This is a genomic window from Arundinibacter roseus, from assembly GCF_004348825.1.
GTDB classification, from domain to species: domain Bacteria; phylum Bacteroidota; class Bacteroidia; order Cytophagales; family Spirosomataceae; genus Arundinibacter; species Arundinibacter roseus.
Window position 1 is genome coordinate 57,672 of the sequence record NZ_SMJU01000011.1, and the last position, 57,671, is coordinate 115,342.

Genomic DNA, 57,671 nt, shown 5'->3' on the forward strand with positions numbered 1-57,671 from the left:
GTCTACGCGCCATTTTCTTAAAATATTAGCATCAGACGTCCGGATGTCCTGATCCTGATTTCCCTGCCATACCAGATGTGTCGCCAATGCACTCGGTCTGAACCATCCCTGTCCTCGCCCCCCATGGTAGGTTGATTCAAAAATAAAGGTTCTTACGCCAGCTTTTTCCCCTTTGGCTATAAACCGGTTATACTCCGGGCCAATGATTCGTTCGTAGCGATTGGCATCGTTACCGGTGGGCACTCCGTAGCCACCCGGGGTTTGGTATTCCACCTGATGTACCCATATAGATTCACGATTTCCGGAGCTTCTATTCTGATTGTTGAGTCGAAAAAGATCCCAGTATACATCTCCTGGTTCATCAATTCGGGACCCAAAACGCTCGGTCATCAGCGAATAGTTTCCCCCGCCAATTACGTGAGTAGCAGCTGCAATTGCCTTGGGAAAGTCTTTGCTAACAATGTACATTTCAGCAAGCATGTGGTAGGCTGCATCCTGCACGAGTCGGCCATCCTGAGTATTCTGATTTACATCCGGCAAATTGTCTTTGGCAAACTCAAAATCACTAATAATCTGTGCCCAAACTTCTTGCTTAGGAGTTCTGATGTAGTCGGTCCGTGGATCAATGCTATCATCGAGCAGCAAAGGAACATCCCCATATAAATGTACCAGGTTTCGGTAACTCCACGCACGGAAAAAGCGAGCCTCGGCCTCATAACGCTTTTTTTGATCTTCGCTCGTAAACGGTATACCATTCAATTTATTTAGAATGACATTGGCATCAAAGATGATACGATAGGCATTTTGCCAGCGGTTAACTGTAAAATTATCATCCGCTGTAAAGGCAGTATACGCACTAAGTACGTGAATTTTGGGAAATCGGGCATGATATCCCGCATCAGTTCCCATGTACATATCGAAATTCAACCCGTCGCTGCTCGCATCGCCAAAGTATCGCCTGGTTAAATCGTATAGACTGATGATCGAATTTTCTACATCCTGCGGCTTTACCAGTGCGTTTTCAATGGTTAAAAAATCAAGTGGAACTTCATTCAGAATTTCGTCTTCACGGCAGGAAAAAACCCATGGAAGGAGGAAAAATATCGAAAATAACGATACTAGCTTTTTCATAATTTTCAGGATTTATATGGTTTAGAAGGATAGGTTTAGGCCAAAATTTATACTTCGAATGACTGGACGACCATAAGAAATACCTAGCCCAGATTCAGGATCAAGTCCTTTCCAACGGGTCCAGGTGGCCAGGTTCCGACCACTGGCAAAAACGCTCGCCTGTTTCAGACCTGCTTTGGCCAATAGTTTTTCGGGAATGGTATAGGTGAGATTGACATCCTGCAAACGAACAAAACTTCGTGATTTGAATATGGAAGGGTTGGCGCTGGAATTATACCTTAGAGATGGATATTCGGCATCAGGATTACTGGGAGTCCAATAGTCCCAGATTACTGGACGATTACTTTCTATTTTTCCCAAACGGGCATCATTCCAGCCATCAAACTGCCAGGGAGAATTATTTCCTAAATAGCCATTTTTGCCCCCTTGAATAGAGTTGATAAAAAAGGAAAATTTAAAGCTCCTCAATTTTAATTCGTTCAGAATACCAAATTGGTAAGCCGGTTCTGCACGTCCTATTATGGTTCGGTCCAACGAATTTATTTCGCCATTACCATCCAGATCACGGATTCTTAAAAATCCAGGTTCAAAACCTGGTGGAATTTCATCTCCAATTTGATACAAACCGTCAATCTCATAGTTATAAATGGCTCCGGTGGATTGACCGATAAACAAACCCGCGTCACGCAGATCGTCCTCCCTACCGTCGCCATCCGAATCAGTGCCAAGTACAGATACAATCCGGTTTACATTACGAGCCAGGTTGAATTGTGTAGTCCATTGCAACTTGCTGTTTGGCAAATTATTAGACCGGATAATTGTTTCAAATCCATGATTATGTACCTGACCAATGTTTGCACTTACGCCGGTCAGACCGGTAATTGCGGGCAAAGGTTTTAGAAACAAAATATCGCGGGTATTGGAATTATAATAATCAATCGTACCCGAGATAATGCGATTAAAAAGCTCATAATCAACGCCAAGGTTCAACCCGGTTGTGGTTTCCCATTTCAGATCAGCAGCAGCAAAAGAGGTGAGATTTTGTCCAAGTCTGGTAGTGCCACCATCCCCGAACACATATCCATCCCGAACTGCCACCCTTGCGAGAGTTCCGTATCGTTCAAGGCCACGATTGCCACTTACGCCGTAGGAACCACGCACTTTCAGATAAGAAAGCGTAGAAGCAATCTCGCGCATAAACGGTTCCTCACTTATGGTCCAACCAAAAGCCATGGAAGGAAAAATGGCCGTTTTATTGTTTTTCCCAAATCCAGAAAAACCATCCCGCCGAATTGTTGCCGTGAGGATATACCGATTATGAAGTGCATAATTGATTCTTCCCATGCTGTATAGGCTATTCTCATCAAATGCGGAAGAGCTTATAAATTCCTGAGCAGCATTTTGCAGGCTGTGAATTCCGAGCGTCTGGATTGCATAGTTATTCCCCAGGGCCCTCGTACCCTCCCCATAGCGTTGCTCGTGACCGTAGAGAAGCGTCAGATTGAGCCGGTGTTTTTGTTGGAATGTTCGCTCGTAGCTAAGAATATGATCAAGGGTCCAGTCATGAAACAACGTGAAGTCTTTATAGGCCTGGCCGTTGTTGTTATTGGCTGTAAAGGAAAAGCGATTTTGCCGAAGGGTTCGGTAGGAATTGCCATAATTTAGCCGGTAAGACAGACCTTCCACACCCGGGATTTGCAAGCGCGCATAAATCAGAGAATTTATATGCAGGCGTTGATCCACGTCAATGTCGTTTTCAAGCAGCAGGGGATTGGTGGAAATTTGTCCATTTGGATTTCGGACCAAATTGCCCTGCTCATCAAAAGGCGCAGAGAATGGAGAAAAAGTGCTTCCACCAACCGTCGAAAACTCAATGCCAGCATGATCTGAAAATGTGGCAAAAGTGTTTGTCCCGATGGAGAGCCATTTACTTACCTCTGTATCCAGATTAATGCGGCCCGTGTACCGGCGGTAGGTATCTCCCTTAAATACTTCTTTCTGATCAAGGTAAGATCCTGAAATAAAATAACCTATCTTTTCATTTCGTCCCGAAATACTCAAATTCTGATTTTGCATAAACCCTTGTTGCATAATCAAATCGCGCCACTGTACGTTGGATCCCCGTTCAAATCCAGCATACTCCTGTGGTGTTAAAAAGTCTGTTGGGTCAAAGGCCGGATTTGGGATGGTAAAGGTCGGCCCCACTCCACTTTGTTGCCAGGAGTGATCCCGAATGACTTGCAAATAGCCGTCACCACCGTAATATTCCAGTGGATTCGCATCGGCTCGCAGGCTATATCTTGAAGAAAATTGAATAACGGGTTTTGAACTGCGGCTTCCAGTTTCAGTGGTAATAATAATTACGCCATTGGCTGCCTGAGAACCATAAATTGCCGTGGAGCTGGCATCTTTTAATACATCTACTGACATAATATCATCCGAATTAATGTCTTGAAGACTACCCCTGTAAATGATGCCATCCACAACCAGTAATGGGGCGCTATTTGCACTTGCCAGTCCGGTTTGACCACGTATAGCAAAAGATGGATTTTCTCCTGCTGTGGTTGTAGTACCTATATTGAGACCCGGAACGGTACCCTGTAAGGATTGTAAAATATTTGTATTTCCCTGATCCTTAAAACTTTTGATATTGGCCCGAACTACCGAACCAGTCAAATCCGTTTTTTTCAATTCACCATATCCAATGACCACCACTTCATCGAGTGAGGCTACATCCTCCTGCAAAATTAGATCCAGGCGGGTTCGATTCGCCAAAAGGATTTCCTGACTCTTGTAACCTATGAAACTAAAAATCAAAAGTTCATTTCCAGTTTCCACATCAATTCGGTACGTACCATCCGTATCTGTAAGCGTACCGATTGAAGTACCTTTGATAACGACACTTACTCCGGGCAGTGCTTCTCCTTTGGGATCCGTGACCCGGCCTGAAATTGGCTGAGCGATTGCCTGAGCAAAAGCAAATAATAACACGACCATCCCCAGGACGATCCTGGGGGCCACTTTTGAAAAGTACCACCTTGCACCGGATAGCGATGGCCTTTTATTCCTGTTGTATGCTACACTTTTTTTCATAAAACTATGGATTTAGGAAAACTATACTATTTAGATTTCAGCAGATAAGCGGCAAAACCCATATGAGAATTGACCTTTGAATTTTGTTTATTAATAAAAAACTTTTGTCTTTTTATTAACACTTGTTGTTTTGTAAAAGTATTAATATTTTTTATTTTCTTCCAAAATATTGTTGAGAAATTGGATAGAACGCCATTAAATAAAATATTTTAATTTTTCAACTTGCTGATTATCAATATTTTATAATATCTAAAAGATTTACAAAATCAGCTTGCTTTCTTTGTTTTTTATAAATACTATTGCAGCTGGAAACTATTAATACCCAGCAGCCCATGAGATGTTCTCAATTTTTGGTGATCCTTTGGATGATTCTATCCCTTCCACAGATGAGTGAAGCACAATTTCCAGCCCAGGGAGCATCTGCCTTTTCACTTGCTGGAAGCATCGATATACATATTCATACAGCACCTGATGTATTTCAAAGAAGTCTCAATGATATTGAACTTGCCCAGCTTTGCATGGCAAGAAATATGCGGGCAGTCGTGATCAAGAATCACTACGAAAGTACCTCGGCAAGAGCCAGGCTAACCAATAGCATCCTGCAAAGCAATCTGGTTTTTGGCGGTGTAACATTGAATGAAAGTGTAGGCGGAATCAATCCAAAGGCCGTTGAAGCGATGTACCGAATTGCCCCAGATGTCGGTAAATTCGTCTGGTTTCCAACCCTGGATGCTGCTCAGCATGCAAGGGTTTTTGGCTTAAAAAACCGAGGGATTTCTATTTTGGATGGGGAAAAACTTACAAAACCGACCCTTGAAGTACTTCGCCTCATTGCTCAATACAATTTGGTGCTTGCTACTGGTCATTTAGCCCCTGCGGAGGTGATGCTGCTGGTCAAAGAGGCCAAGGCCCTAGGTGTTCGACACATGGTAGTTACACACGCGTTAGCTGATACGCCTGGTTTATCGCTCCCCCAAATGAAAGAGCTTGTTTCAAATGGAGTCTTCCTCGAATTTACCTACCTTAGTTTTATTTCAGGTCCGCAGGCACAACTGCCTTTTTTACAAAAATCAAGTCACGTTTCTATGGAAAAAATGGCCGCTGTGATTGAAGAAATTGGTGCAGAACATATAATTTTAAGCAGTGACCTTGGGCAAATGGGAAATGCCATTCCGCCGGATGGGCTCTCAATGATTGCTGAGCTGTTGCAGCAACAGGGAATCAGCGCAGCCGAGCTGGAACTCATGCTTAAAGATAATCCGGCGCGATTGCTTGGTTTAGAATAAAGGATCCTGATTGTTTTTTATTAATAACAATTTTTCTGTATATTCAAATCATGTATATTTACACCATATGAACCAATGAAGTCTTTTCCGATTAAGCAATATGACAAATTCTCCCTCATCGCTTGTAAAAAAAACTGTCAATAGCCTCCTGGACTTTTTGTCCAAAGAGGGCAACGTACCTATGATAATGCCCACGGAATTAACCTTAACCAATCTTCTGAACGTGAGTCGTTCAATTTTGGCACAAGCCTATTCTGATCTGGAAAACAAGGGGATAATTAGACAGGAAATGCGGTCAAGGTTGGTATTGAGATTGCCCCAGGCTGAGGATTACTACCTGAATATCGATAAGATTAATTCCAAAACACAGTTGGTAGAAAATTTTATATTGGAAAAGTTTTCCAAAAATGAATTACAGTCAGGAGATAAGTTATCCGAGTTACAGATTGCCAAAGAGTCAGGTGCCAATACAGTAACGGTTCGGGAGGTACTTCTAAAAATAAGTAATACAGGTATTATCCGAAAAGACCCCCGGAAAAAATGGGAAGTGATTGATCTTTCAGAAAAAAAAATGAATGAGATTACTGACTACCGCTCAATCATGGAGCTATTTGGTCTCAATTGCCTCTTTGATAACGGTCCATTGCCTGCGTCAGCACTCCAAAAATTTAAGAAGCTATTGAACCGACATCAGTCCGTCCTTGCCAAATCAACTATTGACCGCGACGAGGTAATTGAACTGGAAAATGATTTTCACAAAAGTTTCATTAAATACACCAACAATCAGGTTATTCAGGAAAGCTACGAGTCAATTTTTTTTGTCACCCGTTTCCACCTGCGCCAGCGAATTATGACGCAGGATCGTTTTCGATACTTGATTGAGGAGCATATTCGGGTATTATTGGCACTACTTGAAAATAATTATGAAGGGGCAGTGGCGGAATTAAAAAATCATTTTCGTGAGTCAAAAGCTTTTTTTCACAACGCCAGTTTATCCCAAATGGCTCCTGAAAAGTAAACATATACTGCATTTTCAAATGACTATACCACCTTACACCGGATGTAGTGGACAAGTTTTAGTGCGTGCGGGCCGCATTCAGGACCACCGGGCGAAAAATAAATCAACGTAAAGTAAATCTGGGAATTATCAGGTATTGTATAAAGGTGCCTTATACTGGTTGTACCCGGTACTGTTTGGTCAGCCTGGGCCAAATTATACTTATAAACAGTAACCTACCATTCAGCTTTATTTGGTAAATACTTTAATCAATAACACGCCAAATGCGTGAAATCACTAAGCTTACCCATTGTCTCAACAACTCAGTATCGTTCCTAATTTTTCTGAGCTGTAAGATTAGAAAAAATTGAAAATTAGTTACTATTCATTCCACTGTATGTTTCACAGAATTACCCACTTTATTCTTTCAACCATCACGCTTACTGCTACAATTGCCATAAATTTATTTAGCCTCCTACTCTATAAGGTTAGCTGTCAGCGGGGATCTTTTTTCCGGAAAGTTTTTGGTGTTTTTTGAAATACTATTCATAAAATCCATCCGGACGCTGTCTTTCTCAAATGTCAGTGTTAAACTATCGCCATGTATAGCCTCAACGAATTTCAGATCCAGTTGTAAGGTCGATTCATTTATCCAGGTGGCAGAAGCGGCAATTTTGGAGGGTATCGCAATCCGGGTCGCAACCGGGAAAATATACGGCATCGTTTGTGAATTTACGTACCATTTCTCCCAGCCGGCCGTAATTTTAATCTCCCCTTGGGTAGTAGCCATTTTTAGTACACAGGTATCTTTATTTAGCCCCACTTCCAGCTGTGTGACCCCGTATGCATTGGCGTTGACACGAAACGACTTACCTCCATGCCTTGCAGACTCTGGGGAAGTCACCGACGCTTTGGCAACCGGAATCTCCAATTTACTAATGTCATCTTTTAGAGCAGCCAGCTCCGAAGCGTTTGTGGCCAGTGGTTTAGTCTGGAATGCCGGCAGCAGCGTCTGGTACGCTACATCCATAGATTTCTGCAAATCCCAGCTTTCACTGGTCATCACCAGCACAGCATCCTGCTCGGGCATCACCATACAGAACTGCCCATAAGCCCCATCGCCCCGGTAAAAACCGGGCTTGCAGCGCCAGAACTGGTAGCCGTATCCCTGCGACCAGTCGTTATCACCGGCCTGTGAGGTGGTTTGTTTACTGGTTGCTTCTTCTATCCAGCTTGGGGAGAGCAGCTGTTTCCCCTGCCACTTTCCTTTCTTCAGGTAAAGCTGGCCAAGTTTTGCAATATCCTCGGTCTTTACCCGTAGTCCGTAGCCCGCCGTATTGAGCCCCTCTGGGGATTTTTCCCAGTCATAACCGGTGATATTCAGGGGGCCAAACAAGCGCGGCTGTAAGTATTGTTCCAGAGTTTGGCCGGTCACTTTATGAATTATAGCCCCAAGCATGTAGGTAGCGCCGGTATTGTATAGAAAATGGCTGCCTGGCAGATGTACCACCGGATGCGCCAAAAAACTCTTCACCCAGCTTTGTGGCTCCTGTGCCCGGAGCTGCGGCATGGTGTCGGATTCATGGCCGGTGTTCATGGTAAGCAGGTTTTTGATCTTCATGGCTTTCAGATGATCGCTGACACGGTCAGGCAGATCGTCGGGAAAGAATTGGATGACCGGATCATTCACCGAAATTTTCCCTTCCTGTACCAGAAAACCAATGGCCGTACTCGTAAAACTCTTGGAAAGAGAGTACAGCGTATGCATATAGTCCGCCTGAAAAGGCTTCCACCAACCTTCAGCTACTACGTTGCCGTGCCGCAGCAACATGAAACTATGCCATTCCAGCCCGGAAGCTTTCGTCGCCTTGAGAAAGTTCCTGACAGCTACTGAGGACACCCCCTGCGATTCGGGACTTTTGCGGGGCAGGCCTGCCGCAAAAAATCCAAAGGACTCCGAATTGGAAAGCAGGCTCATGCTTAGGGTACCCAGGCCCGTGGTAAAAAGAAAATTCCGGCGGCTTGTTTTCACGGTTTTAGAATAGTTTGGTAGAAGTGTCTTAAAGATTATTTCGGGAATGCCAACAAAAGTCTACCTGTCTATCTTTTTAATGCAAGGTAGATACAATTACCGTTGCTAAGTTTTTGAATTCTTCAATTGCTTCTGGGAATCTTCATCTCAATTCCTGCCGGCAGCGGATCACCAAATACGGGTGCGCCGTCGGCAGTGAACGTAAACGGCTGCATTCGGGGAGAGCGTTTTCCTCCGCAGCCCTGCCCGGCCTCAGCGTTGGCATGGTAGAGTATCCAGTGCTGCTTTCCATCCGGTGACTTGAAAAAACTATTGTGTCCAGCCGCGTAGGTCCCCGGTACCTGAGTCGCCTTGAAAACCGGCTCAGGGTGCTTGGTCCAGGCGGTGGGGTTCATCAAATCGGCGCCAGCATCGGCATACACCATGCCCAGTGAGTAGAAGTCAGTCCAGCAACCACTGGCCGAGAAAATAATATTGACCCGTCCGTTGGGACTTTCCAGGTACTGCGGCCCTTCATTCACGAGTACAACGGGTTTGTCGTCCGGGCCGGGGTGAGTCAACAGCCCGTGATGTTCCCAGCCAAATTTAGGGTCAGAAATCCGGATTCGTTCGCCCGTGCAGGTCCAGGGATTGCTCATTTTGCATAAATATATATCCTGACGACCGTTTTCTTCACCTTCCCAGCCCGACCACGTCAGGTACATTTGCCCGTTATGTTCAAACACCGAGCCATCAATGGCCCACTTGTCCTGCGGGGTATTCAGCTTGTCCTTGAAGATCCAGGTTCCCTGCGTAGGATCGGCAGAGGCATTTTCGAGCACATAGAGCCGGTGGTTGCGGTTTCTCCCATTGTCGGCGGCAAAGTAGATGTACCATTTCCCGCGCAGAAAATGCAGCTCCGGTGCCCATATTTCTTTGGAGTACGGGCCCGTAGCTGGTGGAGTCCATACGGTCACTTTTTCCGCTGAGGGAAGCTGTGAAAGATCTTTTACTTTCCAGATGTTCAGGTCCCGGCCCGTCGTATGCATGTAGTAGTAGTAACCGTCTTTATGGATAGACCAGGGATCGGCCCCGGCTGGCAATAAGGGATTTTTGAAGGTTTGGGCGTTGAGGGTTGTGGAAAGAAAGAGCAGACAAAAAACAAACTGTTTCATAAAGATCATACAAGCTGGTTAAGGTAGGGAAAGGTATACTCGGAGCAATTCTAATGCTTTACCAAGAGTAGGCAATCCTAAACCTCTACTTAACTTACCTTCCCAATCAATTGTCAAGCAAGGCCTTATACTATCGAGTGACATGAGCAAAGAAAAGATACACCACGAAGGCATAAGTCGCAGTATGTAAAAGCCAAAATGGACAAGTTTTTGGATTGGTACAACAATGACAACACAATTGACCCTGATTTGAAAGCAGCTGGATACGTTGGCAAAATAAAGAGTAATAACAGCCTGGAAAACTAAGTCCAGACATTACTAATACAGATCCCTGCCAGGCTGAAAAATATGTTGTTGTATCAGCTCACGCTGCTGGGCATGCATGCTCAAAGCTGGGTGAAATTCCAGGTGGCTTCGTTGCTAGCTTATTTATGGTTGAAATTATGTCCTTTAAAAAAGTTAGTTGGCTGTCTTGTGCGCCGGATTTTTTGCGGGCATTCCTGCGCCAATGTGTTGCCGCCACGTATTTAACTGACCAAGCATTTCCTTTGCTTTTTCCGGATTTTCGGCTACAAGGTTCCGGGTTTCACCGATGTCCGAACGAAGGTTATAAAGTTCCACCTGGCGGTCTTCCTCAAACCATTCGATGAGCTTCCAGTCGCCATCCCGCAGGGCCGAACCCGGAGAACCGCCCTGATTGCCGTAATGCGGGTAGTGCCAGAACACAGGCCTTGTTGCCATCGGCTTGCCTTTTAGTGCCGAAACAAAACTCTTCCCATCCATATGCTGCTCAGGTAGTTGTGCAAGGCCACACATATCCAGTATGGTTGGGTAAAAATCGGTACTGATCACTAGCTGATCACTTTTTTGCGCCGTTTTTGTTACCCCCGGCCAATAAACAATCATCGGCTCACGAATGCCTCCTTCGTAGAGCCAGCCTTTGCCAGCTCTCAGTGGCAAATTGGACGTTGGATGCCCTTCGGCAGTAGACAAGCCTCCGTTGTCAGACATAAAAACTATAATGGTATTTTGATCAATTTCTTGATCTTTTAACGCTTTCAAGACCTTTCCGACGGCTCTGTCCATGGATTCTACCATTGCTCCGTAGACCGGCAGGCATTGGTTAAGTCTCACTTTTTGCGTGCCTTCAACGCCCCACTGATCATTGAGCCCCAGTTTTGCTTTTTTTGCTTCGTATTTTTTTATCAGTTCTTCGGGTGCACCCAACGGAGTATGAACCGAGTAAAAAGAGAGATAGGCTAAGAATGGTTTGGAAGGATTGTTTTTTATAAATGCAATTGTTTCGTTGGCCAGACGATCGGTAAGATTCTCACCCACGGGGCCGTCGGGTAGTCGGGGATTATTATAGGGCGAAAAGTAATGATTACCCCGCGGTGATCCTGAAAAATACCCGCCTTTATTTATATCAAATCCCTGATTTTCAGGCCAAAACTTTTCGGTTTCGCCCAAATGCCATTTCCCCGCAAAAAAAGTAGCGTAGCCTTTTTCTTTCAAAGCTTCCGCCAGGGTGAATTCTTGCAGGGCCATATTTTCCTCGTAGGCAGCAGGTAGTAATGGCCGATCCCTGGTCCAGTGTTTTGCAACCGTGGAAGGTTGAGGTGCACCAAACCAATCGGTGGTTTTCATACGAGCCGGATATTTCCCCGTCAGTATGCTCGCCCGGGTTGGCGAGCACACGGGACAGGCGGCGTAGGCATTGGTAAAACTCATTCCCTTGGCAGCCAATGCGTCTATGGCAGGAGTTTCATAAAAAGTACTGCCAAAAGCCCCCACATCTTTCCAGCCCAGGTCATCAACCAAAATGAACAGCACATTTGGTCGCTGTTTTTTTCTGACTTCAAATTCATTGCCCATCCAGCTTACGCTACCCATTAAGACTGCAAGTGCGGCCACACCAGTGGCTAGAAAAACATAAGTTTTGATTGAGCTGATTTTCATGCCTGGACCAGAAATTAAATTGTAGGGTTTAGGAAAAATAAGTCATCGTCCAGGCATTTCAATAGCCTGTATTCTGAGTCAGGTTTGGATTCGCTTCCACCTCGGATTGGGGAATTGGATACAGCACATGAAAAGGCTCCGCATTTTTGCCACGCGCCACTGCACTACTAATGAATTTATCCATACGAATGAGGTCTTCGCGACGCTTTCCTTCGGTAAAAAACTCCCAGCCCCGCTCTTTCAAAAGGTGGTCACGCAGGCTTTCTTTGGAAGAAAAGTCGGCCAGCGAAAGAGGAGTCACTCCGGCCCGCGCTCGTACCTGATTGATCAGGTCCAGTGCCTGCTGCGTTGGTCCCTGCAGTTCATTCAGAGCTTCTGCCCGGCTCAGGAGAATATCGGCATACCGAATAACCGGAATATCATTTCCGTTATTTTGCGAAATGGCATTTGGGTCAGGAGTATACTTAAAACTGCGGACGTCGTCGAGTGGCTTGCCATTGGCGTCTTCCAATAGTTTAATTTTATTTCCGCGCGTATCGGTATATTCAGTAATAAACATCCGCAGTCGGCGGTCAGCAGGGTCGAAGGTTTTGTAAAAGGCCGTATACGTTCTGAATTGGGCGCCATAGTTTATCCAATTACTAAGTATGGGGTAGTTGGGCGGAAAAGCGTGGGGCATGTATACGTTACCAGGACCTTGTGCCAAGCAAGGATAGATGTAGATAAACTCGCTGTTATTTTCATTGGCAACCGCAAACAAATTTTCAATTTCCGGAAAGAGCGAATACTTTTTCAAATCTATTAGTTCCAGAGCCGTATCAGCACATTTTTGCCATTGCCTGGTGTTTAAATAAAACTTAGTCAGAACGGCCAATGCAGTGCCCTTATCGGCTTTCCCTCTTAAATCCTGACTCACAGGCAATGCCGCAGCGGCAGCCGTAAGCTCGGATGAAATAAAATTCACAAACTCATCATTGGTTGGTTTGGCAGGAAATAGGTCCTCGGTGCTAGTGGTCAGAACTAGCGGTACTGGTCCAAAATATCGGTATAAATGGGCCAGTGCTTCGGCCCTGATAAATTGGGCTTCGGCTTTGTATTGGGCAAGACGAGCGGGAGGAATTGAGGTAACATTATCGATGTTTTCCAGCAGCACATTTGCATTACGGACAGCCGTATATAGCGGCACCCAGATACTTCGAAAAAAAGGCGATGACGCATCCCACTGAAAATTAATAAACGGTAAAGCGTCTTTTTCAAACTGTCCTCCACTTGTCAGGGTCATATCAGTGGGGAACTCCGACAAAGTGAATTGATCTTCACGCATACCACCATTTATTTGCAGACGGCTATACGCACCAACCAACACCTTCTTTATGCCGTCTTCACTTTGTAGAAAATCCTGAGGAGCGTATTGCGTATAGACATCTTCGGCCAGAAAATCCTGACAGGCAGTTGGTAGCAGACAGCAGACAAAAAGGGCAAGAATTAGTGAGAATTTATGGATCGTTTTCATGATAAATTGGGTCATCAGTTTAATTAAAAGCCTACATTAACCCCAAACCGGATGGTTCGGTTGAGCGGATAACTGTTGTAGCTCGCGCGCTCAATGCCTGTGCCTGAGGCGTTGGCATCGGGGTCGAAGCCCAGGAAGTTGGTGATTGTTAGCAAATTGTCGGCCGCAACCGATACAGAAAAGGACCGTATTTTTTTACCCTGTAACGGAACTGCATACGAGAGAGCAACCGTTTTGAGTCGGGCAAAAGAAGCATCCGTAATCGTGAGTGAGTTGACCGCCAGAGCTCCTCCATACGAACTGGGGTTGATACCTGACGGATACTGCGCTCCCGGATTGTCGGGCGTCCAGCGGTTTAGATAATGTTCGGCCAACCGGTTACGCTCAAAATTGATCGGATACAGCGATTCGACTATGTTGTTATCTAGCGCACTCACGCCATCTACGGCCGTAATCAACACGTTTAGGTCAAAGCCCTTGTAGGCAAATGTATTGCTGAGGCCAAACATGAGTTTTGGAAACGGACTGCCCAAAATCACCCGGTCGTTGGGGTCAATTTTACCGTCGTTATTTTGATCGGTAAAAATCGGGTGGCCCGGCTTAGCGTTGGGCTGTGCGGACTGCGCAATTTGATCAGGAGTTTGAAAGATGCCTTCTACTTCATACCCAAAGAATGAACGCATCGGAAAGCCTTCCTTTACAATGGCATAATTGGAAGTAAACCCAACGCCGCCTGTCAAGATTTGGGGAATAAAATCAGGCAGCTCAACCACATTGTTTTTTAGAGTTGAGAAAGTAAAATTGGTATTCCACTTAAAAGCCCCTACCGTATTTCTGGTTTCGAGCATCAGGTCCAGTCCCTGATTGCGCACCTGGCCAAAATTGACCCGGATGTTCTGAAAGCCGGAGGTTGTCGGCAGCGGTTTGTTGAAAAGCTGATCGCGGGTATTTTTGATATAGTATTCCAACGACCCACTGATTCTTCCCTGCAGCACGCTGAAATCCACACCCAGGTCAAACTCCTCGGTTGTTTCCCAACGCAGATCAGGATTGGGAATACGCGCAGGCTCTACCCCCTGAACCAGACCGCCCCCCAAAATCGCTCTGCCGCCAGCGATGAAGGTTTGAAGTGTTTCAAAATTTCCAATCGCCTGATTTCCACTTTGACCAAAGCTTAGCCGTAGTTTTAATTCATTGAAAAAGGGAATTTGCCGGATAAATGGCTCTTCTGAAAGCCGCCATCCCAAAGCAAAAGACGGAAAAACGGCAAATTTGTTCTGATCCGAAAAGCGGGAAGTACCATCTGCCCGAACGGAGGCGGTAAGCAGATACTTATCTTTCAGCGTATAGTTGAGGCGGCCAAGGTAGGAGTTGAGTTTATTGGTGGAGCGGCCGCTGCTGACGTTGTCGCCCCGGTCGCCATCACCGCTTTGCAGCAGGTTGGTCAGAGAGGCATCCGAGAGAAAAGATATAGAATTGGCACCTACAATCCGGGTGTCGTATTCTTCCAGCGTGGCACCTCCCAACACCGATAGCTGATGAATCGACTTAAAGGTTTTGGTATAGGTTGTAAAAAATTCCGAAATCCAGTGCAGCTCCTCGCCTGCCGAAATATCTCCGCTTCCTCCCGAGGCCAGCCCCCGCTGCGTTTGAGTGCTGATGTAGCGGTCGCTGCGCTCGTTGGTGATGTCTCCACCGAGTCGAAGGGTTCCTGTCCAGCCTTTGAGGATCGTATAGTCTGCCGCAAGAGTTCCAAAGGTACGGTTATTTACGTTGCTTTGATCTACGCCATTAATCAAGGCCAGAGGGTTTTCCAGCGAAATGAGCGGATTAAACCGATACCTGCCTGATTCGTCTCTTTCAGCAGAAGTTGTGGGATCAAACTGCAAAGCCGTATTGATGGGCCCGGCGTTTTCGTTGCCACTATTGGTGGTCAGGATATTGGAAGTCAGGCTGCGATTGGTGTTCAGATTGAGGGTAACTTTGAACCGGTCGGAGGGTGTCACCTGATAATTTAGCCGGATATTATATTTTTTTAATCCCGAGCCCCGCACCACGCCGTCCTGATTCAGGTAGTTAATTCCCATGTAGTAATTGGAGTTATCGGATCCGCCCGACAACGAAAGCTGATGGTTCTGCGCCAGCGCTTTTCTGAAAATCTGATCCTGCCAGTCGGTACCAGGACCTATGGCATTGATCTGCTCCTGCGTAAACTTTGGAGCCAATCCCTGATCGGCGCGCAGGCTGTTCAGTACCTCTACGTACTGATCCGTACTAAGCATGTCCATTTTCCGAGCTACACTCTGAACTCCAACGTAGGCACTATAATTAACCTGCGGCGTTCCTTTTTTGCCTTTTTTGGTCGTGATTAATACAACACCATTGGCGGCTCGTGAACCATAAATCGCCGCGGCAGAAGCATCTTTCAAAATCTGAATCGACTCAATATCATCCGGACTCAAAGCGGTTGTAGATGCACCCGGCAAGCCGTCAATCACAATCAGTGCTTCATTGCTGCTATTGATAGAGCCCGCACCCCGAATCCGGATGGCGATGCCGCCGCCCGGTGCAGAGCTCGATTGACTGATCTGAACGCCTGATGCCCGTCCGTTGAGCAATTGCAGTGCGGAGTTGTTGACTCCCTGCGTAAAATCTTTTTCGCCCACCGAAACCACTGAGCCCGTTAAATCAGATTTTTTCTGACTGCCATAGCCCACTACTACCAATTCTTCCAAAGACTTTATGTCGGTTCGAAGCACCAGGTCAATTGTCGTTTGATTCGTAACTGAAACTTCCTGAGACAAATACCCCACAAATGAAAAAATGAGCGTAGGCTGCGTGTTCAGAATCTGTTCTGAAAGTGTCAGGCTGTACATGCCGCGCTCGTTTGTAACGGTTCCCGTTTGTGAGCCTTTTACCACAATACTTACGCCCGGAAGCGCTTCGCCGGTTTCGTCCGTCACTTTTCCGGTTATCGTTTGATCCACGGGCGCAGGCTGGCTCACCTGCGGATTTGCTATATTCTGGGAAGTGCTTTCAGGTTTTTTGTTGCTGAGCACAATCTGTGTGCCCACGAGTCGGTAGCTCAGCTGGAGCGGTTCGAGCAGAAGCGTCAGTACTTCCCGCAGGGGTTTGTCGGATACGTTCAGGGAAGTGCGCCGCTCGGCCTGAGTCGCCTTGGGGCTGTACATAAAATGGATGTTGGCCAGGGATTCAATTCTTGAAATAATCGTTTTGAGCGACTTGTCTTCCAGCCGCAGACTAATCCTTTTTTCAAGTAGTTCCTGTCCTGATGCGTCAGACGCATACGACAAGCTGACGAACACTGCTGCCAATACGAATTGTACAATGGATATTCTCATAATTCTAAGTAGCAGACTTTGTGCTTCTAAAGATTTTTCCATAGATTTGATTTGCTGCCCTGCAGCTGTTTTTGTGTAAAAATTTGATAGAATTTGGCAAAAACACTCTTCGATTCATCCGTCTCATACCCGGAGAATCACTTTAAATGGATGGGTAGTGTTGGTAGCACTACCCATTTTTCAAACAAAATAAAATCTTAAGGGCAGCCCCGCCCGTTGACGACAATCTGCCCGTCAATGAGTTCGTAGCTCGCCTGAATGGTTTCGCAAATCAGCGCTAACTTTATAAAAAGTGGTTCATTGGCCAGGGTAGCGGTTAGGTTACACTCTTTCATGAGTACTTCATCGTAGTAAATCCTGACCCCGTAGCTCATTTCCAAATCAGCAAATACCTGACTAATCGGGGTTTCGTTGTAGGCAAAATTGGCTGATGTCAAAGGTTTATGGAGTTGACGGGGGTTTTCTACAATGGTTTTGATGAGTTTGTCATCCGACTTCACGTATACTGCCTGCTGGTTGGGAGTCAGGATTATTTCTTCGGATAAAGCAGGATTTGGATTTGCCCTGCTTTTGTAAACCGTTACTTTCCCACTCGTTACCGATACGTACACGCTTTGATTTTCGGCCTTGGCCGTTACCCGAAAACTTGTTCCCAGCACTTTGGTCACCAGTTTTTCGGTATAAACCAAAAATGGTTTCTGCGGATTTTTGACAATATCAAACGAGGCATCCCCATCCAGAAAAACCTCCCGCCTGGTTTGCCCGAACTCTTCACTGATTCGCAGCCGGCTGTTGGGATCCAGCAATACCTTTGAACCATCGCTGAGCGTAAATTCCTGCACAACCGAACTTTGGTTGAATTTTTCAGGTAAGCCACTCGCATCCGAAACGCGTGCTGACGGGTTGGTCGCCGCTGCTTTTTCTAAGGGATACCAATTCATTGACCGACTGCCAAAGTAAAAAACACCCATAAGCACCGCTACGGAGGCTGCTACTTTAAACCAGGTATGCTGAAAAAATCCCGGGAAGGTTCCTTTTTTTGTGTCGAGCAGTATTGCTTCAATCGCCAATTGGATTTCAGAAGAATCCTCCGGTATAGCTTCCAGCTGGTAGGCAATCACCAGCGCCCGGGCTTCTTCTATTTTCTCATGTTGCTCAGGATGCGTGTCCTGCCAGGTTTTCCAAAAGGTGTCTTGTGGGGGCAGAGCATCGAGTGCCCATTGCCTGAAATAGAGATCCTGAATAAAATCTTCTACCTCATAATTTTCGTACTTTTTCATGGTTGGTAATTCAAAAGGGGCGGATGGAGTTACCCTAAAATAGCTGCTTAAAACTAGTTGTAAAGTCAAGAACATATGGAGAAACCAAAAACAGCAGCAAGAACCAGTTTTTGCGTAGCAGTTTTAGCGCTTCGTAGATTAAATTGACCACCGAATGGTAGTTAATTTCCATGATCGCCGAAATTTCATCGTATTCCATTTCCTGATAAAACCGTAGATAAATTACTTCCCGTTGCCGTTTGCTTAGTTTTTCAAGATTGAGTTTCAGCTTTTTTAAATATTCGTGCTGAACCTCGTTGTTTATCAGATAGGATTCGATTGTAAACTGCACTTCCATCGTATAATCTTCGGTTACTTCATTTGCTTCCCTAAACCATTTAAGGCGCCTTGTTTCCCGAAACAGCTTGCGACGAAAAGAGAGTAATAGGTACGATTTCAGATTTTCAATATCACTCAATTTTTCTTTCTTGTTCCAAAATTCCAGAAACAGATCATGCAGGCAATCCTTGACAAACTCCCGATCCGGCGAAAGCCGCACCCCGTAGTTCAGCAACATCGGATAGTAGAGATGCAAAAGTTGAGCAAAGGCATCGCTATTGCCAGCCCGAAACGACTGCCACAGGGTTTGCCCGGCCGCATCCTGCAAAATGGCAGAGGTCTTAACGGGAGATTGAACGATGGATTTACTCTTCGGCATGAACAGATTTTAATAATTCTCCATTATAAAACATCACTAAAATAAGATTACACACCTAAGAGGCAGAGTCTTGGGAATTGTCCTGAAAAAAAACTATTTATTTCAAAGTTTTTCCGGGCCAGGAAAAATCCATAGCGCATTTGTTTCTGTATGAATCATTTTTTGTAGCCTTTCTATACATTTAGTATAATTCAGTACCTTATTACTCTAATCCAAAAAATGCTGAATCATCCAAATAAGTCTGAACCGGAAGACTTACCCTTACTGGTGGGCGAGCGTATTGGTTTTCAGATCAGCTGCAAATCATATTTTGGCAACGGAACTTGTCTGGCTATTTCAGGGAGATACATCAAATGTATTAGTCAAACTCATGACAGAATCATCAAGTTGTGGCCGCCTGTTAATAGCCTTTTAACGGCCGCCGTTGTAGCTCTCAAAAAGGTTGATAGTCTGAGTGCGAAGTATATTCATAAACTGACAGATGGATCCGGTTCATGTCAGCTTTTTGCTTATTAAGTCCCTGGTAGACGGACTAATGCCGTATTCATTTGCCAAAGACTTCCACCGGCTCAGGGCATACCGGGTTTGGGCTACACTTTCTTCCACAAGCGCTTTTGGCAGGCCTGCTTCCAGACCAAGCTTTATGAGCTGTTTGTCACAGGGATTTCTTCCCTCACCGAGTACCATTGTGCTCTGTTCTCCCCCAGGGCCATTGGAAAAGGTCAGATCATAGGCAGGCGATAACTTCCATACGCCTTTTTCATCCATGAGAAAACTAAAATTTTTCGCATGATCATCCCGGTTATGGGCCAGGACATTGAACACAGCCAGTCGATACATTTTCTCAACCTCCCGTATGTCCCTGGTAAGCTGTCCAGTCAGCATCAGTAAATCTTCATAATCTAATGAAGGTGTCCGGAAATCGCTATGCAATAGGCCGCTTACTGTATGCATGTGGTATCGGTTTGTACCATCCCGGTCAAATCGTTTTGTCGCAAAATATCCGCCTCCTTTACCAGCTGCGAACAAATGAGTTTCCGAAATCCCAACTCCCGCCTCTTTTGCCATCAAAGCATACACGTATTCAATGACACCAGAATCTAACCCGTCCTGAGAATTCGGAAACTTTACCAACCAAGGCTCAAATCCTTCGGCGAGTTGCTTTGCTCCATGCGATATGTTTCGACGGGTCTGATCCACTCCTATGAGTGCTTTAGGTCTAGCCCCGGCTGATGATCCATTTAATGAAAGTAGTTCCTGAAAAATCTCTTCTGAACTTCCAGTAAGAACCTCTCTGGCTTGCTGAGCAAGTTTATCCAGATCAATAAAGCCATCTTCTATATCAGACGGACTATAATCCGGTTCATAGACCAAGGCTCCCATTCCGTGAAATCCAACATGTGCCAGGCGATCCAGTGAAGTTATTTCGGAAGGGAATATGTCTTGAGAACGCAAAAGGCGATCAAATAATAAACGACCCCAGCCGTCAGGCAGGCTATCGCTAAAAACACCAGCCAATCCCTCAAAAGGTCTTGCCTCAAAAGCGCTAACGCCAGGTCTGAGAGGCAAACGTAGCGGAGAAATCTCTAATTTTTTTTGAATGAATGACCGTTCATATTCAAAATAAATGGTATGATCGCGAACTGCCAAACGCCCAACCGGAAGAATCTCACGTCCGAAATCCAATCCTACTTTGAGTTCTGTGATACGTCGTTTCATTTGTGACGTCCTCGTTTACGGGTTGAGGTTTCCTGCTTCAATACTTCATCAATAGAAGTGAACGTTGGTTTTACAGGCCTGATTGCCTCAATCACCTCTTCCAGGCCGCCCACAACCATAAGAAGCCGAAGGAATGATTCAAGAGAGATAACTCCTTTCTGCTCAAACTTTCTTAACGTTGGAAGGGCAACACCCGAACGTTCTGCCAGATCTTGCTGAGTAAGGCCTGCATTTAAACGCCTGGAACGCACGTTTTCGGCCAGCTTACCTAGCGCCTTCGATGGTGATATTAGTGATATCATTGTATTACTTAGTGTCTTTTTGCTAAATAATTACTACTATTGTATTACAAATATAACATATTACAAGCAAAGAATTCTTCACCTGGACGGATTTAATAAAGAAATTGCAGGTATTAAATTGGTTCTTAATACAGAAGCCGTCATCATTTAATTTATGGGTGGTTGGTAGGTAACAAATAAGTTAATGTCAAGTATTGTGTGTCATTTACTTGACCATCATGCCTTAGAAAGGCCAAAGAAAGCCAATGCACCATTACTTACATGCTGCTGGATTTTAAGTATAATCAGCCGACCGCTGGACTTAAAAATAGGGAGTAGTTCAGAACGATGAATTTTAGTATTCTAATTTTAACAAAGCAAGGCTGTCTCAAAAAGGAAGCCTCGCTTTGCACTAGGGAGGTAATTATTACTAGGGTGCTGCCTTAAAAAATGATGATGATCAAAAATTCAAAACTAATAATTAGAATCTGAATAGAGATTCGGGCAATTATTCGATAATTTTTTTCATGTTCTAAATCGAACGTAATCGTTCAAAAATGAACAGTTCAACGTGATATGAATTCTACAACACCCTGATTTTCATTTAATTACATTTTAGGTATGATTTTGTGAATAAGATAAACAATACTTAGCCTAACTACCGCTATTATCCTTATTCCTGAAATCATGATTAGAAATTACTTAAAAATCGCCTGGCGAAATCTAACGCGCAATACACTTTATTCAACCATTAATTGTGTAGGATTAGCTGTGGGTTTAGCAGCATGTATGGCCATTAGCCTGTACGTGTGGGACGAATACCAATACGACCGAGCCGTACCGCACTTTGAACAAACGTATCGGGTGACGGAAAGGCAAAAACAGGCCACGGGACTTTACGACCTTGCCGTAACGCCCGGCCCACTGGCGCCAGCGCTCAAAGATGATTTTCCCGAAATTACCGAAACGGTTCGCCTAGGGGCATGGTCGGGATTGCTTCAGTACCAACAAACGGCGGTTGAACCCGAAGCCATGCGAGTAGTTGATGCTTCTTTTTTGTCCTTTTTTGGGTTTAAACTCCTGAAAGGAAACCCGCAAACCGTTTTATCATCGCCTGACGAAATTGTAATCAGTGAAGCCGTGGCCGAAAGGTTTTTTGGCAAAGATTGGCGCGCTCAATCCGTTCTGGGAAAAACCATTCATTACAATCAGGAACGCCCGCTTCGTTTGTCAGGCATCGTTGAAAATTCGCCGGCGCGTTCTCACATTCAATTTGATGTATTATTGCCCTTAAAATACTTTGAGTTGAATGATAAATGGAGTTACAATTGGGGCAGCAATAATTACCATACGTACCTCAAAATAAGGCCGGATACCGACATAGCCTCTTTCAGTCAGAAGCTGGCAGGGCAATTAAAAAAATACGACAAAGACAACGAAACACCGCTTTTGCTGCAACCACTACGTGAAATTCATTTGTATTCCGACTTCGATTTTGGCACTGATTGGGGCATTCATGGCAACATTCGGTATATCCGTATTTTCGTCCTTGTGGGGTTGATCATACTGCTCATTGCTCTGTTCAATTTCATCAATCTATCCACCGCACGAGCCACGCAGCGGGCCCGGGAAGTGGGCGTCCGCAAAAGCGTAGGCGCGTTACGCTCCAGCCTGATTGTGCAGTTTTGGGGCGAGTCGTTATTGATGACCAGCATAGCCCTGGGCGTGGGGTTGGTACTGCTTAATTTATTGATGCCTTTTTTCAATGAGTTGTCCGGCAAAGTGATGGTCGTGCCTTTTCAACAGCCGCTTTTCTGGGCTTCCATGGTCGGAGTGCTGTTGTTTATCAGCTTTTTGACTGGGCTTTATCCCGCCTTTTATCTTTCCTCGTTCCGTCCGGTTAGGGTGCTGAAAGGGATTTACGATAAGAAATCAGGTGCTGGTTTTCGTAAAACGCTGGTGGTGACTCAGTTTGTAATGTCAATTGTTTTGATCATTGGCACAGTGGGGCTGTTCCAACAATTACAATTCATACAAGACAAAAAATTGGGGTTTGATAAAGAGCAGTTGCTGTATGTACGACTTAAAGGAAATGTACGAGAAAAGTCACTGACCCTGAAAGAGTTACTAACGAAGCAGAGCAGTATTGCATCAGTTTCGGCTACCACGAGTACGTTAGTCAATATGCAAAACACTTCGTATATCGAGTGGGCAGGAAAGACCCCCAATGATGATTTCTTGATCACTCAAATGAACGTTGACGCTGATTTCCTGAAAACAACTGGCATGGCGCTGGCTGCCGGACGCAACTTTTCAACCGCCATAGCAAGCGACACAAGTAGCAAGTTCGGCACCTACCTCATAAACGAAACCGCCGCCAGGCGCATGGGTTGGACACCGCAAAAGGCATTGGGAAAAAAAGTGAATTTTTGGGGACTTGACGGAACAATTGTGGGCGTGCTACGCGACTTTCATTTCCGTCCCATGAATGTTAAGATCGAACCGTTCATTGTTCGTTTTCGTCCAAAAGAAAGTTATTTCAATCTGTTGGTCAAAACACGCCCCAACGAAACACAACGTGCATTAGCCGACATTGCCCAACTCTATAAAAAGTTTGAACCCAATCAGCCGTTCAGTTACGGATTTGTAAACGAGGATTTAGAACGTCAATACGCCGTTGAGCAGCGCACCGGACAATTGCTTTTGTGCTTTTCCATTCTTGCCATTTTGATTAGCTGTTTGGGTTTGTTTGGGTTGGCCACTTTCACTGCCGAACAACGCATCAAAGAAATTGGCATCCGAAAAGTGATGGGTGCTTCCATTGCAAATATTACGGGCTTGTTGTCCAAAGATTTTATCAAACTCGTGTTGATTGCCAACGGCATTGCGTTTCCATTGGCTTACTACGGACTGAATCACTGGCTGCAGGATTTTGAGTACCGTATCGGTATCGAATGGTGGATTTTTGCCTTGGCAGGCATTATGGCTATTGGAATCTCTTTGGTAACAGTGAGTTTTCAAGCAATAAAGGCAGCGCTGATGAATCCGGTGAAAAGTCTACGAAGCGAATGAGTAAAGGTTGAATAGTTATATAAGATTCAACGAAAAAGCAGATCCAAATCAAGTTCAATACCTGTAACTGAATCGATTAATTGGCCTTTTGTAAATACCTGTTTTGATCCATCAGGAAATAAAATATATGCGTTTTGCAAGACAGGAATAATTAGCCACACAGAAAGAACACCTGCCGGGAAATACTGCTTGTACGCTTTATCAGTTAACTCTGTAAGTGCTTGACGGGGTGAAAGAATCTCAACAGCTGTAATGGGCGGCTTGGAGTAGAATATAACATCATTTAACCAATCAACCATCAAATGATTATAAATGGAAATATCCGGCTTGCATTTGACCGTTGAAAGTTCGAGTTCAAGTTCTGGCAGAATATCGTATTGATCCTCATACCGATTGAGCGCCACACATAACCGATGAATTAATTTTGAATGATTAACAGACATAATATCTTCAGAATGATACTCTTCGATAAGATCGTGATTGGCAGTTTCCATATCATCTACTTTTTTAACCAAATATAACCAAATACCCTCATGCTCTCCAACTACTTCAAAATCGCCTGGCGGAATCTGCTACAAAACAAACTTTACTCAAGTATCAACATTGTGGGTCTGGCGGTGGGGCTGTCGGCCTGTATCGTGATCATGCTGTTTGTAAATTATGAAAATGGCTTTGACAAGATTCACACCAAAAACCTTTTTCGGCTAAATGAAATTCAAACCTTTGACGGTATGGTCGAACCTCAGAAAGTTGCCTTATCCATGTACCCAATGGGCCCATCTCTAAAAGAAGAATACCCTGAAATAAAAGATTTTGTTAGAATCGACGATCAGGAACATGTCATTCTTTCCCATAACAATAAAAAAGTAGAGCTGCCAGTAGTCCTGTGGGCCGATGCAAATTTTTTGGACATGTTTAATTTTCCGCTCTTACAGGGAGACCCCGCCACAGTATTGATTGAACCAAATACAGTAGTTTTAACCCAAAAAAGTGCCATTGCCATTTTTGGAAATCAACTGCCTTTGGGACAAACCATTACGTATTTGGGACGTGATACAATTGCCTTTAAAGTGACAGGGATTCTAGCGGATTTACCTTCCAATTCACACCTGCAGTTCGATGCACTTTTTTCGTTTAAGACCATACCAGAAGAAAATTTGAATTATTGGGGTGGAAATTTTGTGATCACGTATCTTGAATTAGACGGAAATGCAAATTTGTCTACACTGGAAGAAAAATTTCCGGCCTTCCTGAAAAAATATGCTGGGGAGGATGCCAAATTCTATGAATTGTTTTTGCAACCACTGTCCGAAATTCATGCCCATTCAACCGACATTACACACGATTATTTGAATTTTCAAAAATTCGACCGCAAATACACCTATATATTTTCAATAATAGCCCTACTAGTGCTGGTAATCGCCTGCATGAATTTTATGAATCTCTCGACTTCCCGCTCTACTGGACGCGCCAGGGAGGTAGGCATTCGTAAATCGATTGGAGCTCAAAGATTTCAACTCGCCGGGCAGTTTATTGGAGAATCGGTTCTGATTGCTTTGTCTTCACTAGTGGTAGCTGTGGGGATAATAAAACTTTCACTTCCCTTTATTAATCAATTCAGTGAGCGCAAACTGATGTTTTCTTTGTTTTCAGACATCATTTTGCTAGTCACGATGATTACTGGAACCATCCTGGTCGGCATATTCTCAGGACTATATCCAGCAATTTATCTGTCGTCTTTTCAGGCAGCCAAAGTCCTGAAAGGCACCATTCAGCAGGGCAAAAGTACATTCCGGAATACTTTGGTGGTAGTGCAGTTTAGTTGGGCAGTTGCTCTGATTATAGGAACTGGATTTGCATTAAAACAGCTTCGTTTCATGCAGGAAAAAGATCCAGGTTTTCAAAAAGATCAAGTTATACTAGTACCCCTTGATGCTCAATCGACCGAAAAGTACAATTCCTTGAAGGAGCAACTTCTTTCCAATTCTCAGATTGAATCTGTGTCAGGTTCCTGGCAACGGCTGGGAAATAACTTTCATCAGGGAGGGCTTGAATTTCAGTCAGAAGGGCTGATTCGTGAGATAGGCACCTCCTATGTAGTGGTGGATCCTGACTATCTGACTCTATACAAGATGGAACTTGTGGCCGGACGAAATTTTCGGACAGATATTTCGGACAATGGCCAGTCATATATAATTAATGAGTCGATGGCCAGGGAGTTATTAAAAGGGATCAAATCATCAGACCAGAATTCTCTAATTGGCAAATCTTTTGGTTTTCGCAATGATTCCAAAGACTCTCTGGGAACTATCATAGGTATTGCCAAAGACTTCAATTTTAATTCCCTGCATCATAAAATCGAAACCCTGGTTTTACATAACCAACAAAAGTGGGGATATTCAGAAATGTCTATTCGGATCACAGGATCAGATTCCAGACAGGCCATTGCAGCCATTAAGAAGATCTGGAATCAGCAGTTGCCGCAACAAACATTTACTTATTCGTTTCTGAACGATCACTTCAACAACCTCTACCATGCTGATAAACAGGTAAATACAATCGTTGGATCACTAGCAGGATTGGCAGTATTTATTTCTGCACTGGGTTTATTCGGTTTGGCATCTTATTCCGCAGAACGGCGTACAAAAGAAATTGGAATTCGAAAGGTGATGGGGGCCTCTGTAATCGGCATCGTGGCGTTGCTTTCCAAAGATTTCCTGAAACTCGTACTTATCGCCATCATTATCGCCAGTCCCATCGCCTGGTACGGCATGAACAAATGGCTGGCGGACTTTGCCTACAGGATCGACATTGAGTGGTGGATGTTCGCTTTGGCCGCCGGCCTTGCCGTGGGAATTGCGCTATTGACAGTGAGTTTCCAGAGCGTAAAGGCGGCGCTGATGAATCCGGTGAGGAGTCTACGAAGCGAGTAAGTGCTGTTTTTACTAATCAATCCGGTTTAACAATTCAAAGTATGATCACCAACTACCTCAAAATCGCCTTCCGCAACCTTGTCAAAAACAAGACCTACTCGCTCATCAATATTGTTGGCCTGGCCATGGGCATGTCGGTGTCGGTACTGATCCTGATGTTTGTAATGCACGAGTTCAGTTTTGACAAATTCCACGAGAAGCACGCCCGGATCTACCGGATTTTGGCCAAAATAAAAATGGGGGATCAGGACTTACAGATGAACTCCTTCTCGGCCAAACTGGGTCCTGCCCTGAAAGAGTACAATCCGCAGGTTGAGAACTTCGTGCGAGTAAAAGACGCGGTGGATAAAATTGTAATGAAAAATCCTGCCCGTGGGGAAGAAGCCTTTTACGAGCAGAATTTCCTATTTACCGATCCATCTTTTTTTAAGTTGTTTTCCTTTAAAATAAAAGATGGGAGCGCTGCCAGTCTTGATCGACCCTTTACGATGGTGATTTCGGAGCGCGCCGCTAAAAAATATTTCGGCGACGAAAATCCGGTGGGAAAAAGCCTGACGTACGAAGGAAAGTACCCTATGCAGATCATTGGGGTAGCTGAAAACCCGCCGTCCAATTCATCGTTTGATTTTGATTTCGTGGCTTCCGCTGTCACCTACCCTCAGCTGAACGAAAACAACAAAAAGGAATGGGATGTCGCAGGAATATTCGATACCTGGCTACTGCTGGATTCGGATCAATCAGTGGCAGCGGTGGAGAAAAACATCAAGCGTGAAGGTGAGAAAACGGGAGCATTTGCAAGTGACGCAGAGTACCAATTGGAAAACCTGGCAACGATCCATTTGGGAAATAACTTCAATGAATCGGGAAATACCAAACTTATTTACATTTTCACGGGCGTGGCGGTACTCATTCTTCTTTTGGCGCTTTTCAACTACATGAGCCTCACTACGGCAAGGGCCACCTTGCGCGCCAAAGAAGTAGGGGTGCGTAAGGTAGTCGGGGCCAATCGGGGCGGGCTGGTCAGGCAGTTCTATGTAGAATCCATTTTGTTGTGTTCTGTTGCTTTTGCGCTTGCGTTCATGTTGGTGCAGCTATTGCGGCACCCTTTCTATGATCTGCTCAATCTGCGGATCGGCGCTTCGTTTCTTTTCTCACCTTCCTTTTTGGGGTACGTCATCGGGCTACTGTTAGTGAGCGCACTCATTGCCGGGAGCTACCCCGCGCTGGTATTATCGGGATTTGCGCCTCTGGAAGTTCTCAGAGGCAGGTTGGCGGGCAGACAAAGCAGTGCCGGAGTCAGGCGATTTTTCATGGTATTGCAGTTTACGGTTTCCATCATTTTAATTATATGCAGCCTGGTGGTCCGAAATCAGCTGAATTACATGCAAACTAAAAAGCTGGGGCTATACAAAGAGCAGATACTAAGTATTCCATTGTCTTCTTCGGTAGCTGATAGTTATTTCCCTTTACGTAACGAGATCCGGGATCAGGTAGGAGTTCAAAATGTGGCAGCAACAAACGTGGGACTTTTCAAAGGGTACAATATGTTTTTTCTAAAAAATAGAACTACCCAACTGGATGTCCCTCTGGTCACGTATAGCGTGGATCCTAACTTCACCGAAATTCTGGGCCTGCGCTGGAAAACTAAACCCGACACCACACTATGGAAAAATCAGAGCTACATGGTTTTGAATGAAACAGCAATCAAGGAGATGGGTATCAAGGGCGATCCTATCGGACAGGAACTGGTGCCTGGAAGTAAAGTTGCAGGTGTTTTAAAAGACTTTCATTTCTCATCCATCCAAAGCGAAATCAGGGCCATGGGACTTTTTGTGTCAAATGATACCACCAACCTGGTGAAGGCATTGGCAGGTAGAGGAGAGTTGTATGTCCGGCTTGATCCCAAAACCAACATTCAGGAAAAAATCGCTACCATCGGAAAGATCTTCAAAAAGTACGACCAGGAAAAACCTTTCGAGTATTATTTTCTTGACGATGCGTTCAACGAAACCTTCAAGACCGAAATCAGGATGTCGACCATGTTTACGATCTTTACTTCCTTCGCGGTTTTCATTGCCTGCATGGGGTTGTTTGGCCTGGCCGCTTTCACTGCCGAAACCCGCACCAAGGAAATCGGCATCCGCAAGGTACTGGGCGCATCCGTCAGTGGCATCGTGGCTTTGCTCTCCAAAGATTTCCTGAAACTGGTCCTTGTTGCCGTCGTCATCGCTTCGCCCATCGCCTGGTATGCGATGAGCCAGTGGCTGGCGGACTTTGCCTACAGGATCGACATTGAGTGGTGGATGTTCGCTCTGGCCGGAGGCCTGGGTATAGGCATTGCGATATTGACGGTGAGTTTCCAGAGCGTGAAGGCAGCGCTGATGAATCCGGTGAAGAGTTTACGTAGTGAGTAAACGGGACGGGAGGAATTTCCCAAATTGTCAGCACCTTACACTCAGGCGATTAAGGCAGAATATCCTGAGATCACACAGGCCATCAGGCTTTGGGTAAACGTAATCGATAATAAGACTGTGCTAACGGCACAGAAGCCGGGCAAGCCTGATATATCAGCTGGTAAAATTCCACTTGAACACCTGGCAACTTTCGTCGGAATATTCAGCTACTCAATCCGGCTATTCTCAGGCTGGCAGAATCGGGATAAACCTTATAAATCAATATTTCTTTACCCCTTAAGTAAGGGCCGGTGTCTCTGCTTTCAAATCAGCTTCAATTCATGTTTTGGGAGGGGTATTTACCAGCCTATTTTAGCAAATATGTTTTTCAGGATATGAGTAAATTGAGCTTGTATGACTATTTATATGTATATTAGAACAATTCTTATTCAGAATTTACACAATCTTGCCACTGCAATCGTCAAAATCTGGCTTACTTCGCACGGAAGAAACCGACCTCTGGAACGCATTCAGAGCGGGAGACCGTGTGGCCTTTGGTCAAATATACGACCTGCACATTCAGGAACTTCTTTCCTATGGCTACCGTATGACCAGCGATCGGCAACTGATCAAGGACAGCATACAGGATTTGTTTTTATACCTGTGGGTTCACCGTGAGAATTTATCTCCGACCCAGTCTATTAAATTTTATCTCTACCGATCCCTAAGAAACCGGCTTATTCGAACTGCCGAAAAAACTACGGAAGTTTCACTTGATAACCTGCCTTTTCCTGAAAGTATATTGACCGATCTGCCTTATGAGGCCGAATGGGTTTCACGGGAACAAAATCAGGAACGCTCCTACCAACTTCAGCAAGCACTCGCAAAATTGCCCAAACGCCAGCAGGAAGTGATTCAGCTTCGCTATTACCACGATTTTTCTTTGGAAGAAATCGCAAAACTACTTCAAATCAACAATCAGTCCGTACGTAATCATCTCTCCCTGGCAGTAAACCGATTGCGTGATTTTTTTGAACCGGGGGTACTATTCTTGCTTCTATTCCTGGAACTCCTAAAAAAAATCTGAATTATTTTAAGAAAAACGAGTACAAAATCTTTCTCCTTCAATCTAGGGGATAAGAACCTCATTTTTCTATGTATCAGAAACACGCTTCGTATCAACTTGCTGACTTCGTAACCGACGAAGAATTTATTGAATGGGTTCGCCGGCCTACACCGCATGCCGATGCCTATTGGAAGGAGTTTCTGGAAATCTTTCCCCACCAAAGTTCAACCATTTACAAGGCCCGGCTTGCCGTAAAAATGCTCATTCAGGAAAGTGGAGAAACCCAGGGCGCTGAACAGGATGCCCGACAAATCTGGGATACCATTGAGCAGTCACTTGATTCGCCAAAATCTGTATCCTTCTCACTATTCCTGAAACCTTACGTTCGGTGGGCTGCGGTCCTAGCCCTTATTTGCCTGGCAGGAGCCGGATGGTGGGCCGTACAATCATTGGACAAAACATCAGAAAGCAACTATCAGACAATGATTCAGGATGCAAAGATACTTGCTGCGATGGAGGAAGTTACTAACCTAACTGACCAACCACGCAGGGTAACCTTGCCCGATGGTAGTTTGGTAGTACTGGAAAAAGATAGCCGTCTGAGTTATGCCAAAAGTTTTATGGGTAGTAATCTACGGGAGGTTTATCTTACTGGCGAAGCCTATTTTGATGTAGCCAAAGATCCTCAAAAACCATTTTTGGTCTTTTCCAATGAACTGGTAACCAAGGTTATAGGGACCAGTTTTCGCATAAAAGCATTTGACAGTGAAAAGAATATCGTAGTATCCGTTCGTAGTGGACGGGTGTCGGTGTATGCGCATAAATCAGGTATGAATGCAGACCCAGAGACAACTGGCCTTCTGCTGACCCCTAACCAGGAGGTTCAATTTGATCGCGCCGGACAGCGGTTTAGTAGAACCCTGATTGAAAAACCAATGGCACTGCTGAACAAAGAAGAGTTGCAGCAATTTTCGTTTGAAGATGCGCCTGTTAGCAGAATATTTGATGCCCTAGAAAAAGTGTACGGTGTCGAAATTGTATTTGACGAGGAGGTGCTTTCCAATTGTCGTTTGACAACTTCGCTCTCGGCTGAAACCCTTTTTGAAAAGCTGGAAGTTATTTGCGAGGGCATCGGAGCTACCTACAAATTGGTCGATGCACACGTCGTAATCAGTGGCAAAGGCTGCAACTAATATTTAGACAATTAATTGATTGATAGAATTTTAGGGAAATAATTTACGATAAAGAACCTTAAACCTAACCTGCCTATGTAGAAAAAACTGCGTATCAAAGTATAAGAAAAGCCGGCGACGGGTCCAGCGTCACCGGCTCAGAATGTTCCCTTGTTGTGATTGTAGCACAAACCACTTGTCATGGTTGCAGGGAGCGTTTTTGTGTCGTCTAAACCTCAAAAACTTTGTAAAAAATGAAGAAATCCTTACAAAAGCAAAAAAAACTACTGGTTCTCATGAGAATCTCGCTCGTACAGCTTTGCATTGCGGTGATTTTTGCGGGTTTTTCCCTCGCACGGGATGCCTCCGCTCAGGAATTGCTGAACCAGAAAATAAGCCTGATAGCGGTTAATCAGAATATCAGAAGTGTCCTTTCTGAGATTGAGCAAAAAGCAAATGTACGGTTTACGTATCGTCCAAAGCTGCTCACAAATCAACAGAAAATTAGCATTAACGTTAGCAACGAACCGTTGGGAGATGCACTCGAACAAATCCTGGCACCACTGCAAATAAAATACCGGGTGATTGGTAAAGAAATCGTGCTGAGCCCGTTAGCTTCCTCCTACGCTGCTCCTTCGCCTTTTTCCATCGTCCCCATCGTAATACCCGACCGACTGATTTCGGGGATTGTTACTGACGATAAAGGGGAAGCTCTGCCGGGGGTCAGCATTGTCCTGAAAGGGACCCAACGCGGCACCACCACCGAAGCAAACGGCAAATACTCCATCAACCTGCCAGACGGACCCGCCACCCTGATCTTCTCCTTTGTGGGCTATACGTCCCAGGAAATAGCGGTGGGAAACCAGACCCAGCTCAACATTATTCTTGAGGCCGATACCAAGTCGCTGGAAGAAGTGGTGGTGGTTGGGTACGGTACCCAGCAAAAGAAAGACCTCACAGGTGCTGTGTCCATGGTGCAGGGCGATGCGATCACTAATCGTAAAACCACCCAGATTTCGCAGGCTTTGCAGGGTACCATGCCGGGCGTGATGGTGACGCGCAGCAGCAACGCTCCGGGTGCTACTGCCCAAATCCGCGTTCGGGGAATTACTACCATCACCGATGCAGGCGCCAATCCGCTCATCATCATGGACGGAGTACCTATCGATGATATTAACAGCATTAACCCCAACGACGTAGAAAGTATCTCGGTATTGAAGGATGCCGCCTCAGCTTCTATCTATGGCTCACGGGCTGCCGCAGGGGTAATTCTGGTAACGACCAAACGGGCCAAAAACGGACAGCTCAACCTGGATTATACTGCTGAGTACGGTTTTGAAAAACCTACCCGGCTCCCCGATTATGTGGATGCCGTACGCTTCATGCAGCTCTCCAACGAGCTTCGCTGGAACGACAATAATAACAATACAAATGAGTACCCTACCTTCGCCAAAGACCTCATTGACAACTACGGGCAGCTGCATGCCGACAATCCGGACCTGAACCCCAATACCGACTGGCGATCGTTGATATTACGCAATTCAGCTCCAAGGAGCAGCCATATTCTGGGTATCTCTGCCTCAGGAAAAGCCATCAGTACCCGCGTATCACTTGGATATGATAAAACCGAAGCACTCTATGACAACCGCGACTACCAGCGCGTGACGGCCCGGATCAATAACGACATCATCATCAACAAGTTTCTATCGGCAGCCGTGGATCTGAACTTTCGGCGCGTGGCCGTCAGGCAACCCACCGTAGATCCGCTTTACCGGGTGGGTATCACACCACCCATTTACGCGGCCCAATGGGCTGATGGTAGGCTAGCGTCTGGTAAAGACGGAGACAACATCTACGGTATGCTGCACAACGGGGGGTTCAACCATGCCTGGTATAATCAGGTAGGGGGAAAAATAGGCCTGGACTTTAAACCCATCGAAGGGTTAAAACTCTCCGGGGTACTTTCTCCCTTTTTCAGCTTCGATAAAGTAAAGGACTTCCGAACACGGGTGCCTTTTACGGCCTGGAACGACCCCAATCTTCAGGTGGGATACCTCAACGGCTACAACCAAACCAACCTATCCGAGGCCCGCAACGACAACTATCGCTATACAACGCAGTTTCTGGCCAACTACGACAAGCAAATTGGCAAGAACAGTTTTAGTCTGCTGGCTGGCTATGAGTACTTTTATGCCTTCAACGAAAATCTCAGCGCTTCACGAAATCAGTACCTGCTAAGCTCCTACCCTTACCTGGATATTGGTCCCCTTGAATTCAGAAATAATGGCGGCGGAGCCTCAGAAAACGCCTACCGTTCCTGGTTTGGGCGGGTGATGTACAACTACAACAGCAAGTATTTATTCCAGGCTAACATCCGCTACGATGCTTCCTCTCGATTTGCCCCGGGTTACCGATGGGGTGCCTTCCCTTCGTTTTCGGCGGGATGGACCGTTTCTGAAGAATCTTTCATGAAAGGGGCGGTTTCCAAATGGTTGCCTTACCTAAAGCTTCGGGCCTCCTGGGGCTCGCTGGGCAACGAGCGTATTGGCAACTACCCATACCACTCCATCCTGCAGTTTGAGAATAATACCCTGTTCTACCAGGGCAGCAACGTCGTATCGGCTCAGTCAGCTGCTCAGTGGCAATATGCCATTCGGAATATTTCCTGGGAAACAACCGAGTCGTTTGATGTTGGTTTTGATGCCCATTTTTTCAGGGATCGCCTTAAAGTAACGGGCGACTATTACAAGAAAACCACCCGCGACATGTTGCTCGAGCTGCAGATCCCCATGTTCCTGGGCTTTGATAACCCCAATCAAAACACCGGTATCATGCAGACCCACGGATGGGAAGGGCAGATTAGCTGGAACGATCGCAAAGGCGATCTGAGCTACTCAGCCTCCTTCAATCTCTCCGATTTTCGTTCCAGAATGGGCGATTTGGGTGGAACAGAGTTTCTCGGCGACCAAATAAAGATCCAGGGAAGCGAATTCAATGAATGGTTCGGCTACGTTTCTGATGGTCTTTATCAAACACAGGATGAAGTTGATAATTCACCTAAACTCAACGCAAATGTTAAGCCAGGTGACGTAAAATATAAAGACATAAGCGGACCCGACGGTATACCTGACGGCCGCATCTCGCCCGAGTACGACCGCGTTTTGCTGGGTGGCTCGCTACCCCGTCTCATGTACGGAGCAAATTTTAACCTTAACTACAAAGGCTGGAGTCTGGGGGTTGTTCTACAAGGTGTAGGCAAGCAGAATTCACGTCTGGGCTCGCATATTGTAAGGCCTTTGCAGGAAAACTGGGGAAATTTTCCAGCTATCCTCGATGGAAACTCATGGAGCAAATACAACTCCGAAGAGCAGAACCGCACTGCCATTTACCCCCGATATACCAATACGCTGGCAGGCAACAACTACGCCATGTCCGACTTCTGGCTTATAAACGGCGGATACTTCCGGTTGAAAAACATCAGCCTTAGCTACAATATCCCCAACAATCTGACCAAACCTATTGGCATCCAAAACCTCCGGCTGTACGGGACTGCAACCGACGTATTTTCCATCCATAACTTCCCCAAAGGCTGGGACCCAGAAATGAGCTCTTTTGCCTACCCGATCACCACTTCTATCGTTTTTGGGGTTTCTGTTCAATTTTAATCTGCATTTCTCATGAAAATCAATATACTTTCCTTTTGCACGCTATTTCTTGCGCTCATCTCCTGCGATTCGCTCGACCTGAATCCCCTCTCGCAGGGGTCCAGCGAAACCTGGAACTCCAACGCCGAAGAAATCGAGATGTCTCTGAATGGAATTTACAAGGATGCCTTCTGGATGACAGACGACGACGCCTGGACCGACGACCGAAACCAACGGGATGCCCTGACCGATATAACAAACGCAACACTAACCGGTCAGTCAGGCTTTATTCGGACCTGGTGGCTCAATACTTACAAAGCAATTTCGCGAGTGAACCTGGTGATCAATAGCCTCGACCGCGCCTCGGGCACACTTACGGTACAGCAAAAAGACCGCTACCTGGCAGAAGCCCGGTACTTGCGGGCCTGTCAGTATTCCCGCTTACTTTCGCATTTTGGTAACGTTGTTTATACCGACGAGCCTCTGGACATTGAGCAAGCACTGGCTTTGAAACAGTCGGATCCACAATTGGTTCTTCAAAAAATCTACGAGGATTTTGATTTTGCCGCTGCCCATCTGGCTACTAGTTTCAGCAACTCTCAGGTCAAACGCGCAACGGCGGGTGCCGCCCTGGCCATGAAGGCCCGAATCGCCTTACATAGTGGCGACTGGGCCACAGCCAGTCGGGCTGCCAAAGCCTGTATGGACCTGGGAACGTACCGGCTTCATTCCGATTTTGGTGATTTGTTTTTGACCAAAACGAAGAATTCCAATGAAACGATCGTAAGTCTACCCCGATCCATCGCATTGAACGTGACCCTCGGCGGACGGCAGGACTACGTACCACGCCTGGCGGGTGGCTGGGGAGCCATCTATCCTTCGTGGGAGCTTTTCTGCGCTTTCCTGTGTACCGACGGGCTGCCCATAGACGAATCATCCTTGTTCAATCCGCGCGAACCATTCAAAAACCGTGATCCACGTTGTACGGCTACTATTGTTGAGTTCAATACGCCTCACCTGGGCTTCATTTACCAGCCCCACCCCGACTCCCTGCGAGTATTAAACCTCAACACGAACGCACTTGTGCTCAACAACGACACCCGCACCAATGCCCAGTTTGCCTCGTTCAACGGACTGCTTTGGAAAAAAGGCGTGGCCGATGACTGGCGTCAGAATAACTGGCAGATCGAACAGGAAAAAATCATCATCCGCTATGCCGACGTGCTGCTCATGTATGCCGAAGCAAAAATAGAACTCAACGAAATTGATCAGTCCGTGCTGGATGCAATTAATGCGGTGCGGGCCCGGGCGTACAAAGTGAATCCGTCCAGTACAGCGGACTATCCTGCCGTTACTTCGCAAAGCCAAAGCGAGCTGCGCCGGATTGTACGGGTGGAACGCCGCATGGAGTTTGCCCTGGAAGGCATTCGGTATATGGACATCATCCGCTGGGGACTGGCAGATAAAGTACTTAACCTACCTGTTTACGGGATGCTTGACCCCAACGATCTTCGCCAAAAAGTAGTAAGGCCCGGATTGTGGTTTTTCCCACAGGTACCTGAGATCGATGAAGATGGAGTGGCTGATTTCGAACCTATGTACCAGGCGGGACTCATCAAGCAGGTCGCCATTCGGAAGTTCGACGCCACGCGCCAGTACCTGTGGCCCATTCCTACTCCGGAGGTACTTACGAGTGGTTTGGTCCAAAATCCTAACTATTAATCCTGGCTTCACCCAAACTAGCACGATATAAGACATTTACAGGTAAATCAGGCCTTTTAAGCCACGGTTTAATCTTATTCAAATTCATAATCCGTGGCTACTATTTTTTATTTACTTTCGGGAAGTGTGGGATTATCCTAATGCCTGCTTTCCGAAAGTTTTTCCCAAAATAAAATACTGAAATGCAGAAAAAGCACTTTACAAACATCTTCCAGGGGATATTGGGAGCAATATGCCTTACGGCTGCAACAACCTATGCCCAACCCAAACCCAGACAAATCAGCGGCATTTATCCGCATTTGGCCTACTACAACAACGAAGGTGAATGCGGCACCGGAGCCGTGGTGCCCTGGGCGGGGCGCTTGTGGGTCATTACCTACGGGCCGCACCTTCCCTATGGATCGTCTGATAAACTGTACGAAATCACGCCTGATTTACAGCGGACGATTCGCCCGGAAAGCGTAGGAGGCACTCCCGCAAACCGCATGATACACCGCGAAACTAACCAACTTTTTATTGGCCCGTACGCCATTGATGCACAGCGCAACGTCCGGACAATTCCTTACTCTGAAGCGCCGGGCCGGCATACGGGGCTGGCTCGTCATTTGACTGACCCGGCTAATAAAATTCTATTGGCCACAATGGAGGAGGGTTTTTACGAGGTAGATGTCAAAACGTTACAAACTAAACTGCTCTACACCGATGGCAATGTGTTACGAAAAGAAAAGGACATGCAGCAATTTGGTCCTCTGTTGCCAGGAGCACACGGCAAGGGGTATTATTCTGGGCAAGGCGTGGCGGTCTATTCCAACAATGGCGAGGCTTCGCCGGAAGCACTCAAACAGTTCGATATTAAGTCAGGAGCACTGACCGAATGGGATGGTAAGGACTGGAAAGTCGTTCGCCGAAATCAATTTGTAGAGGTAACTGGTCCCGGTGGCATTTACGGAAATCCCAACCCCGCCACTGACCCCATCTGGGCCACGGGCTGGGATCACAAATCGGTCCTGCTTGGCGTACGGGATGCTAAACTGGGATGGAGCTTTTACCGCCTGCCCAAAGCAAGCCACAGCTACGACGGTGCCCACGGCTGGAACACCGAATGGCCGCGCATCCGGGATGTAGGTCCGGAGGGCAAACCCGATTACCTGATGACCATGCACGGCATGTTCTGGCGTTTTCCCCAAACTTTTACTGCCAAAAATTCTGCTGGTATTCGGCCACGATCAGCCTATCTGAAAGTCATTGGCGATTTTACACGCTGGCAGGATGGCCTGGTGTTTGGTTGCGACGATTCAGCCCAAAAGGAGTTTTTGAATAAGCGGAAAATGAAGGGCGATATCGAAGGACCCGGACAATCCAATTCTAACCTGTGGTTTACCTCGGGGAATAAACCCGATGAACTTGGCCCCAATACGGCACAGGGGGCGGTGTGGCTCTCGGAAAAAATTGAGGCAAACCAGGCCTCCGAACCGTTTCTTTTTGCCGGTTGGCCTACCCGCATGGCATGGGTACACAACGAAGGCACTCAACCCGCCGAGTTTACTTTCGAGGTTGATAGAGACGGCAAAGGGAAATGGCAAAAATTAAAATCCGTGCGGGCAAAGGCCGGTCAGGCAGTAGCTGTGACTTTTTCCCAGGGCGACGCAGGCGAATGGATTCGGGTTAAAACCAATCAAACTACTCAAACCACCGTTAATTTTAATTATACTGATGATGCCCGGTTTCAGTCCGCTACTGACCCCATGTTTAGTGGCCTTGCCAACCTAAGCAGCGCCTCTTATTCAGGCGGATTACTATATGGATTGGGAGAAAATCGTCGCGCATTGGGTCTGCTGGCGGGTAAAATTCAGAACGGTATTTTTTCGGAAACCGGCTACTACGAATTAGACAGCGCGTTGAATCTTCTTCCAAAAAAAGACCCTAAAACCGCCGGGGTTATCCGTCAAAAATTCGCGATTCCAAAGGATGTTCTCACCGTGGATGACGCTTCCGTGCTGGTCATTGATGACAGTGGTCGTCGGTGGCGGCTGCCCCTGGGAGCTTCTGAATTTACCAATAAAACCAGGCAGGCAATTCTCCGCATTGATCGGGAAGTAGCTACCGAACGGGATTTGCTCAATGCCCACGGTACATTCTACGAACTCCCGGCCGAGAATGCCGACGGTTACGCTAAAATCCGCCCCGTGGCCTCTCACGACCGTGCCATTCATGACTATGCCTCCTACCGCGGACTATTGGTTATGACCGGACTTGACGACCGCGTACAGCCTTCGGAGCATATTCTTACCTCGGCAGACGGGCTGGCCAAAATCTGGGCCGGAACCATTGATGATCTGTGGAAACTGGGAAAACCTACCGGACAGGGCGGCCCCTGGAAAAACTCAGCGGTGAAAGCCAACATCCCTTCTGATCCCTATCTGATTGGATTTTATGATCAGAAAAGTCTTAAACTTTCGCACAACGCACAGCAGCCCGTCACGTTTCGGATGGAGGTAAATCCAATTGGGCATGGTCCATGGATGACTTACCAGGAACTGACCGTAAAACCCGGAGAAACGCTTGATTTCACGTTTCCCAAAGAATTTCAGGCCCGCTGGATTCGCTTTATGACCAATCAACCCTGTGAGGCTACGGCCTGGCTGACGTATAAGTAAAGAAATAATTTCTGCCCTAGGGATAGAGAAAAAATCAGGGCCAATTACCTCAGAAAATTTTTTAACCCGAAAGCTTATGCGGATAAAATGCACAATCTGGTGAATCAGGAAATTTAGCTTTCTGTACTGAATTACTCCCGAACGTTATTCCCAGTAATCAAGAATCTACTTTAACTTCTAAGAAGGAAGCCCCGAAAGGGGCTTTTTTTGTAGAAGTAGCCAAAAAATGATCCTGGTCCCACTTAACTTCTTTTACTGCCAATAGATTTTGACCACTCTCAAAGTGATGAGCATGGTCGACAGTTTGGTATCGACAAGGCCTAATGTAGGATATTTGGTATTGATTGTCGGCTGTATACTGATGATGAATCGGTTTGGTATCGACTAAACTTTACGCGTATTTCGAATTAGGACAACTGCATTTTCTAACAGGTGGTAACAAATTTTGTGTAAAGTACAGCACCTGCGCCCATGTTGCTGAGAAAGATAAACTAAGTAAAAAAGCAATACTGAAAAAATTGCCTGCTTTTTGAACCATCCAAATAATTCATTTATTATTTGACGATCGGCATGTTTGCATCCACGTTTTTAAGCCAATCAGTCAGTTTTTGATGCATCTGCTGCGCTTTGGAGGTATTGGTTTTGCTCAAATCGTTGGTTTCAGATTCATCTTCCCGTAGATTAAACAGGGCAATCTCGTTGGTTTCATAACTTTTGGTAAGTTTCCAGTCTCCTTCCCTGATGGCTCCCGACGGACGGCTTAACTGATTACTGAAATGAGGATAATGCCAAAAAATGGGCCCACGCTCAAAATTGGCTTGCGGGTTTTTGAGTAAAGGATAAAAACTTTTTGCATCGAGCATCACCTCCTGCTTTTGCCCCAGCATTTCTAAAAGCGTAGGCGTGTAATCTGTGTTTGTAAAGTAGCGATCGCAAATTTGATCTGGGGCGATGACTCCCTGGTGTGAAATTATGGTTGGTACCCGGATACCGCCTTCGTAGGTAAATCCTTTCCATTTGCACAGGTTGCCCGCTGTCGTTGGTATGGGGCCAAGTTCGGGAATTCCTACGCCGCCGTTGTCGGACGTAAATACAATTAATGTATTTCCCATTAACCCCTTCTCTTCCAGGAGTTTGACTAGCCGGCCTACCCCCTCGTCCATGCTTTCGATCATGGCGGCGTAATAAGGATTATACTTGCCGTCAAACTTTGTGTACTTTCTGAGATATTTACTCACTTTATCACCACGCGGAACCAGAAAAACATGCGGAGCCGAATAACACAGGTACAAAAAGAAAGGTTGCCGGGTGTTTGCACTCTTTATGAAATCTAACGCATAGTCGCTGAGCTTATCGGTAAGGTACGTGGTGCCCCTGTCTTCAAAAACCTTTGTGTAACTGTCTTCATACAAGCTGTAATTGTAGTAGTCCAACCCATTTTTACCAATCATGCGGGAATAGTCAAATCCCTGCCCCCAGGGAGCCAGCGTGTCACCGCCACCCAAATGCCATTTACCCACAAAACCCGTTTGATACCCCAGCGGCTTGAGCCGCTCGGCCAGCGTCACTTCCGAAGAACTCAGGTATTTTTTCCATTGGGCAGGCAATACCGGTGAGAGTGAATCTGTACGCTCGCCCACCAAAAAATTGGTCAGTTTCAAACGTGCCGGATATTTACCTGTCATGATGGCAGCTCTTGAAGGCGAGCACACGGGGCAGGCAGCATAACTTTGGGTAAATTTAATGCCGCTTTTGGCCAGTTTATCCAGGTTTGGGGTTTCGTTATACGGGTTGCCGTAACACCCCAAATCGGCCTGTGCCAAATCATCGGCCAATATAAAAATAATGTTGGGTTTAGCGGTTTGAGCTACTAAACAAGTATTGTGTAACAGCACCAATAATAAAGAGAGTAAGTAGTGTCTTGTAGTAGTCATTGTTAATCATTTCCGTTACAATTACTTGGTTATATTTTTTTTATTTAGGAATTAAAAAGGAGGGCTAATTGATTTGAAGCACATGAAATCCAAACTAAAATACGCCGGTGCAAACGTAGGAAATTACCTCTTCGCAATAGTAGCAAAATCGAGTGGACTTAACAAATGCTATCGTCAATTCTGATTCATACATGGATGCTTTACATGGTCAACAACTGATTTAGTATAGAAAAAACATTCAGATACCGTTGACTCAAAGTCATTGGAGATCAACAGCCTAGGCTATTGCCGTGGTATATGTACTAGTGAATCAATTAAAAAGCCGTACGCCTTAGGACCATTCAGGGTTGTACGACCCATACCTATTTAAAGGCTGCCTTGCTTATACAATTCAGCCCGGAAAGGTGCCTGTAAACAGGGCGTAATGGGTATCATTTTTAGTGCACTCCGCCATGCACAATCAGGCAAACGTTATTCAGGACGACTCTATCAATTTTGAAAAATTTAGTTACTTATAACTGGCACTTTGCTACCAGGAAGTTAAACTAACCTCCGGTAGACATTTCAGAAATAGCCAAATAGTTTTGATTCGAGTCCAGGTTGTGTTCAGGTGATGGCAGAAATATGAGCGATATTTCTGCCATCACCTGACAATGGTTTAGCAATAAAACCTGGCTAAAACCTGATTAGAATAGAAAATCGAAAATCTCCTTACTTTCGACGAATTGCTTGATTTTGGCAGAATCTGAATTTCGAATCAGGGCGACAGTAACTTCTTGCTGGGGAAAATAGAACACCATGCCATTAAAGCTCTGTACGCTGCCATAATGCCCTATGGCTATCCCATGATTTGTTTCCAGTTTCATCATGCCCAGGCTGTATCCCGCCAGGTGCGTCAGGTCCTCGCCCAGGTCCTGTGTGACTGGAGCAAAGGCAAAAAGTGATTGCATGGAGGCTTCGGAAAGCAGCTGACCTGTCATTAGATTTTGGTGGAAACGAGCCAAATCATACGAGTTTGCGATCATACCTCCATCCACCATATCAGCTCCGCCTACGGCATTGTTTTCAATTTCGGTTCGGTCGAGCATTATCCCGTTATCATTGCTGTCGTAGTAGGCCCGGGTGAAAGAGTTTGGGATGGACGTATTGGCATAAACGCTTTCATAGCCGTTGGGCTTCAAAATATGCTCCGAAATATAATTATAAGCCGATTGCCCCGTAACTTCTTTAATTATCAGGGATAGCAGAAGATAATTAGAATTGGAGTACTCGTCTCGCTGGCCAACCTGAAATGCAGCCTTCCTGCCGAATATGGATCGCAGATTTTCTTCGGCTGAAAGCTTTACGACTGATAGATTTAGAATTTGAAGAATATTTGAAATGCTAGAATATTCCACGATTCCCGAGGTATGATTGAGTAACTGCCGAATGGTGGTCCGGTCGGCATTGGCAATGTTTTTGACAAACTCCGAGGGCAGGTACCTGTTGGCAGGGTCATCAAGGGTCAACCTGCCTTCATCCTGCAATTTAAGTATGGCCGTTGCGGCAAATATTTTGGATACGCTTCCTACCCGCATGGTATGGCACGGGGTCATCTGGATTTTATTTTTCAAATCCGCCATACCAATACCTGAACTCCAAGTCCCCTGTGGCGTAATGACAGTAAGGCTGGCACCAACCACGCCTTTGGCCAGGAGGGCGCCGGCTAATTTTGCATACTTTGCAGCATTCGGGTGATTTGTATTTCCTTTTTCACAGGTCTGGGCCGGAACAACGTCTTTGATTTTCTCGCAGGAAGTCAAAGTCAGGAGTGTAAAAAATAGACCGGTAATGATTCGTACTGAATTCATGGCTAGATTATTTTGAGATTAGTTCTTTAAATTCACTTTTATGCCGACACTTAACAGGGTATGCAGGGAGAAGGCAATTTTTTGTGAGTACGGAAGTGCTATCATCGTTTTGTAGTCGGTCGTCAGACTGTACGTTCTGCTGAGAGGATACTCAAACCCAAAACCAACTTTGAAGTTGAATTGAGGCTTGCCCCAATAGAATGTTTTTTCGTACGCTCCGTCCCTCAATTTATAAACCTCTCCTGCGGCCAGCGAATGCTTATAACCAAGGGCGGCTAAAAACCTGGGCTGCAGGCCAAAATCAAACTTGTAGCCAAGGCCATAAACAGCATCGAGCATCAATGCATTTTCAGAAAGGCGATGATGAAAAAAAGTAAGGTCAGCCCCCAGCGTAGTATGCCAGCGCTTGTGGTTTTTTATAAGCAAGTCAGAGCCAATGGTCAGGCCGGGATGAAGGGGCAGATGAAGCACATTGAGGCTCGGCAGGCTCAACGCCTGATTCATGACGGAAACTCTGAGATTAGTTTGTGCCAGTCCAGTCGAGTGGATCAGGTACACCAAACTGATTCCCAGGAGCCATTTTGATAGATACATATACGCTTGATGAGTTGATTGAGCTGCAAAATTGAGTCAAACCCAACCGTCAAACGACCAGCCTTGTAAGGTGGGAAGTGTAGATTGCAATAAAAATGGTACCTCCTTGAGTATTGATACCCCCAAAATCAGGATTCCTGGGCTCCGCGGGCGTATTGCGAAGGTGAAAGGCCCGTGGACTTTTTGAAGGCCCGGTTAAAGGCAGACTTCGAGTTGAACCCACAATCGAAGGCTAAGGCCAAAAGGGTATACTTCTGATTTTCGGCCAGACCTACCCGATTTTTGAATTCTTCGATCCGCAGGCCATTGATGTACTCATAAAAACTCGTGCCTTCCTTTTCATTGATCGTTTGGGAAAGGTAATTGGAATGAACATCCAGATGCCTGGCTAAGTCTGCCAGGGTCAGATCGGGTTTAAGGAATAGTTTTTGATTATTCATCAATTCATACAAACGGGCGTGAAGGATACCTGAAGCTTCTGGGGAAAGTCCGGATTTGGCATATTTGTTTTTCCTGACCATTGATTCCTCCGGTTCTTCTGGGACTAGCTGCAGCCCGTCAATAACCGGTTCACCAGTATTGAGAGTAGACTGATCAGTGAATATTCCAGCTTGCCTGATGCCGAAGTAGCCAACCATAACCACAAATACCGTAGCCAGGCTGAAAGTAAGTTCATCCCTGAGATTCAGAATGATAGAAAGCCAAATCAGGCCCATCCCATAGAACAAAAGCCGCAGCCAATCGAGGTTGACCTTTTCCTGGTTTGAAAATATATTGCTCATGCGTTTTTTGTGCTGTTGCAGGAGTCGGTTGGTCAGGTAAATATACAGGATTCCCGAAAGGCTCAGTAAACTATTGGTCACCAGCAGATAAGTTTCGAAGCCTTCTCCTTCGTGTTGAAAAACAAACGCTTTGCGTGCTGTTGGCAGCGAATAAAAAGGGATAGTTGCAAGGGTAATCCCCAGGGGAAGGAGAAGATTCTCCAGCCATACCCTCACCTTAAGCGCAGCAGGCCTCGTAAGGGCAAAGGCGTACAGGAATAAAAAAGGGCCGTGCAGGAATGGGAAAGGGAGGGTGAATCCGATCAGGAAAGCATATTGGTACATCAGCCCTGAAATCAAACTATAATAAGCAAATAAGTGCAGTCCGATAACAATCATCCAAAGCCCCAAAATACAATCGGCCCCATTGCGCCCCGCTTTGGTAAACAATAGGGAGGCCAGAAACAAAGAAACGAAAATGCCAATAACATAGATCATAAGGCAAAGGTAAGTAGGTGATTGGCTAAATGGATAACTAAACCTCTCAGTTCATATTGCTTCTGGCAATTCTTAATAATTTGACAATCATAAATTTCCAATTATTCCCCCAGTTTTAGTTTGCTTTACCGAATTGATCATTTCTGGATATGAAGCATTACGTTTGGCTAATCTTCCTGCTGTGCCTGGCCTGTACCCGCGACAAATCAGCGATCCGCGTGAAGGGTTCAGATACCGAAGTCAATTTGGCGGTTGTACTCGCTGAGTCTTTTCATGAGGCAACCCCCGGGGTTTTTATATCCATTTCAGGCGGTGGTTCGGGTCTGGGAATCTCCTCTCTTCTCAACGGCACAACTGACATTGCCAATTCGTCCAGGAGTCTGAATGAAGAGGAAAGGCTACTTTTTGATGAGAAAAAGGTGACACTCGATTCCTTCATTTTTGCCCAGGATGCCATTGCGTTTGTGGTATCGGATAATCTACCCATTGATTCATTGAGCACCCAGGAGCTGGCCGGAATCCTGAGTGGGGAAATTAGCAATTGGAACAAAGTCTCAAAGAAGAATATGCCCATCACTATTTACGGACGCCAAAGCAATTCCGGCACCCATGACTTTGTCCGCAACCGGCTGAGCATTCGGTTTAGTCCTCAGGCCATGGAAATGAATGGTAACTCCCAGATTCTCGAAGCTATCAAATCGGATAACTCCGGCATTGGGTACGTGGGAGCGGGCTACGTTCAGGAAAAGGGCCAACAGGGGATCAAGGTTTTATCAATCTACGAGCAAGGCAAAGACGCAATTTCGCCATTCAATGCCTGCCTGATTGCGGAAGGGAAATACGTCTTTCAGCGGCCTTTATTTCAATACTTCAAAGCCGATTCATACGTCAAAATCAAGCCTTTTCTTGATTTTGAAAAGAGTGAGCAGGGGAAAAAAATCATTCAACAAGCGGGTTATTACCCTGTAAACGAAACCCGATGAGTTTAAAAAAACGAGAAACCACCGACCGACTTCTGAAAGTTGTCTTTAAAGCTACGGGGCTGATCACCATCGGCCTGCTGGGGGGAATTTTCTTCATGCTACTCTACAATAGCATGGCCTTTTTTGTGAGGATAGATCCCATAGATTTTTTTACCGGTTCCCAGTGGAATCCCAGCGCACAGGGAGGATACAGTATCTTTCCCCTTTTGGTAAGTACGGCCCTGGTTGCCGTTGGTTCGATGGTCATTGCTATTCCGCTGGGTATCCTTACAGCGGCCTACCTATCTGAATTCGCTCCCAAAAAGCTACAATCCTGGCTCAAACCAGCCATTGAGATGCTGGCAGCAATTCCCTCAGTTGCGATTGGTTTTTTGGGCATTGTGCTGGTTGGTCCCGGCATTGCTTCCCTTATGGGTTTACAAAACGGTCTCAACGCGCTCAATGGTTCTTTACTACTTGCGGTGATGGCACTGCCAACGATAATTACCATTAGTGAAGATGCCATTAAGGGCGTACCCCAAACTTACCGCGAAGCATCCCTTGGACTTGGGGCCAATCGTTGGGAAACCTTGTTTCAGGTGACCCTGCCGGCAGCCCTTCCCGGTCTGATTGCTGCGGTGATGCTAGGGCTTGGACGTGCCCTGGGCGAGACGATGACCGTTTTGATGGCAACCGGAAACGCCTCGGCCCTACCGCACGGTTTTTTGGATTCGATTCGTACCATTACCGCCACCATTGCCATTGAAATGGGTGAGGTACCCTACCAAACTACCCATTACTTCGCCCTTTTTGCCATTGCCACGGTCTTGTTTTTAATCACGCTGGTTGTCAACCTGTTGGGTGAATATTTTGCCAGTCGTTTACGTAAATTTCACTCGTGAAAAATCAATTCAAGAATATTCTTAACTGGTTCATCCTGACGGGAAGTACCATGCTGGTCTGCCTGTTTCTGGGCATAATTCTGCTTGATATCTTTTCAAAAGGATTTTCATCCCTTTCCTGGGACTTCATCAGTCAATCCCCAGGCGATAGAATGACCGCGGGTGGTATTCTACCCGCGATTATCGGGACGCTTTGGTTAACTTTGATTACCACACTTTTTTCAGTGCCCTTTGGTGTTGCCTGCGCTATTTACCTCAATGAGTATGCAGATGCGTCTGCATTAACCGGACTTATCCGCTCATCCATCCGAAACCTGGCCGGAATACCTTCCATCATTTACGGGCTTTTCGGACTGGCGCTGTTTGTACAGGCCCTGCGACTGGGCACCTCCGTACTTTCGGCCGGACTCACGCTGGGCCTATTGTCGCTGCCCTACATTATTACCACCACCGAGGAGGCGCTCAAACGGGTTCCTAACAGCATGCGTGAAGCTGCGCTGGCGCTGGGAGCCACCCAGTTTGAATCGATACGTGACGTTGTCTTGCCCAAAGCTCTGCCGGGGATCCTGACGGGTATTGTGCTTACGCTTTCCCGGGCCGCCGGTGAAACCGCCCCAATTCTTTTTACCGGGGTTGCTTTTTTTATAAGTGGAGTTACCACGTCGGTAAATCAGGAATTTATGGCCTTGCCCTATCACCTGTACATGCTATCTACTCAGCATCAATCCATTGAGCAGGTCAGACCCCTTGCCTACGCCACGGCTGCGGTCCTCATCTTGCTCGTTTTTTTACTCAACACCCTTGTTTTTTACATCCGGTACCGCCACCGGTCACTCGACTAAATATGGAGGATATTAAACTTTCAGCTCACGCACTAAACCTGTGGTTTGGCAATAAACAGGTCTTGAAAAACATTGATATTGAGTTTGCCAAAAACCAGGTGACCTCCCTGATCGGCCCGTCGGGTTGCGGGAAGTCCACCCTTCTGCGATCCTTTAACCGCATGCACGACCTTTCGCCGGAAGCACGGATTGAAGGTAAGCTGATGCTTGGAGAAATGGATCTGTATGATCCTGCAAATTCGGTTACCCAAACCCGCAAACGGATTGGGATGGTTTTCCAACGGCCAAACCCGCTTCCCAAAACCATTTATGAAAACATGGCCTATGCCCTTAAACTTCACCAATTTCCCAAAGCCGAAATTCCGGGAATGATTCAGTCGGCGCTGGAAGAAAGTTTCCTGTGGGAGGAAGTGAAGGATGAGCTCGACAAACCGGCGGTAAAACTATCCGGCGGACAGCAGCAACGGCTCTGCATTGCCCGTACGGTAGTGCTAAGGCCGGAGGTAATTCTGATGGATGAGCCTTGTTCGGCGCTGGATCCAATCAGCACCGAAAAAATTGAGGAACTGATTTTAAAACTCAAAGAGCATTACACCTTCGTGATTGTGACCCACAACATGCAGCAAGCCCAGCGTATTTCGGACAAAGTAGCATTTATGTACCTGGGGGAGGTGGTTGAATTTGAGAAAACTGATGCTATTTTTCAGAATCCGGTACACGAGTTAACGGCTAATTATGTACGTGGCTATTTTGGCTAGAATTAAGGGAGACGTCCAGGGCAGAGGCAACCGTTTCTACACTTAAAAAAAATACGGTGGTCGAGCCCGCAGGTTCAGCCACCGTATTTACCTTTTGTCAATAATTAATTGGTGAGCAGATTGTGTATTATACCAGACTAAACCTAATCATTAGTTCACCAGGTCTATCAATAGGTTTTCAAGCTTTACTTTGGCTCCAGATCTTCCCAGCGGTAGTAATGAAAAACTTTACCTTCTGACATGGCCACAAATAATCCTTTTTTAAATTGATCGTTCAGCGGAGTATTTGTTACGTCGGAGCCGTCGCTTTTTAGCGTGGCAACCTGCACCGTTTTAATTCGATTATGCTCATGTGGATTAGCAAGTGTACCTTCCCTGGGATAGAGATGAAATTTCCCGGCGGCCTGATCAGACACTAGAATGTATCCCGTAGTTGTTCCTGTTTTGTAGATGGAGATTCCTTCGTTGTCTTCCAAAAAATCAGCTGTTGAAATCAGTGCCAGCTCCTGGGTACCTTTGTCAGGATCAGCATAGTATTTACGCATGCCAACCTGTTCATCAGAATAGTACACGTAGCCCAATTCGTTATCGACAGCAATCGATTCTATTTCTTTTTTTGTACTGTATGTACCAAAAGTCCGGACCACCTGGGCAATAACGTTTCCATTGCCATCGTCTGACAAGCGATACTGCCATAAATAGCCTTCCGCGGGCCCCGATTTTCTTCCCACAATGGCAAAAATAGCATGATCAGAGGGGCGAGTATACAGGGCAATTCCCATGGGTGCCCGCTCGGCCTCACCCGCAAATACGTCAATTCCGCCCTTATCAATCGGTTTCATATCGGGTAAACTGAAAATACGGATTTTGTTGGCTTCCCGCTCGGTTACCACCGCAATGTCGGTAGCTTTTCCTGCAATCATAAGGCCATATGCTATGTCCACATTGTTCGGGCGTTTGAGATTGCGAACGACTTTATCGGCAATAATTTTCCCCTTCAAATCAAAAACATACAAAGCCCCATCAATATCCTTATCGGTGCCAATGATCAAACTTTGGGAAGGGTCCACGGGGTTTATCCAGATAGCCGGATCGTCCGTATCGTGTTTTACGGGTTCCGTTATGACGGCGGGTTGAATGGTTGTGCTGTCCTGCCCGGAATTGTCAGAAAATGTGGACGTACTAGTGCAGGAAGTAAAGAAAGCCAAAACGGCCATCGACAAACCAGAGCATATAAATTTGTTCATAACTAAGGATCTAATGAAAAAAAGCCTGAGTCCGGGTTTAGACGAACTCAGGTAAGGTAAGTGGAGGAATAGAATTAGTTGGTAAGGTCGAATTTCAATCCAATGTTATATCGGGGACGGTAAAATTCTGCCTGCACGGTACGAGAAGAAACACTCTGAAAATAACGCAGTGGTTGATTGGTCAGGTTGTTGGCTTCGGCAAATACCCGGAGATTTTTTGTGATCTTATATGCAGCGTTGGCATCCAGAAAAAACTGCTTATCGTAGTATATATCATCGAAATCACTGCCACCCAGAGCATCCAGGTAGGCCGCCGTATAGTTAGCCGAAAGACGTGCTGAAAAGCGCTTGTCCTCCCAGGATAGTGAAGCATTGAACATGTGTGGGGCGGTACCTGGCAGTGTAACGTCCGTTCTTTCATCCCCATCTTCGTTAAATACTCCACTGGCGAATGATTTGGTAAAGGTATAGTTGGTATAAATTCCGAAGTTTTTCAAAAATCCAGGAAGGAAATCCAACTGTCGCTGCAAGGCAAGCTCAAATCCAAATACATTAACATTTTCCCCATTTCGTGACTGGAAGAAATCCCACTGCTCGCCTTCCACAACCGGATTGGTTAAGTTAGGAAAATCCGTGGCAAAATTAGACCGGCTGTACTGCTGATCACGGTAGGTGTATATGAAGTTTTTCAGGTTTTTGTAAAATGCACCACCTGAAACTATTCCAATGGATTCAAAGTAATTTTCCACCATCAGGTCAAAGTTCCAGGCATAGGTTGCTTTGAGGTCTGGGTTGCCAGCCTGAATTTCCCGGTCACCCGGAATGGTACTGATGTAAGGGGTTAGGGCGTAGTAATTTGGACGGGCAAGGGCCGTGGTTGCGGCTGCGCGTATAATAAAGTTTTCGGTCGCATTGTATTTAAATGATACACTGGGAAGCACATTCAGGTAATCATTTTTCACATTCCGCTGCCCGGTCAATTCTTCCTCATCTTCGATGATATTTCCGGTGTAGTCAATGGAGGTGTTTTCAAGACGTGCACCCAGGATCATGGAGAGTTTATCACTAAAATTCTGATCCCAGCGAAGGTATCCGGCTACAATGTTTTCTTTGGCATCATAATTTACCCCCAAATATTCACTGGGAACGGTTTCGGAGTCGAAAAGAGAAGTATTGGTCAAGTCCAATCCCCCTAGATAACTATTACGGGCAAACAGGCCGGGAATCAAATGTGAACCTGCCTGAAAGTTGCTGGCATTCCAGTTAACGGTTTCTACGCTTCCCAGATTGGCTATATTGTCTTCATTGATGGGGGAATACTCGTAAAAAATGTTACTGCGAAATTTTGTTTTGAGTCGTAGCCGTCCACCCGCCTTAAGGTGTCCCTTCTGATCGGCAATCACCGAAAAAGGAATACGGAAATTAAGTTTGGCCCCCAACTCGGTTTCTTCTGTAAAATCGTTATTCTCACTTATTTCATTCAGACCAATGGTAGCAGGATCAAGAGTCGAGGTGAACATAGGTGCAAGAGAATTGCCATTGTAGACCAGTTCGTTTCCGCCCTTTCTGAAAGTGATGTAACGCTCGTTTGGACGATCTTCGCTGGCTGTGGAGTAGCTAACTGACCAGTCGATATCTATTTTGTTTCCCACTATATGATCTCCCCGAACAGAATAATTCTGTACTTTCTGAGCTTCCAGACGAGCATTTTTATTTTGAGCATTATCGATTCCTCCTTTGGTTTGACGACCGATTCGTCCTTCATAACCAATGATTCCATTGTTGTCATTATAAAGAGGCTCGATATCATCAATACGCATCCGGTAGCGGTTTTCAAGGTCATCCCGCCAATTGTACATGGCATTGGCAGTAATCGTATGATTTTTACCCAATTTGAAATCAAATGCTGCGGAAAGACTCCTTCTGATCCTTTGTACATCGTATTTACGGATATCCGTTTCGTCGATGTAGACATTGCCAAAATCGTCTTTAGTCCAGGAGGCCTCCACATCATCGGAGCCATAGTTATTGTTATTGTATGATCCGCTCAGAACCATGCCAATGGCATTATTGGCGTAGCGATTCGCATAAATAAATGCACCCGTATATATTGCTTTGCCCCGAATTGGATTAAATCCACTGGCGAGTGTGGCTGAAACCCGCTGACCATTGGGTGCCGCTCTGGTGACCAGGTTTACCGATCCGCCAATAGCGTCAGCATCCATATCGGGAGTCAGGGTCTTGTTTACTTCGATGGTCGAAATCATGTCCGAAGGAATAAGGTCCATTTGAACCCGGCGGTTATCCCCTTCGGCAGAAGGAATACGATCACCGTTCATAGTTACCGAATTTAGCTCCGGTGCCAGTCCGCGCACGATGATGTTGCGAGCCTCGCCCTGATCGTTCTGCATGGTAATACCCGGAATCCGCTTCAAGGCATCACCAATGTTGGAATCAGGAAAACGGCCAATTTGATCAGAGGAAACAATATTGCTGATGTTCTCATTGTTGCGTTGCTGACTAAGCGCCTTTGCCTGCCCTTTAAGCCGATCTCCCATCACAACGACCTCATCCATATCCAGGCTTCCCTCCGTGAGAATCAGTTCAACCGTAAGTACACTGCCAGTTTGAACGATAACTTCTTTCGACAATTTTTGATAGCCCAGGTAAGAAGCTTCCAATTGATAGGTACCGGCCGGCACGCTGAAAAATTCAAATTTCCCCCGTACATCTGAGACCGTAAAAACGTTGCCGGGAGTTAATTTAAGGGTTGCTCCGGGCAAAGAAAGCTTTTGACCATCCATAATATTGCCCGAAATAAGTCCATTTTGCGCAAAGGTTGCGGTAGAAAACAGGAAAAGTACAACGATAAGCCAGTTCCTTCTTATTAGTGTAAAAATGCTCATAGATACCAGGTTTGTTAAGCCGCAAAGGTCCTGATGCTATGTTACCCTACTGTTTGATCTGAATTAAATTATCGTTAATAAATAGCGCTTAAAAATAAAATTAATTAATACCAATGCAGATCTTCTAGCTAGCGGTACAAATGGAATCCGACAAAATCAGCAGGTTGGATTTTAGTTTGATGAACCATATTGAGGTAATTAAACGATTGATAAAATAGTTCAAAACTAAATTTTAGAATTCGTGAACCCCCAACAGGGTACTATTACCTTACCCTTTGGACAGTAATTCTATAATACACTTTTTCAAAATTTTTTGTAGATATTTAACATTTGCATAATACTCAATGTGATTTTGTTAAACTAATACTTTTGGTTTCGGAATCTCTTGCCTTTACATTTGCAGTAGTTTACCTAGAATTGAATAGCGTACAGAAGAAGAAGATTTTATAAATTAAACAGTTTGTGAATATTCATTAAAATTTATAAATATCCTCATTTAAGCAGGTAAAATTAGTTCTACGAATAGGAAACGAAAATTTAACTATTAGCAATTTCGTTTTTTCATAATTTTTAAAAAAATACTTTTCTTCCTAATAGTAATATGTCAAATCCAATAATGAATAAAAAAATAATCTTTTTGTTGCTCCTTCTGCTTTTGGGTCCAAAAGTAGGCGCTCAGGATGTAAACCTTACTGGTAAAATACATGCCCATAACGATTATGTACAACCAATCCCGTTTTATAACGCATACCACCAGCGCGTTGGATCAATAGAAGCCGATCTGTTTTTAGGCAATGGTCAGCTATACGTAGCCCATACCTTAGCTGAAATTCAGCCTGATCAAACCTTGGAGAAATTGTACCTACTGCCTTTAAAAGAACAAATAAAAAAGAATCAGGGAAGCGTTTACAGAGAGCCAATAGATAAGCTGCAATTTTTAATTGACTTAAAAACTGACGGAGAAACCACTTTACCAGCTCTGGTAAATACCCTAAACAAGTACCCCGAAATAATAAATAGCCCTACCATTCAAATTGTTATCAGTGGCAATAAACCATCAGCAGATACCTGGTCACAGTTTCCTGCCTATATAAACTTTGATGGCAACCCTGGGCAAAAATACACCCATGAACAGCTACGTCGGGTTGCGTTAATTAGTGATAGTTTCCGAAATTATACACAATGGAATGGGAAAGGCATACTTGTAAAACCGGAAAGGGAAAAAATCACTCAGTTAATCCAAAGTGTTCATCAACTAAACAAACCATTCCGTTTCTGGGCAACACCAGACAATGTAAATACCTGGCAGACGCTAATGCACCTGGGAGTAGATTATTTGGGTACTGACGATGTCGTAGGACTGGCCGGCTACTTAAAAAAAATCCCATCCACCACCTATCAACATCGCGGGTCGCATGCTGTATATACACCTAAATATGTCAATAATGACTTGAAAAAGAAGGTGAAAAATGTAATTTTGATGATTGGTGATGGCATGGGACTGGCCCAAATATATGCTGGTTATACAGCAGCAGCTGGTCAGCTTAATCTGTTTAATTTTTTAAATATCGGCTTTTCCAGGACCTCCTCTGCCGATAGCTATTTGACCGACTCCGCAGCCGGGGCAACTGCAATGGCTACCGGGCAAAAAACCAATAACCGCTACATTGGCGTAGATACTAACGGAACCCGTCTGGCAACAATTCCCGAATTGATTTCCAGTAAGGGTATGAAAACTGCTATTATCACCACTGGTGACGTCACCGATGCCACACCAGCAAGCTTTTACGCGCATCAGACAGAGCGTAACCTCAGCGCAGCCATTGCCGCTGATTTTGTGAGTAGTCCGGTAAGTATTCTGATCGGGGGTAATTATGCAATTTTTGCCAGTAAGAAAAACGGTCAGGATTTGATATCTACCCTGGAAAATAAGGGCTATGCAACAGCTAAACGAATTACAGATCTTGACCGTGTATCGGGTGATAAGTTTGTAATTCTGGATGATCAGGCGATGCTGCCAGAACAAAAAGGCCGACAGGATTTTTTGGTTAAGGCTTTGAATCATTCCCTTGGGGCGCTAACAAAAAATGAAAAAGGATTTTTTATTGTCGCCGAAGGAGCACAGATTGATCACGGTGGACACCAAAACAACACTAGTTGGATGGTGCAGGAAATGCTCGATTTTGACAAGGCCGTGGGTGAAGCCATGAAATTTGTGGATTCTGATGGCGAAACCCTTCTGATTGTTACTGCTGATCATGAAACCGGAGGGTTTAGCCTGCTTGGTGGAAATCTGCAAAAAGGATACGTTGCCGGTAATTTCAGTTCAGATGACCATACGGCAATACCTGTCCCGGTATTTGCCTACGGACCGCATTCCCTGGATTTTCGAGGAGTGTATGAGAACACCGAGTTGTTCAATAAAATTATGCAGGTCATTAACCGGTATCATTGATGGACATCAAAGATTCAAATTTCAACTACTTTTCTCATTTCGTTTACAACCGATGCCCAATTTTCTTCTGAATGTTTGGCTCTTTCCTGGTCATAGTTAGTTTGAAAAATTGTCAATTTCGTACCAGTACCGTCTGGTTCTACCTCATAGCGGACCCGCAAATAATTTTCTGGCAAGTCTTCTTTTCCACTCCAATTGCTCAAATAAGAGAACGCAAGTCTGTTATTGTGTTCGTATTCAAGCACTTTACCTTTGTCTTGATATTTTTGTCCTTCCCATTCTCCTTGAAAAAAAATTGGACTTCCTATTTGCCAGGTCGTTACTAAATCGGTTCCGAAGAAATATTGTTTCACAATATCTGGCGATGTGAGGGCTTCCCAAACTTTTTCTACCGGGGCTTTGATTGTTGTTTTGTACTGAATTTCTAATTGAGTAACCATATTGCTTATTTTTTTGATGAACGCATTGCTTTTACTTTTTTGACATTCGGGTCGCCTTGAAATTTTTCATATTGTTGTGTTTCCATTCCGAAAATTGCAACTTTTCCGTCTTTGTCAGAATGAACACCGAATCCATAAGTTTTTGTTAGGGGCGATGAACGAAAACAAGGTTGACCCTTTGAGAAAAACTGTTCCCGTGCTTGTTGGTACTCCTCGTGTGTAAGGTCTTTTCGGTCAGCAAAAACCTTAAAAAATAGGTCGTCCGAAGTAAATTTGTAGGGATTATCCATAAGCAGTTCGTATTGCATTTCTGCAATAGTTTTTCGGTCTGACTTGGAAGGCGGTTTTGTCCCGTGAGAAACTTTTGTGTCTTCTGCCACTTCAATCAAAGTATTGAAATAGTTGGTAGTATGTATCTTTTCAATCGACATATTGATTTTATTATTTTGTTATTTTAATGCCTATAAAGAAGCTATACGTTTTGATCATCGCATTTGGCAGGTATTTCCAACGTCATCATACAAAACCATCTTGAATTCTCCCTTTTATAAATATTTGTCACCCATTGCTCGGAATTGTAAGATACTCCTGCATATTGACCTTCGTTTTTACCTTTGGATACTACAATAGCGATGTTATCAACTATTTGAACATGCTGAATATCTTTCACCATTTTAGTTTGAACTAGTTTGCCGTTTTTTAAAGAATTGATAAAATGTTCCTTGCTGGTCAAACCAGTTGTCGATTCAAGGATTGTCCATTGGTCAGCAAGAAGTTCCGATATTCTTTCTATATCGTTGGCTTCGTAAGCTTTATTAAGCTCATCTTCAATTTGCTCAAATTCAATTTTTAACTTCATTTATGACAATTCAAATTTTCTTCATTTTTTTTTGTAAAGCCGTAAAGTAGTGGTTGGAAAGTATTGACGAATGAAAAATAACGCAGGCAGTCCGTAGATTTGGGTTATCAGGCTCAAACCTACCTACCATATATCAACAACACGACTGCCCAGCCTACGGCTCGACAAAATTAGGCGAAAATTGAACCACCCACTACGGCAATTCCCTTTTGGGGTGCAAATGCTGCCAGCGTCAGTTTGTGGAAAAACGTACCTACGAGCTCATGTCCAACAAATAAAAGCGCCGCATCGAGTTACTGCTGCCTAAGCGCTACCGCCAGAAGGCCACATTTTACACCAGTGACTGGGTAGCCAATAAACAGGTCATCCCCGCTGAGCGGCACCGTTTCCGCAAGACCAAAAAGGACATCAACCATGTTGAGAGGTTTTTCTTTACATGGCGTTAGTGGTGTTCGATACTCCTCAGTATCAGCCTGTTGTTCTCCAAAAAAAATAGACAGACATGTCAAATCTATTACGTGTGTCGTCACATACTTTAACTTGTCATTACAATTTTATTGATGAGTGAATTGAAATGAAAATAATTTTGAATGTCAGGCTGAGCGAACAGGGCCGCCTGGCGGTCGCTTCGCTCAGCCTGACAAATTTCCTGAACTTTATACTTTCTTTACAAATCTACTCACCTATCAATAGTACCACTCACGTTCAAACCGTTGGGGTAGATTTCCAGGTAGGACATACCGGGTATGAGCTGTTGGCTGGCTAGTTCAACAAAGTCGCCGAATTTCCGGCGATCCACCTCGCGGCTCAACTTTTCTTTTCCCACCCGGTAGCCGAACTTCTCTACTTTTGTTCCGTGAGGCTTGCAAAATTCACGTTAACTCACGCCATTTGTGCGCCACTCCCATATTAATTTGAACATTTCTTCTGACTGATCCTTTCTGTTTGTCTATTTCAATCAAAAGTAAAAACCGAATTCTAGCAAAGAAATATGTAGTTCATTGGATGCTTGCAGTAGACAGGCAAAAGTGATCCCGATAACCTCAGCTACTTTGAGTGTAGCCAGCTTCTCTTCAATTGAAAACTTCCTTCTTGCCCTTGCCCTGCTAGTTTAAGCTCTTTAATTACTAGAATGCAGTTGCAGGTAGTTACCTGAAAATCCACAAAAAACCAATAATATCAGGTTCAGAAGTACGACTAGTTCCTTCCGAATTGGATTCTAAGATTAAATTAATAAACATCACAACAATTTTCATGAGGCAGTAAGATCTAGGTTTGTAAAAAAAGATTTTACCTGACTATGAAACCAACCCTTTTACTTTCCATTTTAACTTTAATTGGTACCCTGAATGCCTATGCCCAAAAGTCAGGTGGTGAACTTAAAAAATGGCACAAGATCACACTGGACTTTGAGGGACCCAAAACGTCAGAATTGGCACAACCCAATCCGTTTACGTTTTACCGGCTTGATGTAACATTTACGCATGAAAGTGGTGCACC

39 protein-coding genes (2 of these 39 cut by a window edge) are annotated in these 57,671 nt (G+C 45.3%); 17 read left to right on the top strand and 22 right to left on the bottom strand.

The genetic code is table 11. From position 1 onward, the window contains the following. A protein-coding gene (locus EZE20_RS17460; RefSeq protein ID WP_132120035.1) for a RagB/SusD family nutrient uptake outer membrane protein crosses the window boundary here: on the bottom strand, positions 1-1,131 show its 5' portion. It extends 579 nt beyond the left edge of the window; only the first 1,131 of its 1,710 coding nucleotides appear in the window; it begins with the start codon at positions 1,129-1,131; its stop codon lies beyond the left edge, outside the window. A gap of 21 nt (positions 1,132-1,152) precedes the next feature. After that, a complete protein-coding gene (locus tag EZE20_RS17465) occupies positions 1,153-4,224 on the bottom strand; it encodes a SusC/RagA family TonB-linked outer membrane protein (protein ID WP_132120036.1) in 3,072 nt (1,023 codons plus the stop codon). 299 nt (positions 4,225-4,523) lie between these two features. Between EZE20_RS17465 and EZE20_RS17470 the strand changes: the two genes are divergently transcribed. Both EZE20_RS17470 and EZE20_RS17475 read left to right on the top strand, forming a co-directional pair. Beyond that, positions 4,524-5,510, top strand: a complete 987-nt coding sequence (locus tag EZE20_RS17470; RefSeq protein WP_165933506.1) for a DUF6282 family protein — start codon at positions 4,524-4,526, stop codon at positions 5,508-5,510. Between the two features lie 100 nt (positions 5,511-5,610). Then, a complete protein-coding gene (locus EZE20_RS17475) occupies positions 5,611-6,528 on the top strand; it encodes a GntR family transcriptional regulator (RefSeq protein ID WP_132120038.1) in 918 nt (305 codons plus the stop codon). Positions 6,529-6,982: 454 nt separating this feature from the next. Here EZE20_RS17475 and EZE20_RS17480 read toward each other — a convergent pair whose 3' ends face one another. From EZE20_RS17480 to EZE20_RS17520, 9 genes are all read right to left on the bottom strand, one after another. Next, positions 6,983-8,539 carry a serine hydrolase domain-containing protein gene (locus tag EZE20_RS17480; protein ID WP_132120040.1) on the bottom strand — a complete coding sequence of 519 codons (1,557 nt, stop codon included), beginning with the start codon at positions 8,537-8,539 and terminating at the stop codon, positions 6,983-6,985. 122 nt (positions 8,540-8,661) lie between these two features. Further along, positions 8,662-9,693: a glycoside hydrolase family 43 protein gene (locus EZE20_RS17485; RefSeq protein WP_132120042.1), complete on the bottom strand. Its 1,032-nt coding sequence runs from the start codon at positions 9,691-9,693 to the stop codon at positions 8,662-8,664. Between the two features lie 459 nt (positions 9,694-10,152). Continuing rightward, a complete protein-coding gene (locus EZE20_RS17490; RefSeq protein ID WP_132120044.1) occupies positions 10,153-11,652 on the bottom strand; it encodes a sulfatase in 1,500 nt (499 codons plus the stop codon). Between the two features lie 58 nt (positions 11,653-11,710). Next, positions 11,711-13,165 carry a RagB/SusD family nutrient uptake outer membrane protein gene (locus EZE20_RS17495; protein WP_132120046.1) on the bottom strand — a complete coding sequence of 485 codons (1,455 nt, stop codon included), beginning with the start codon at positions 13,163-13,165 and terminating at the stop codon, positions 11,711-11,713. A 23-nt stretch (positions 13,166-13,188) separates the two neighbouring features. Further along, the gene (locus EZE20_RS17500) at positions 13,189-16,569 is read right to left on the bottom strand and encodes a SusC/RagA family TonB-linked outer membrane protein (protein ID WP_132120048.1); all 3,381 of its coding nucleotides are present in this window, start codon (positions 16,567-16,569) and stop codon (positions 13,189-13,191) included. A 155-nt stretch (positions 16,570-16,724) separates the two neighbouring features. Beyond that, on the bottom strand, positions 16,725-17,807 hold the full coding sequence (locus EZE20_RS17505; RefSeq protein ID WP_165933507.1) for a FecR family protein: 1,083 nt from the start codon (positions 17,805-17,807) through the stop codon (positions 16,725-16,727). Positions 17,808-17,841: 34 nt separating this feature from the next. Continuing rightward, on the bottom strand, positions 17,842-18,504 hold the full coding sequence (locus tag EZE20_RS17510) for an RNA polymerase sigma factor (RefSeq protein ID WP_132120052.1): 663 nt from the start codon (positions 18,502-18,504) through the stop codon (positions 17,842-17,844). Positions 18,505-18,996: 492 nt separating this feature from the next. Next, positions 18,997-20,223: a type II toxin-antitoxin system HipA family toxin gene (locus tag EZE20_RS17515; RefSeq protein ID WP_132120054.1), complete on the bottom strand. Its 1,227-nt coding sequence runs from the start codon at positions 20,221-20,223 to the stop codon at positions 18,997-18,999. Next, a complete protein-coding gene (locus tag EZE20_RS17520; RefSeq protein ID WP_199879916.1) occupies positions 20,220-20,525 on the bottom strand; it encodes a helix-turn-helix domain-containing protein in 306 nt (101 codons plus the stop codon). Before EZE20_RS17520 ends, EZE20_RS17515 begins: the two co-directional genes overlap by 4 nt. 666 nt (positions 20,526-21,191) lie before the next feature. On the opposite strand from EZE20_RS17520, the gene EZE20_RS17525 reads away from it, so the two are divergent. Continuing rightward, positions 21,192-23,576: an ABC transporter permease gene (locus EZE20_RS17525; RefSeq protein ID WP_132120056.1), complete on the top strand. Its 2,385-nt coding sequence runs from the start codon at positions 21,192-21,194 to the stop codon at positions 23,574-23,576. A gap of 26 nt (positions 23,577-23,602) precedes the next feature. Here the strand turns inward: EZE20_RS17525 and EZE20_RS17530 are convergent, their stop codons facing one another. Next, complete coding sequence (locus EZE20_RS17530) at positions 23,603-24,070, bottom strand: Uma2 family endonuclease (protein WP_132120058.1); 468 nt, start codon at positions 24,068-24,070, stop codon at positions 23,603-23,605. Positions 24,071-24,109: 39 nt separating this feature from the next. Here EZE20_RS17530 and EZE20_RS17535 point away from each other — a divergent pair, with 39 nt between their 5' ends. The 7 genes from EZE20_RS17535 (at position 24,110) to EZE20_RS17565 (ending at position 39,163) form a co-directional block, all read left to right on the top strand. Beyond that, a complete protein-coding gene (locus EZE20_RS17535; RefSeq protein WP_132120060.1) occupies positions 24,110-26,509 on the top strand; it encodes an ABC transporter permease in 2,400 nt (799 codons plus the stop codon). A gap of 41 nt (positions 26,510-26,550) precedes the next feature. Further along, positions 26,551-28,923, top strand: a complete 2,373-nt coding sequence (locus tag EZE20_RS17540; protein WP_132120062.1) for an ABC transporter permease — start codon at positions 26,551-26,553, stop codon at positions 28,921-28,923. Positions 28,924-29,368: 445 nt separating this feature from the next. Continuing rightward, positions 29,369-29,989 carry an RNA polymerase sigma factor gene (locus tag EZE20_RS17545; protein ID WP_165933508.1) on the top strand — a complete coding sequence of 207 codons (621 nt, stop codon included), beginning with the start codon at positions 29,369-29,371 and terminating at the stop codon, positions 29,987-29,989. A gap of 68 nt (positions 29,990-30,057) precedes the next feature. After that, positions 30,058-31,161: a FecR family protein gene (locus EZE20_RS17550; RefSeq protein WP_132120066.1), complete on the top strand. Its 1,104-nt coding sequence runs from the start codon at positions 30,058-30,060 to the stop codon at positions 31,159-31,161. 233 nt (positions 31,162-31,394) lie between these two features. Continuing rightward, positions 31,395-34,805 (top strand): TonB-dependent receptor, encoded by a 3,411-nt coding sequence (locus EZE20_RS17555; RefSeq protein ID WP_132120068.1) that lies wholly within the window; start codon positions 31,395-31,397, stop codon positions 34,803-34,805. A 12-nt stretch (positions 34,806-34,817) separates the two neighbouring features. Then, complete coding sequence (locus tag EZE20_RS17560) at positions 34,818-36,506, top strand: RagB/SusD family nutrient uptake outer membrane protein (RefSeq protein ID WP_132120070.1); 1,689 nt, start codon at positions 34,818-34,820, stop codon at positions 36,504-36,506. Between the two features lie 182 nt (positions 36,507-36,688). Next, positions 36,689-39,163, top strand: coding sequence for a hypothetical protein (locus EZE20_RS17565; RefSeq protein ID WP_132120072.1), 2,475 nt, complete (start codon positions 36,689-36,691; stop codon positions 39,161-39,163). Positions 39,164-39,717: 554 nt separating this feature from the next. Here the strand turns inward: EZE20_RS17565 and EZE20_RS17570 are convergent. The 4 genes from EZE20_RS17570 to EZE20_RS17585 form a co-directional block, all read right to left on the bottom strand. Then, positions 39,718-41,097 (bottom strand): sulfatase, encoded by a 1,380-nt coding sequence (locus EZE20_RS17570; protein WP_132120074.1) that lies wholly within the window; start codon positions 41,095-41,097, stop codon positions 39,718-39,720. A 686-nt stretch (positions 41,098-41,783) separates the two neighbouring features. After that, the gene (locus EZE20_RS17575) at positions 41,784-42,947 is read right to left on the bottom strand and encodes a serine hydrolase domain-containing protein (protein ID WP_132120076.1); all 1,164 of its coding nucleotides are present in this window, start codon (positions 42,945-42,947) and stop codon (positions 41,784-41,786) included. Positions 42,948-42,965: 18 nt separating this feature from the next. Continuing rightward, entirely contained in the window at positions 42,966-43,541 is a 576-nt protein-coding gene (locus EZE20_RS17580) for a hypothetical protein (RefSeq protein ID WP_132120078.1), read from the bottom strand. Positions 43,542-43,669: 128 nt separating this feature from the next. Further along, positions 43,670-44,800 (bottom strand): helix-turn-helix domain-containing protein, encoded by a 1,131-nt coding sequence (locus EZE20_RS17585; protein WP_132120080.1) that lies wholly within the window; start codon positions 44,798-44,800, stop codon positions 43,670-43,672. 149 nt (positions 44,801-44,949) lie between these two features. Here EZE20_RS17585 and EZE20_RS17590 point away from each other — a divergent pair, with 149 nt between their 5' ends. From EZE20_RS17590 to pstB, 4 genes are read left to right on the top strand one after another with little or no spacing between them, the layout of a single operon-like run. Continuing rightward, positions 44,950-45,783 carry a substrate-binding domain-containing protein gene (locus EZE20_RS17590; RefSeq protein WP_132120082.1) on the top strand — a complete coding sequence of 278 codons (834 nt, stop codon included), beginning with the start codon at positions 44,950-44,952 and terminating at the stop codon, positions 45,781-45,783. Then, positions 45,780-46,664: a phosphate ABC transporter permease subunit PstC gene (gene pstC, locus EZE20_RS17595; RefSeq protein ID WP_132120084.1), complete on the top strand. Its 885-nt coding sequence runs from the start codon at positions 45,780-45,782 to the stop codon at positions 46,662-46,664. The genes EZE20_RS17590 and pstC overlap by 4 nt, the downstream gene beginning before the upstream one ends. Then, entirely contained in the window at positions 46,661-47,506 is an 846-nt protein-coding gene (gene pstA, locus EZE20_RS17600) for a phosphate ABC transporter permease PstA (RefSeq protein WP_199879917.1), read from the top strand. Before pstC ends, pstA begins: the two co-directional genes overlap by 4 nt. 11 nt (positions 47,507-47,517) lie before the next feature. Next, complete coding sequence (gene pstB, locus EZE20_RS17605; protein WP_228713862.1) at positions 47,518-48,264, top strand: phosphate ABC transporter ATP-binding protein PstB; 747 nt, start codon at positions 47,518-47,520, stop codon at positions 48,262-48,264. A gap of 185 nt (positions 48,265-48,449) precedes the next feature. On the opposite strand, the gene EZE20_RS17610 is transcribed toward pstB, so the two are convergent. Next, the gene (locus EZE20_RS17610) at positions 48,450-49,511 is read right to left on the bottom strand and encodes a phytase (protein ID WP_132120088.1); all 1,062 of its coding nucleotides are present in this window, start codon (positions 49,509-49,511) and stop codon (positions 48,450-48,452) included. Between the two features lie 74 nt (positions 49,512-49,585). Continuing rightward, positions 49,586-52,417, bottom strand: a complete 2,832-nt coding sequence (locus EZE20_RS17615) for a TonB-dependent receptor (protein WP_132120090.1) — start codon at positions 52,415-52,417, stop codon at positions 49,586-49,588. Between the two features lie 616 nt (positions 52,418-53,033). Between EZE20_RS17615 and EZE20_RS17620 the strand changes: the two genes are divergently transcribed. Beyond that, a complete protein-coding gene (locus EZE20_RS17620; RefSeq protein ID WP_132120092.1) occupies positions 53,034-54,872 on the top strand; it encodes an alkaline phosphatase in 1,839 nt (612 codons plus the stop codon). A 14-nt stretch (positions 54,873-54,886) separates the two neighbouring features. On the opposite strand, the gene EZE20_RS17625 is transcribed toward EZE20_RS17620, so the two are convergent. From EZE20_RS17625 to EZE20_RS24550, 4 genes are all read right to left on the bottom strand, one after another. Continuing rightward, positions 54,887-55,312 (bottom strand): SRPBCC domain-containing protein, encoded by a 426-nt coding sequence (locus EZE20_RS17625; RefSeq protein WP_132120094.1) that lies wholly within the window; start codon positions 55,310-55,312, stop codon positions 54,887-54,889. A gap of 5 nt (positions 55,313-55,317) precedes the next feature. Beyond that, positions 55,318-55,743: a DUF6157 family protein gene (locus EZE20_RS17630; protein WP_132120096.1), complete on the bottom strand. Its 426-nt coding sequence runs from the start codon at positions 55,741-55,743 to the stop codon at positions 55,318-55,320. A 41-nt stretch (positions 55,744-55,784) separates the two neighbouring features. After that, positions 55,785-56,171 (bottom strand): nuclear transport factor 2 family protein, encoded by a 387-nt coding sequence (locus EZE20_RS17635; RefSeq protein WP_132120098.1) that lies wholly within the window; start codon positions 56,169-56,171, stop codon positions 55,785-55,787. A 293-nt stretch (positions 56,172-56,464) separates the two neighbouring features. Next, positions 56,465-56,587, bottom strand: a complete 123-nt coding sequence (locus EZE20_RS24550) for a hypothetical protein (RefSeq protein ID WP_262709660.1) — start codon at positions 56,585-56,587, stop codon at positions 56,465-56,467. 158 nt (positions 56,588-56,745) lie between these two features. Here EZE20_RS24550 and EZE20_RS17640 point away from each other — a divergent pair, with 158 nt between their 5' ends. Together EZE20_RS17640 and EZE20_RS17645 are read left to right on the top strand one after the other, a co-directional pair. Further along, a complete protein-coding gene (locus tag EZE20_RS17640; protein ID WP_132120100.1) occupies positions 56,746-56,937 on the top strand; it encodes a hypothetical protein in 192 nt (63 codons plus the stop codon). A 534-nt stretch (positions 56,938-57,471) separates the two neighbouring features. Continuing rightward, positions 57,472-57,671 carry the 5' portion of a DUF5060 domain-containing protein gene (locus EZE20_RS17645; RefSeq protein WP_132120102.1) on the top strand. Its footprint extends 1,660 nt past the window's final position, so the window shows 200 of its 1,860 coding nt (coding positions 1-200); it begins with the start codon at positions 57,472-57,474; its stop codon lies beyond the right edge, outside the window.

What these genes read in the sequence shown, in the direction of transcription:
- EZE20_RS17465 (WP_132120036.1), bottom strand. Translation starts at nt 4,224, where the DNA reads ATGAAAAAAAGTGTAGCATACAACAGGAATAAAAGGCCATCGCTATCC.
- EZE20_RS17475 (WP_132120038.1), top strand. Translation starts at nt 5,611, where the DNA reads ATGACAAATTCTCCCTCATCGCTTGTAAAAAAAACTGTCAATAGCCTC.
- EZE20_RS17485 (WP_132120042.1), bottom strand. Translation starts at nt 9,693, where the DNA reads ATGAAACAGTTTGTTTTTTGTCTGCTCTTTCTTTCCACAACCCTCAAC.
- EZE20_RS17490 (WP_132120044.1), bottom strand. Translation starts at nt 11,652, where the DNA reads ATGAAAATCAGCTCAATCAAAACTTATGTTTTTCTAGCCACTGGTGTG.
- EZE20_RS17495 (WP_132120046.1), bottom strand. Translation starts at nt 13,165, where the DNA reads ATGAAAACGATCCATAAATTCTCACTAATTCTTGCCCTTTTTGTCTGC.
- EZE20_RS17500 (WP_132120048.1), bottom strand. Translation starts at nt 16,569, where the DNA reads ATGGAAAAATCTTTAGAAGCACAAAGTCTGCTACTTAGAATTATGAGA.
- EZE20_RS17505 (WP_165933507.1), bottom strand. Translation starts at nt 17,807, where the DNA reads ATGAAAAAGTACGAAAATTATGAGGTAGAAGATTTTATTCAGGATCTC.
- EZE20_RS17510 (WP_132120052.1), bottom strand. Translation starts at nt 18,504, where the DNA reads ATGCCGAAGAGTAAATCCATCGTTCAATCTCCCGTTAAGACCTCTGCC.
- EZE20_RS17515 (WP_132120054.1), bottom strand. Translation starts at nt 20,223, where the DNA reads ATGAAACGACGTATCACAGAACTCAAAGTAGGATTGGATTTCGGACGT.
- EZE20_RS17520 (WP_199879916.1), bottom strand. Translation starts at nt 20,525, where the DNA reads ATGATATCACTAATATCACCATCGAAGGCGCTAGGTAAGCTGGCCGAA.
- EZE20_RS17525 (WP_132120056.1), top strand. Translation starts at nt 21,192, where the DNA reads ATGATTAGAAATTACTTAAAAATCGCCTGGCGAAATCTAACGCGCAAT.
- EZE20_RS17530 (WP_132120058.1), bottom strand. Translation starts at nt 24,070, where the DNA reads ATGGAAACTGCCAATCACGATCTTATCGAAGAGTATCATTCTGAAGAT.
- EZE20_RS17535 (WP_132120060.1), top strand. Translation starts at nt 24,110, where the DNA reads ATGCTCTCCAACTACTTCAAAATCGCCTGGCGGAATCTGCTACAAAAC.
- EZE20_RS17540 (WP_132120062.1), top strand. Translation starts at nt 26,551, where the DNA reads ATGATCACCAACTACCTCAAAATCGCCTTCCGCAACCTTGTCAAAAAC.
- EZE20_RS17550 (WP_132120066.1), top strand. Translation starts at nt 30,058, where the DNA reads ATGTATCAGAAACACGCTTCGTATCAACTTGCTGACTTCGTAACCGAC.
- EZE20_RS17555 (WP_132120068.1), top strand. Translation starts at nt 31,395, where the DNA reads ATGAAGAAATCCTTACAAAAGCAAAAAAAACTACTGGTTCTCATGAGA.
- EZE20_RS17560 (WP_132120070.1), top strand. Translation starts at nt 34,818, where the DNA reads ATGAAAATCAATATACTTTCCTTTTGCACGCTATTTCTTGCGCTCATC.
- EZE20_RS17565 (WP_132120072.1), top strand. Translation starts at nt 36,689, where the DNA reads ATGCAGAAAAAGCACTTTACAAACATCTTCCAGGGGATATTGGGAGCA.
- EZE20_RS17570 (WP_132120074.1), bottom strand. Translation starts at nt 41,097, where the DNA reads ATGACTACTACAAGACACTACTTACTCTCTTTATTATTGGTGCTGTTA.
- EZE20_RS17575 (WP_132120076.1), bottom strand. Translation starts at nt 42,947, where the DNA reads ATGAATTCAGTACGAATCATTACCGGTCTATTTTTTACACTCCTGACT.
- EZE20_RS17580 (WP_132120078.1), bottom strand. Translation starts at nt 43,541, where the DNA reads ATGTATCTATCAAAATGGCTCCTGGGAATCAGTTTGGTGTACCTGATC.
- EZE20_RS17585 (WP_132120080.1), bottom strand. Translation starts at nt 44,800, where the DNA reads ATGATCTATGTTATTGGCATTTTCGTTTCTTTGTTTCTGGCCTCCCTA.
- EZE20_RS17590 (WP_132120082.1), top strand. Translation starts at nt 44,950, where the DNA reads ATGAAGCATTACGTTTGGCTAATCTTCCTGCTGTGCCTGGCCTGTACC.
- pstC (WP_132120084.1), top strand. Translation starts at nt 45,780, where the DNA reads ATGAGTTTAAAAAAACGAGAAACCACCGACCGACTTCTGAAAGTTGTC.
- EZE20_RS17610 (WP_132120088.1), bottom strand. Translation starts at nt 49,511, where the DNA reads ATGAACAAATTTATATGCTCTGGTTTGTCGATGGCCGTTTTGGCTTTC.
- EZE20_RS17615 (WP_132120090.1), bottom strand. Translation starts at nt 52,417, where the DNA reads ATGAGCATTTTTACACTAATAAGAAGGAACTGGCTTATCGTTGTACTT.
- EZE20_RS17620 (WP_132120092.1), top strand. Translation starts at nt 53,034, where the DNA reads ATGAATAAAAAAATAATCTTTTTGTTGCTCCTTCTGCTTTTGGGTCCA.
- EZE20_RS17625 (WP_132120094.1), bottom strand. Translation starts at nt 55,312, where the DNA reads ATGGTTACTCAATTAGAAATTCAGTACAAAACAACAATCAAAGCCCCG.
- EZE20_RS17630 (WP_132120096.1), bottom strand. Translation starts at nt 55,743, where the DNA reads ATGTCGATTGAAAAGATACATACTACCAACTATTTCAATACTTTGATT.
- EZE20_RS17635 (WP_132120098.1), bottom strand. Translation starts at nt 56,171, where the DNA reads ATGAAGTTAAAAATTGAATTTGAGCAAATTGAAGATGAGCTTAATAAA.
- EZE20_RS24550 (WP_262709660.1), bottom strand. Translation starts at nt 56,587, where the DNA reads ATGGTTGATGTCCTTTTTGGTCTTGCGGAAACGGTGCCGCTCAGCGGG.
- EZE20_RS17640 (WP_132120100.1), top strand. Translation starts at nt 56,746, where the DNA reads ATGAAAATAATTTTGAATGTCAGGCTGAGCGAACAGGGCCGCCTGGCG.